The sequence below is a fragment of the Streptomyces sp. SP18CS02 genome, assembly GCF_036322365.1.
Taxonomy (GTDB): domain Bacteria; phylum Actinomycetota; class Actinomycetes; order Streptomycetales; family Streptomycetaceae; genus Streptomyces.
Genome location: NZ_JAQYXC010000288.1, coordinates 229,837 through 287,507 on the forward strand (window position 1 = coordinate 229,837; position 57,671 = coordinate 287,507).

46 protein-coding genes and 1 pseudogene (2 of these 47 only partly in view) are annotated in these 57,671 nt (G+C 72.8%); 28 read left to right on the top strand and 19 right to left on the bottom strand.

Translation table 11 applies throughout. The features are described 5' to 3' along the window. Positions 1-1,572, bottom strand: the 5' portion of a protein-coding gene (locus PUR26_RS19515) for an NAD-binding protein (RefSeq protein ID WP_329873857.1). 345 nt of this gene lie to the left of the window's left edge; only the first 1,572 of its 1,917 coding nucleotides appear in the window; the start codon lies at positions 1,570-1,572; its stop codon lies off the left edge, out of view. A 519-nt stretch (positions 1,573-2,091) separates the two neighbouring features. On the opposite strand from PUR26_RS19515, the gene PUR26_RS19520 reads away from it, so the two are divergent. Next, positions 2,092-4,152 (top strand): SpoIIE family protein phosphatase, encoded by a 2,061-nt coding sequence (locus tag PUR26_RS19520; protein WP_329873693.1) that lies wholly within the window; start codon positions 2,092-2,094, stop codon positions 4,150-4,152. Positions 4,153-4,183: 31 nt separating this feature from the next. Here PUR26_RS19520 and PUR26_RS19525 read toward each other — a convergent pair whose 3' ends face one another. Both PUR26_RS19525 and pgm read right to left on the bottom strand, forming a co-directional pair. Next, the gene (locus PUR26_RS19525; RefSeq protein WP_329873694.1) at positions 4,184-4,732 is read right to left on the bottom strand and encodes a CchlQ; all 549 of its coding nucleotides are present in this window, start codon (positions 4,730-4,732) and stop codon (positions 4,184-4,186) included. Positions 4,733-4,919: 187 nt separating this feature from the next. After that, positions 4,920-6,560 (bottom strand): phosphoglucomutase (alpha-D-glucose-1,6-bisphosphate-dependent), encoded by a 1,641-nt coding sequence (gene pgm / locus PUR26_RS19530; protein ID WP_329873695.1) that lies wholly within the window; start codon positions 6,558-6,560, stop codon positions 4,920-4,922. Positions 6,561-6,709: 149 nt separating this feature from the next. Between pgm and PUR26_RS19535 the strand changes: the two genes are divergently transcribed. Beyond that, a complete protein-coding gene (locus tag PUR26_RS19535; RefSeq protein ID WP_329873696.1) occupies positions 6,710-7,261 on the top strand; it encodes a DoxX family protein in 552 nt (183 codons plus the stop codon). A 115-nt stretch (positions 7,262-7,376) separates the two neighbouring features. Here the strand turns inward: PUR26_RS19535 and PUR26_RS19540 are convergent, their stop codons facing one another. Further along, positions 7,377-7,802: a DUF6003 family protein gene (locus PUR26_RS19540; protein WP_329873697.1), complete on the bottom strand. Its 426-nt coding sequence runs from the start codon at positions 7,800-7,802 to the stop codon at positions 7,377-7,379. 575 nt (positions 7,803-8,377) lie between these two features. On the opposite strand from PUR26_RS19540, the gene PUR26_RS19545 reads away from it, so the two are divergent. The 9 genes from PUR26_RS19545 to PUR26_RS19585 all read left to right on the top strand — a co-directional run bounded on the left by PUR26_RS19545 (position 8,378) and on the right by PUR26_RS19585 (position 19,811). Further along, positions 8,378-8,935 carry a PadR family transcriptional regulator gene (locus tag PUR26_RS19545; RefSeq protein WP_329873698.1) on the top strand — a complete coding sequence of 186 codons (558 nt, stop codon included), beginning with the start codon at positions 8,378-8,380 and terminating at the stop codon, positions 8,933-8,935. 149 nt (positions 8,936-9,084) lie between these two features. Then, on the top strand, positions 9,085-10,815 hold the full coding sequence (locus PUR26_RS19550; RefSeq protein ID WP_329873699.1) for an acyl-CoA dehydrogenase family protein: 1,731 nt from the start codon (positions 9,085-9,087) through the stop codon (positions 10,813-10,815). A gap of 187 nt (positions 10,816-11,002) precedes the next feature. Then, a complete protein-coding gene (locus tag PUR26_RS19555; protein WP_329873700.1) occupies positions 11,003-11,239 on the top strand; it encodes a hypothetical protein in 237 nt (78 codons plus the stop codon). A gap of 20 nt (positions 11,240-11,259) precedes the next feature. Then, positions 11,260-12,639: an FAD-binding oxidoreductase gene (locus PUR26_RS19560; protein WP_329873701.1), complete on the top strand. Its 1,380-nt coding sequence runs from the start codon at positions 11,260-11,262 to the stop codon at positions 12,637-12,639. A gap of 326 nt (positions 12,640-12,965) precedes the next feature. Beyond that, positions 12,966-14,684, top strand: coding sequence for a lysyl oxidase family protein (locus PUR26_RS19565; protein ID WP_329873702.1), 1,719 nt, complete (start codon positions 12,966-12,968; stop codon positions 14,682-14,684). Positions 14,685-14,875: 191 nt separating this feature from the next. Beyond that, positions 14,876-15,427: a GNAT family N-acetyltransferase gene (locus PUR26_RS19570; protein WP_329873703.1), complete on the top strand. Its 552-nt coding sequence runs from the start codon at positions 14,876-14,878 to the stop codon at positions 15,425-15,427. 364 nt (positions 15,428-15,791) lie between these two features. Then, positions 15,792-17,294: a Y4yA family PLP-dependent enzyme gene (locus PUR26_RS19575; RefSeq protein WP_329873704.1), complete on the top strand. Its 1,503-nt coding sequence runs from the start codon at positions 15,792-15,794 to the stop codon at positions 17,292-17,294. Continuing rightward, positions 17,291-18,610: a pyridoxal-phosphate dependent enzyme gene (locus tag PUR26_RS19580; protein WP_329873705.1), complete on the top strand. Its 1,320-nt coding sequence runs from the start codon at positions 17,291-17,293 to the stop codon at positions 18,608-18,610. Before PUR26_RS19575 ends, PUR26_RS19580 begins: the two co-directional genes overlap by 4 nt. Before the next feature lies 1 nt (position 18,611). Further along, entirely contained in the window at positions 18,612-19,811 is a 1,200-nt protein-coding gene (locus PUR26_RS19585) for an aminotransferase class V-fold PLP-dependent enzyme (protein WP_329873706.1), read from the top strand. Between the two features lie 81 nt (positions 19,812-19,892). Here the strand turns inward: PUR26_RS19585 and PUR26_RS19590 are convergent, their stop codons facing one another. Continuing rightward, positions 19,893-20,522, bottom strand: coding sequence for a hypothetical protein (locus PUR26_RS19590; protein WP_329873707.1), 630 nt, complete (start codon positions 20,520-20,522; stop codon positions 19,893-19,895). Between the two features lie 437 nt (positions 20,523-20,959). Between PUR26_RS19590 and PUR26_RS19595 the strand changes: the two genes are divergently transcribed. The 3 genes from PUR26_RS19595 to PUR26_RS19605 all read left to right on the top strand — a co-directional run bounded on the left by PUR26_RS19595 (position 20,960) and on the right by PUR26_RS19605 (position 26,564). Next, the gene (locus PUR26_RS19595) at positions 20,960-23,014 is read left to right on the top strand and encodes a phosphocholine-specific phospholipase C (protein ID WP_329873708.1); all 2,055 of its coding nucleotides are present in this window, start codon (positions 20,960-20,962) and stop codon (positions 23,012-23,014) included. A 272-nt stretch (positions 23,015-23,286) separates the two neighbouring features. Further along, positions 23,287-24,168 carry an HAD family hydrolase gene (locus PUR26_RS19600; protein WP_329873709.1) on the top strand — a complete coding sequence of 294 codons (882 nt, stop codon included), beginning with the start codon at positions 23,287-23,289 and terminating at the stop codon, positions 24,166-24,168. 2 nt (positions 24,169-24,170) lie between these two features. Beyond that, positions 24,171-26,564, top strand: coding sequence for a glycoside hydrolase family 65 protein (locus PUR26_RS19605; protein WP_329873710.1), 2,394 nt, complete (start codon positions 24,171-24,173; stop codon positions 26,562-26,564). A 99-nt stretch (positions 26,565-26,663) separates the two neighbouring features. Here the strand turns inward: PUR26_RS19605 and PUR26_RS19610 are convergent, their stop codons facing one another. Then, complete coding sequence (locus PUR26_RS19610) at positions 26,664-27,323, bottom strand: FMN-dependent NADH-azoreductase (protein ID WP_329873711.1); 660 nt, start codon at positions 27,321-27,323, stop codon at positions 26,664-26,666. Positions 27,324-27,449: 126 nt separating this feature from the next. Here PUR26_RS19610 and PUR26_RS19615 point away from each other — a divergent pair, with 126 nt between their 5' ends. Continuing rightward, positions 27,450-27,821, top strand: coding sequence for a winged helix-turn-helix transcriptional regulator (locus PUR26_RS19615; RefSeq protein ID WP_329873712.1), 372 nt, complete (start codon positions 27,450-27,452; stop codon positions 27,819-27,821). Positions 27,822-28,048: 227 nt separating this feature from the next. Next, positions 28,049-28,258, top strand: a complete 210-nt coding sequence (locus PUR26_RS19620) for a hypothetical protein (protein ID WP_329873713.1) — start codon at positions 28,049-28,051, stop codon at positions 28,256-28,258. Positions 28,259-28,501: 243 nt separating this feature from the next. Here the strand turns inward: PUR26_RS19620 and PUR26_RS19625 are convergent, their stop codons facing one another. Continuing rightward, positions 28,502-29,011: a GNAT family N-acetyltransferase gene (locus tag PUR26_RS19625; protein WP_329873714.1), complete on the bottom strand. Its 510-nt coding sequence runs from the start codon at positions 29,009-29,011 to the stop codon at positions 28,502-28,504. A 278-nt stretch (positions 29,012-29,289) separates the two neighbouring features. Here PUR26_RS19625 and PUR26_RS19630 point away from each other — a divergent pair, with 278 nt between their 5' ends. The 3 genes from PUR26_RS19630 (at position 29,290) to PUR26_RS19640 (ending at position 31,282) form a co-directional block, all read left to right on the top strand. After that, positions 29,290-29,502, top strand: coding sequence for a DUF4287 domain-containing protein (locus PUR26_RS19630; protein ID WP_329873715.1), 213 nt, complete (start codon positions 29,290-29,292; stop codon positions 29,500-29,502). Positions 29,503-29,720: 218 nt separating this feature from the next. Next, a complete protein-coding gene (locus PUR26_RS19635; RefSeq protein WP_329873716.1) occupies positions 29,721-30,557 on the top strand; it encodes a metallophosphoesterase family protein in 837 nt (278 codons plus the stop codon). Positions 30,558-30,580: 23 nt separating this feature from the next. Next, on the top strand, positions 30,581-31,282 hold the full coding sequence (locus PUR26_RS19640) for a 4'-phosphopantetheinyl transferase family protein (RefSeq protein WP_443077119.1): 702 nt from the start codon (positions 30,581-30,583) through the stop codon (positions 31,280-31,282). Between the two features lie 112 nt (positions 31,283-31,394). Here PUR26_RS19640 and PUR26_RS19645 read toward each other — a convergent pair whose 3' ends face one another. The 9 genes from PUR26_RS19645 to PUR26_RS19685 all read right to left on the bottom strand — a co-directional run bounded on the left by PUR26_RS19645 (position 31,395) and on the right by PUR26_RS19685 (position 40,551). After that, a complete protein-coding gene (locus PUR26_RS19645) occupies positions 31,395-32,381 on the bottom strand; it encodes an amidase (protein ID WP_329873718.1) in 987 nt (328 codons plus the stop codon). A gap of 129 nt (positions 32,382-32,510) precedes the next feature. Then, positions 32,511-32,777, bottom strand: a complete 267-nt coding sequence (locus PUR26_RS19650) for a hypothetical protein (RefSeq protein ID WP_329873719.1) — start codon at positions 32,775-32,777, stop codon at positions 32,511-32,513. Between the two features lie 69 nt (positions 32,778-32,846). Continuing rightward, entirely contained in the window at positions 32,847-33,593 is a 747-nt protein-coding gene (locus tag PUR26_RS19655; protein ID WP_329873858.1) for a thioesterase II family protein, read from the bottom strand. Positions 33,594-34,267: 674 nt separating this feature from the next. Next, positions 34,268-35,095 carry a pentapeptide repeat-containing protein gene (locus tag PUR26_RS19660; RefSeq protein WP_329873720.1) on the bottom strand — a complete coding sequence of 276 codons (828 nt, stop codon included), beginning with the start codon at positions 35,093-35,095 and terminating at the stop codon, positions 34,268-34,270. Positions 35,096-35,190: 95 nt separating this feature from the next. After that, complete coding sequence (locus PUR26_RS19665) at positions 35,191-35,619, bottom strand: hypothetical protein (RefSeq protein WP_329873721.1); 429 nt, start codon at positions 35,617-35,619, stop codon at positions 35,191-35,193. A gap of 96 nt (positions 35,620-35,715) precedes the next feature. Then, positions 35,716-37,698 (bottom strand): ABC transporter permease, encoded by a 1,983-nt coding sequence (locus tag PUR26_RS19670; protein ID WP_329873722.1) that lies wholly within the window; start codon positions 37,696-37,698, stop codon positions 35,716-35,718. A 107-nt stretch (positions 37,699-37,805) separates the two neighbouring features. Beyond that, the gene (gene modA, locus PUR26_RS19675; RefSeq protein WP_329873723.1) at positions 37,806-38,600 is read right to left on the bottom strand and encodes a molybdate ABC transporter substrate-binding protein; all 795 of its coding nucleotides are present in this window, start codon (positions 38,598-38,600) and stop codon (positions 37,806-37,808) included. 93 nt (positions 38,601-38,693) lie between these two features. Continuing rightward, positions 38,694-39,089 (bottom strand): TOBE domain-containing protein, encoded by a 396-nt coding sequence (locus PUR26_RS19680; RefSeq protein ID WP_329873724.1) that lies wholly within the window; start codon positions 39,087-39,089, stop codon positions 38,694-38,696. Positions 39,090-39,333: 244 nt separating this feature from the next. After that, positions 39,334-40,551, bottom strand: a complete 1,218-nt coding sequence (locus PUR26_RS19685) for a cation:proton antiporter (protein WP_329873725.1) — start codon at positions 40,549-40,551, stop codon at positions 39,334-39,336. A gap of 533 nt (positions 40,552-41,084) precedes the next feature. Between PUR26_RS19685 and rpmG the strand changes: the two genes are divergently transcribed. Together rpmG and PUR26_RS19695 are read left to right on the top strand one after the other, a co-directional pair. Beyond that, positions 41,085-41,249, top strand: a complete 165-nt coding sequence (gene rpmG, locus PUR26_RS19690) for a 50S ribosomal protein L33 (RefSeq protein ID WP_329873726.1) — start codon at positions 41,085-41,087, stop codon at positions 41,247-41,249. A gap of 163 nt (positions 41,250-41,412) precedes the next feature. Then, complete coding sequence (locus PUR26_RS19695; RefSeq protein WP_329873727.1) at positions 41,413-41,673, top strand: type B 50S ribosomal protein L31; 261 nt, start codon at positions 41,413-41,415, stop codon at positions 41,671-41,673. Positions 41,674-41,727: 54 nt separating this feature from the next. Here PUR26_RS19695 and PUR26_RS19700 read toward each other — a convergent pair whose 3' ends face one another. Then, positions 41,728-42,561 (bottom strand): helix-turn-helix transcriptional regulator, encoded by an 834-nt coding sequence (locus PUR26_RS19700; RefSeq protein WP_329873728.1) that lies wholly within the window; start codon positions 42,559-42,561, stop codon positions 41,728-41,730. 631 nt (positions 42,562-43,192) lie between these two features. On the opposite strand from PUR26_RS19700, the gene PUR26_RS19705 reads away from it, so the two are divergent. Beyond that, positions 43,193-44,734, top strand: a complete 1,542-nt coding sequence (locus tag PUR26_RS19705) for a carboxylesterase/lipase family protein (RefSeq protein WP_329873729.1) — start codon at positions 43,193-43,195, stop codon at positions 44,732-44,734. 184 nt (positions 44,735-44,918) lie between these two features. Here the strand turns inward: PUR26_RS19705 and PUR26_RS19710 are convergent. Further along, a pseudogene (locus tag PUR26_RS19710) lies at positions 44,919-45,520 on the bottom strand (DinB family protein). A gap of 245 nt (positions 45,521-45,765) precedes the next feature. On the opposite strand from PUR26_RS19710, the gene PUR26_RS19715 reads away from it, so the two are divergent. From PUR26_RS19715 to PUR26_RS19740, 6 genes are all read left to right on the top strand, one after another. After that, complete coding sequence (locus tag PUR26_RS19715; RefSeq protein ID WP_329873730.1) at positions 45,766-46,338, top strand: hypothetical protein; 573 nt, start codon at positions 45,766-45,768, stop codon at positions 46,336-46,338. 4 nt (positions 46,339-46,342) lie between these two features. Next, positions 46,343-46,954 carry a hypothetical protein gene (locus PUR26_RS19720; protein ID WP_329873731.1) on the top strand — a complete coding sequence of 204 codons (612 nt, stop codon included), beginning with the start codon at positions 46,343-46,345 and terminating at the stop codon, positions 46,952-46,954. Between the two features lie 312 nt (positions 46,955-47,266). Next, positions 47,267-47,692 carry a hypothetical protein gene (locus tag PUR26_RS19725; RefSeq protein ID WP_329873732.1) on the top strand — a complete coding sequence of 142 codons (426 nt, stop codon included), beginning with the start codon at positions 47,267-47,269 and terminating at the stop codon, positions 47,690-47,692. 411 nt (positions 47,693-48,103) lie between these two features. Further along, positions 48,104-50,326: an NADP-dependent isocitrate dehydrogenase gene (locus tag PUR26_RS19730; RefSeq protein ID WP_329873733.1), complete on the top strand. Its 2,223-nt coding sequence runs from the start codon at positions 48,104-48,106 to the stop codon at positions 50,324-50,326. A 344-nt stretch (positions 50,327-50,670) separates the two neighbouring features. After that, complete coding sequence (locus PUR26_RS19735; protein WP_329873734.1) at positions 50,671-53,316, top strand: SpoIIE family protein phosphatase; 2,646 nt, start codon at positions 50,671-50,673, stop codon at positions 53,314-53,316. 209 nt (positions 53,317-53,525) lie between these two features. Next, the gene (locus tag PUR26_RS19740) at positions 53,526-54,923 is read left to right on the top strand and encodes a S1 family peptidase (protein ID WP_329873735.1); all 1,398 of its coding nucleotides are present in this window, start codon (positions 53,526-53,528) and stop codon (positions 54,921-54,923) included. Between the two features lie 159 nt (positions 54,924-55,082). On the opposite strand, the gene PUR26_RS19745 is transcribed toward PUR26_RS19740, so the two are convergent. Further along, a protein-coding gene (locus tag PUR26_RS19745; protein ID WP_329873736.1) for a SpoIIE family protein phosphatase crosses the window boundary here: on the bottom strand, positions 55,083-57,671 show its 3' portion. The gene runs 123 nt beyond the window's last position; only the last 2,589 of its 2,712 coding nucleotides appear in the window; its start codon lies off the right edge, out of view; it ends in the stop codon at positions 55,083-55,085.

A 57,671-nucleotide genomic window follows, 5' to 3' on the forward strand; every position in this document is an offset into this window, starting at 1 on the left:
CAGGATCTGCCGGCCCATCATCGCCCCGGCGAACGCGGGCGCGGCCAGGTGGGAGACGCTCCGGCTGCGGGTGAGCGCCTCCGGGTGGGCGGCGCGCAGCGTCCGGTAGACGGCGGTGGCGAAGTCGTCGTCGTACAGCCGCAGCGCCACGCGCAGGTCCGCCCTGACCGTACGGGCGTACAGGGCGGCCTCCAGGTTCGTGGTGTCGGAGCTCGTCAGGGCCAGCAGGGCGTGTGCCCGGTGGATCTTGGCCGCTTCCAGCACTCCCTCCTGCGTGACGTCGCCGATCACGGTCGGCACCCGCAGCCGACGGGCCAGCGCGACCCCGCGTGCCTCCGGGTCCTCCTCCACGCACACGACGGGGATGCCGAGGTCCCGCAGCTGGGCCAGGACGCGGGTGCCGATCTTGCCGAGGCCCAGCAGCACGACGTGGTCCGACAACCCGCGCGGCGGGCGGCGCAGGGCGGAGGCGCTGCGGAACGCGCCCAGCGCCTCCAGCGCGCCGGCCACGAGGAGCGGCAGAAGAGCGAGGCCCACGAGGCCGGAGAGCAGTTGGAGCACCTGGCGTGTGGTGCTCTCGCCCACCGCAGGTTCGTTGATGGAGAAGAGGTCCAGCAGGGTGACGTAGGCGGCGTGCAGCGGATCGTCCCCGGTGGCCAGCCATGAGGTGACCGCCAGGGCGAGCACGGCCAGCGCGGTGCCGGCCACGGCCCAGCGCAGTCGCCGGGAGAAGAGCTCGGAGAGCGGCACGCCCCGGCCCGTGAGACGGCGCGCCGGCAGGACCGGCCCGGTGTGGGTCACGGCTTCGAGGACGATCGTGGCGCGTCCCGTGGTGGCGCCGACGGTCCGGGGATCGGGCAGCAGTTGGGGCCCGGCCGTGCCGCTGCTGTCCGAACCCTCCTCTCCGGCCGGGTCGTTGGTGGTGGCGGAGAGCAGGGCGAGGGTGCACAGACCGGGATCGGGGGTCTCGCCACGCCCGGGCGGGGTGCGCTCCACGGCCCGCAGGAGCAGTCCGTCGGCCCGGACTATCTTGCTCGTACCGGCCACGGCGGTGGCCGCCAGGGCGGGAGCGGCGGTGTCGGCGTCGGAGAGCACGGTGGTGGACGCGTCGAGGGCGCTGGGCTCCAGATCCGGCAGGGCGACGAGAGCGGCCTGGTCGAGCAGCTGCTCCAGGTGCTGGCCGAGTTTGCGGTTGTAGAGCCGGATCACGATCCGCAGGCCGGGGTTGAGCCGGCGGGCGACGAGCGCGGCGCGGATGTTCGTCTCGTCGTCGTCGTACACGAGGGCAAGGGCGGCCGCCCGGGGCACGCCGGCCGCCGCCAGCACCGCCTCGGTGGGCTCGGCGGCCTCCACGGACGCGGGACCGGCCGCCTGGGGAGCGGCCGGCGTGCCCGCCATGACGGCGGAGACCCGCCCGAGGAGAGCGGAGGCGCGGCCCTGCGCCGGAACGGAGAGCCGTGGACCGAGCGCGGGCCCCGCGCCGGGGCGGACCAGCGTGACCCGTTCCCGGTAGACGTCACGGAGCTCCGCGGCCAGCCGGTGGGCCAGCGCGTCGTCACCGCAGACGATCATGTGTCCGGCGGGGCCGTCGGAGGGGTACTGAGGGGCGAGTGAGGGCACGTGCGTAGCGTGCCCCGTCCGGTGCGCCGACGGTACGGAAACGATCAGTCAGTGATCGGCCGCACACGCGTGTCCTGCGCACGCCCTCCCGGAAACTCGCAGAGGAAGCGGTCGATCGCGGTGTTACCGGGCGAAAGGGGGACGCGAAGGCAGGTGTCCCAGGGTTTCCGGTGCCGCGGGGTGGCCGCCCCCGGCGCGGCCGGGCGGGACGCTTCCGGGGCGCGGGGCGGGCGTGGGCGCGCGGGGCCGGCTCCGGGGCGTGGGACGGGTGCGGGCCGCCCGGGGCCGGTTCCTGCTCGCCGAGCCGTCCCCGTACCTCCCTGGCCGTCCGTGACCGGCCAGCGGGAACGCGGGGCGCGGCGGCCCCGGCTGCCGGGGGTGCTGACGGGCAGGGTCCGGGAGCACCTCGCCGCAATGTCTCGGATAGGGTATTTCAGTAGGAAACGAGCCCCCCGGGGTTAGGTCGGTGCGTTGGACGCTCACCAGTCGACGAGCCAGGTTCCGGAACAGCCACTGGCGGCTGTCGGGTACGCCGGTGTGCTCCGCGACCTGCTGCCCATCGCGCTGTGGCGGGAGGACGCGGAAGGCCGGATCGCGGAGTGGTCGCTGGCCGCCCAGGACCTGCTCGGGCACCGGCGCGAGGACGTGATCGGCCGCCCCGCCACGGCCCTCCTGGTCCCCGAGTCCAACCGGCTGCTGGCCGCCCAGCTGACCCGCCGGGTCCAGGCGGGCGAGACGGTGGTCGGAACCCTCCCGGTGCGGCACCGGGACGGACACCAGGTGACGATGGAGATGTGGATCGTGCCCGCCACCGACGGGCGGGGACGGCCCGGGACCCTGCTCATCGCCGTGGAGACCTCCGAGGTCCTGCGGATGCGGGACTCGCTGGCGGCCCTGGAGAGCCTCTTCACCCAGTCGCCCATCGGCCTGGCCACGCTCGGCCCCGACCTGCGGTTCATGCGGGTCAACGACGCCCTCGCCCGGATGAACGGGGTCTCACCGGCGGAGCACCTGGGCAAGCGGCTGACCGAGGTGGTGCCCGGCGTCAACGCCACAGCGCTGGAGTCGATGATGGGGCAGGTCCTGGACCGCGGCACGGCCGTCGTCGACGCACGCCGCACCGGCCGGACCGCCGCCGACCCCGCCCGCGAACGGACCTGGTCCTGTTCCTACGCCCCGCTGCTCGACAGCGCCGGCCAGCGGCTGGGACTGATCGCCTCACTCATCGACATCACCGAGGGGCAGCAGGCGCTGGTCGACGCCGAACGGGCCCGGGGACGCTTCGCCCTGCTCGCCGAGGCCGGCACCCGCATCGGCACCACCCTGGACCTGCGGCAGACCGCGCAGGAGGTGGTGCAGGTCCTGGTGCCCCAGCTCGCCGACTCGGCCGATGTGCAACTGCTGGAGGAGGTCATCGCACCCGACGAGGCCGCCGGGTCCAACCGGGGAGTGGTCCGCCGGCTGGCGGCCGCCTTCCCCGACCCGGCCGCCCCCCGGGCGAAGCTCGCGGCCGGCATGACATTGCAGATTCCGCTCGGCTCGGTGTACGAGCGGTTCATCTCCGACGGGCGGCCGGTCAACCTGTACCAGTCCGACGTCCCGGCGCTGATCACCGACCCCGGGGCCGACAAGCTGCGCGCGTACCTGATGAACCGCATCGGCGCCGCGCGGCTGATCCCGCTCGTGGCCCGCGGCAAGGTGCTCGGCGCGGTCGTCGTGACGCGGGTGCGCGACCGTGAGCCGTTCGACGAGGAGGACTGCGTGCTCATCGACGAACTGGTCGCGCGCGCGGCCCTGAACATCGACAACGCCCGCATGTACACGAGCCAGCGCGAAGCGGCCCTCACCCTGCGGCGCTCTCTGACGAACAGCGCCCTGCCCGATGTCGGCGGCCTCGCCCTCACGGGCCGCTACCTCCCCGCCAGCCACCACGACGTCGGCGGCGACTGGTTCGACGCCATCAGCCTCCCCGACGGCCGGACCGGGCTCGTGATCGGGGACGTGATGGGCCACGGCGTCCACGCGGCGGCCGTCATGGGACAACTGCGCACGGCTGTACGGACCCTGGCCCGGCACGACATCGCCCCGGAGCGGATGCTCCGCTCCCTCGACGAGGTGGTGGCGGAGCTGGGGGAGGACGAGATGGCCACCTGCGTCTACGCGGTGCACGACCCGGAGTCCGGCGCGTGCGAGATCGCCAGAGCCGGCCACCCCCCGCCCGCCGTGGCCGCGCCGGACGGGACGGTCTCGTTCCTCGACGGGCTGCCCGGCACACCGCTGGGCACGGGAGGACGCGAATTCCGGACCGAGCAGGTGCCGCTGCCCCCGGGCAGTCTGCTCGTCCTGTACACCGACGGTCTCATCGAAGCCCGCGACCGGGACCTCGACGAGGGCATGGAACAGCTCGCCCAGGCCCTGGCGCACCGTCACCAGCCGCTGGAGGAGCTCTGCGACCACCTCCTCGGCCGGCTGCTGCCGGGGGCGGCGCAGGACGACGTGGCGGTGCTCCTCGCCCGTACCCTGCCGGCCTGACACCCCGTCGTACTCCGGGAGCGGCTCCCGCTCACACCACCGGCGAGGCTCCCCGCCGGCACGTCGGACACCGGTCCGTGCCGTCCCATCCGGCCCAGCCGAACGCCGCGGGGGAGAGGGGACGCCCTTCGAGTTCCTCACGGACCGCGACCCGGTACGCCCATACCGACCCTATGTACGGATGGTAGGCGTCATGGAAGGCCGGCGACGTCGGAGAGGCGCCCGCCGCGACGGTCCGCTGAAGGACGCGCAACTGCTCGAACATCGTCTGCCCGGCGCCGGCCACGGAGGTGGAGGCGTCGATGAACAGCCGCTCGCGCGCCTCGTGGATCCCGGATTCGTCGAGCGCCGCGCGCGTGGCCGCGTCCAGCTCGGTCCCGGTGCCCGCACGACCGGCGATGTGCCGCAACCGGGTGTGGCACACCCCGGCGGCGGTGATGAACTCCAGGTAGACGGCGCGCCTGCGGGTACCGACGCCGCGGTCGTCCTCGTGGCGGTGACGCAGGTGGTCGGCGAGAACGGTGCCGCATATGGCGATGGAACCGCCGCCCACCGCGGCGAGGAGTGTCCCCCAGTCCATGTCTGTCCCCCAGTGGTCTTCCGGCGCAGATGTCAGGAATCTACGCGCGCGCCGCCGCGAAGGACAGGAAGGGACGGCACCGCCCGCACGAGCGGCCCGGCCCCTCCCGGCCGGGGAAGAGGCGGAGGGGAAGGGCCCGTCACCCGGCGGCCCGGGCACACCCCCCGGGCCGCCGGGTGACGGCTCGTCAGCCCCGCAGCGCGGCCGACACCACGGAGCGTGCCTCCTCCTGGACGCGCGCCAGGTGGTCGGGCCCGAGGAAGGACTCGGCGTACACCTTGTAGACGTCCTCGGTGCCCGACGGGCGGGCGGCGAACCAGGCGTTGTCCGTGGTCACCTTGATGCCCCCGATGGGGGCCCCGTTGCCGGGGGCCTGGGTGAGCACAGCGGTGATGGGCTCCCCGGCGAGGGTGTCGGCGGTGACCTGTTCGGGTGAGAGGCGGCTCAGCACCGCCTTCTCCTCGCGGGTGGCGGGTGCGTCGATGCGCGCGTACGCCGGCTCCCCGAACCGCTCGGTGAGGGTGGCGTAGTGCTCGCTCGGAGTCCGCTCCGTCACCGCCAGGATCTCCGACGCGAGCAGTGCCAGCAGGATGCCGTCCTTGTCGGTCGTCCATACCGAGCCGTCGCGGCGAAGGAAGGACGCGCCCGCGGACTCCTCGCCGCCGAAGCCGAGGGTGCCGTCGAGCAGTCCGTCCACGAACCACTTGAAACCGACGGGTACTTCCACCAGTTCGCGACCGAGATCGGCGGCGACCCGGTCGATCATCCCGGACGACACCAGCGTCTTGCCGACCCCCGCGCCCGCGGGCCACCGGTCGCGGTGGCTGTAGAGGTAGGCGATGGCGGTGGCGAGGTAGTGGTTGGGGTTCATCAGCCCGCCGTCCGGGGTGACGATCCCGTGCCGGTCGGCGTCCGCGTCGTTGCCGGTGGCGATCCGGAAGCGGTCCCGGCCCTCGATCAGCGACGCCATCGCGTACGGGGAGGAGCAGTCCATCCGGATCTTCCCGTCCCAGTCCAGCGTCATGAACCGCCAGGTCGGGTCGGTGTGCGGGTTGACCACGGTCAGGTCGAGCCGGTGCTCATCGGCGATACGGCCCCAGTAGGCGACCGACGCCCCGCCCAGCGGATCGGCGCCGATCCGCACCCCGGCGGCGCGCACGGCGTCCAGGTCCAGCACGGACGGCAGATCGCGCACGTAGGCGCCGAGGAAGTCGTGGCGTCCGGTGGTCGGGGCGGCCAGCGCCCGGGTGTAGGGGAGGCGGCGTACGTCCTTCAGGCCGCCGGTGATGATCTCGTTGGCGCGCTCCTGGATCCAGCCGGTCGCGTCCGAGCCGGCCGGTCCGCCGCTCGGCGGGTTGTACTTGAAGCCGCCGTCCGCCGGAGGGTTGTGCGAGGGGGTGACCACCACGCCGTCCGCGAGCCCCGAGGTGCGGCCCCGGTTGTGCGTGAGGATCGCGAGGGAGACCGCCGGGGTGGGGGTGTACCCGTCGTCGGTGTCCACAAGTACGGTGACGCCGTTGGCCGCGAAGACCTCGACGGCCGTCACCCTGGCGGGCTCCGACAGCGCGTGGGTGTCCACGCCGAGGAACAGCGGCCCGTCGGTGCCCTGCTGGGCGCGGTACTCGCAGATCGCCTGGCTCGTCGCGGCGATGTGGTCCTCGTTGAAGGCCACGGCGAGGGAGGAGCCGCGGTGCCCCGACGTGCCGAACGCGACACGCTGCCCGGGTTCGGCCGGATCGGGGTGCAAGGCGTAGTACGCGGTCACCAGCCGCGACACGTCGATGAGGTCCTCAGGCCGCGCCGGCTGTCCCGCGCGCTCGTTCGGCATCCGTCCACTCCTCCACATCCGTCAGTACGTCCCGTGCACGAGACATGATCGCTCTTCGCCCGCGATTCGTCCCGCCGCCCCTCCGCCCGCCCCCGTCGGCGGACGTTCCGTCGGGGCATGCCCAGCGTGGGCCCGGGCACCCGCTTCGCATGGCGATTCTCCGAAAGTTGGCTCGACCGCTGCTGGCCTCCGTCTTCGTGACGGGGGGTTTCCAGGTCCTGCGTCATCCCCGGGCCGTGGCTCCGGCGGCCGCGCCGGTGGCCCTGCCGGTGGCGTCCAGGATCCCGCTCCTGCCCGAGGACCCCGAACAACTGGCCCGTATCAGCGGCGCTGTTCAGACCGGTGCGGGGGTCCTGCTGACCCTGGGCCGGCTGCCGCGCCTGTCGGCGTTCGCGCTCGCCGCCACCCTCGTGCCGACCACGCTCGCCGGGCACCGGTACTGGACGGTGGAGGATCCGCAGGAACGTGCCCGGCAGCGCGTCCACTTCTACAAGAACCTGTCCCTGCTGGGCGGCTTGCTGATCGCGGTCGCCGACACGCACGGCAAGCCGTCCCTGGCGCGGCGTTCCCGCCGCGCGGTGGCGGACGGCCGGCGTTCCGCCCGGTCGGCCCGCCGGGCGGTGGACGCCGCGGCCGCCCGTTCGGCGGGGCGGGCCAGGGCCGCCGCCCACACCGTCGCCACCCGGCTGCCGACGGGCTGACCCACCCGCCGCACCCGGCCGGCGGCGGACGGGACGGGAAGCGATTCCCCCGCGCCTCCCGCCGCCGACCCGGCCGTCCGTCCGTCTGCCGTACCGGTCGGTGGGCGTCCGGCGCTCACGCCTCCGAGGCGGCCGCCACCGTCGAGGGGTCGATACCGGTGAGCTCCACGATGCGATGGGCCGGGACGCCCGCGGCCAGAGCCTTGCGGAGCAGCGCGTCGCGGCCTTCCGTGCTGTCGCGGAAGGCCGCCAGTTCGGCCTCCACCCGGCCCACGGACTCCGGGGCCGCCGCCCGGCGCACCCGCTCGGTCTCCTCCTCGCTGAGGGGGACCGGCAGCCGCTCGGCGCCCTCGGGGATGAAGCCGGTCTCCTCGGGCGGCAGCACCCGTACGTCCGGCGAGGCCGCCGTGACGCCGTGGGCGTCCAGCCAGGCCCGTACGGCGGGGGTCTCAAGGCATTCGAGCTCGCCGACGGCGGCCAGCGCCGTGCCCAGGTGCACGGCCGAGGCGTCCGCGAGGAACAGATAGGCATCGTCCGTCATCGTCAAGTCCTTCTTCCGGAGACTGCTGGTGCGATCACCGCGTTCCTCTACCCCGCCGGGCGCGATGCACTACCGGCGCGGGCCCGTTCGGGCGGGGCCGTCCGCGCGGGTGAGGACGGGCGCGGCACCCCCGCGCCGTCGGACCGGGGCGGGGCGGGGCGACGCCGCGGGCGGCGGTACGCAGCTCGTGCCGCTGCCCCGGGGCGAGCCCGGGTTCGGGACGGCCACCGTCGCCGGTACGCGCGGACGCGCGCGGCCTCGACCACCGGGGCGATCCCGGCGGACGCGCCACGGCCACCGCCCACGACGGTTCCGCGGCGGCGTCCTTCCTTCCCGTACCGGGGCGGCGACCGGGCGCGCGGTGGCGCCCGGCCCGGGTCTCCCCGGCGCCCTGTGAGCCGTCCCCGCTGAGCGAGCCACCCGTCCGGGGCCGGATGCCGTTCCACTCGGCCGCCGGTACGGCCGCCGGCCGGTCGCGGCGGGATCCGCCGGGAGCGGGCGGCGCCCGGGTGAGCCGCGTCTCACCCGGGCGCCGCGGCTTGTCTATGCAACGAGTTGCATAGGAGGATCGGGGTATGGCGCTCGAACACGCGATCCTCGTCTCCCTGCTGGAGAAGCCGGGCTCCGGCTATGAGCTGGCCCGGCGGTTCGAGCGGTCCATCGGTTACTTCTGGACCGCCACCCACCAGCAGATCTACCGCGTCCTCAAGCGCATGGAGGGCGACGGCTGGATCGATGTCCGCGAGGTGCCGCAGCAGGCCCGGCCGGACAAGAAGGAGTACTCCGTCGCGGAATTCGGCCGGGGCGTCCTGTCGCAGTGGCTGCACGAACCGATCCAGCCCGAGAGCGTCCGGCACGACCTCGCCGTGAAGATCCGGGGCGCGGCCTTCGACGACCCGGCCGCGCTGATCCGCGAGGTCGAGCGCCACCACCAGGCGCACTCCGAGCGGCTCGCGCACTACCTGGCCGGTGAGCTGCGGGACTTCACCGGACCCGAGGTGGTGGGACCGCTCGACGCCGGAGAGGAGCTCCAGCACGTCGTCCTGCGCGGAGGCATCGCGTACGAGCGGATGATGCTCGCCTGGCTCGACGACGTGCTCGCCACCCTCCACCGGATCGCCGCCGGACGCTGAACCCCACCGGGGCGCCGGGACCCCACCGGCAGCTCCGGTGCCTCCCCGCCCCTCCCGTACCCGCGGGGCCTCCCGGTCCCGCCCGCGCACAGCGGGACCTCGCGTCCCGACCCTCATCCCTCATCTCCCGAGCCGGAAAGGCGACCCTCATGGCCGACCCGCTGCTGTTCAACCCGCGCACCTACGACCCGGCGCACTTCGACCCCGAAACCCGCAGGCTGCTGCGTGCCACCGTCGACTGGTTCGAGGACCGTGGCAAGCGCCGGCTGATCGAGGACTACCGCTCCCGCGCCTGGCTCGCGGACTTCCTCGCGTTCTCCGCCAAGGAAGGGTTGTTCGCGACCTTCCTCACCCCGGCCTCCGCCGCCGCTGCCACCGGCGGCGGCCAGGACAAGCGCTGGGACACCGCCCGGATCGCCGCCCTCAACGAGATCTTCGGCTTCTACGGACTCGACTACTGGTACGCCTGGCAGGTCACCATCCTCGGCCTCGGTCCGGTGTGGCAGAGCGACAACACCGCTGCCCGCGAGCGGGCGGCCGAACTCCTGGGCCAGGGCGAGGTGTTCGCCTTCGGTCTGTCCGAGAAGACCCACGGCGCCGACATCTACTCCACCGACATGCTGCTGGAGCCCGACGGCGAGGGCGGCTTCCGGGCCAGCGGCTCCAAGTACTACATCGGCAACGGCAACGCCGCCGGGCTCGTGTCCGTCTTCGGCCGCCGTACCGACGTGGAGGGCCCCGACGGCTACGTCTTCTTCGCCGCCGACAGCCGCCACCCGTCGTACCACCTGGTGAAGAACGTCGTCGACTCCTCGAAGTACGTCAGCGAGTTCCGCCTCGACGGCTACCCGGTCACCGCGGACGACGTCCTGCACACCGGCCGCGCCGCCTTCGACGCCGCCCTGAACACCGTCAACGTCGGCAAGTTCAACCTGTGCACCGCCTCCATCGGCATCTGCGAGCACGCGATGTACGAGGCGGTCACCCACGCGCACAACCGGATCCTCTACGGCCGCCCGGTCACCGCGTTCCCGCACGTGCGCCGCGAGCTGGCCGACGCCTACGTCCGCCTGGTGGGCATGAAGCTCTTCAGCGACCGCGCCGTCGACTACTTCCGCGCCGCCGGCCCCGACGACCGCCGTTACCTGCTGTTCAACCCGATGACGAAGATGAAGGTGACCACGGAGGGCGAGAAGGTCATCGACCTCATGTGGGACGTCATCGCGGCCAAGGGCTTCGAGAAGGACACCTACTTCGCGCAGGCGGCCGTCGAGATCCGGAGCCTGCCGAAGCTGGAGGGCACGGTCCACGTCAACCTGGCGCTGATCCTCAAGTTCATGCGCAACCATCTGCTGAACCCGGCCGAGTACGCGCCCGTGCCGGCCCGCACCGAGGCGGCCGACGACGCGTTCCTCTTCCGTCAGGGGCCTGCCCGCGGCCTCGGCTCCGTACGGTTCCACGACTGGCGCCCCGCCTTCGACGCGTACGCCGACGTGCCCAACGTGGCCCGGTTCCGCGAGCAGGCCGACGCCCTGTGCGATTTCGTCACCACCGCCGCCCCCGACGAGGAGCAGAGTCGCGACCTGGACCTCCTGCTCGCTGTCGGACAGCTGTTCGCACTGGTCGTGCACGCCCAGCTGATCCTGGAGCAGGCCCGCCTGACCGGCCTGGAACAGGACGTTCTCGACGAGCTGTTCTCCGTCCTCGTACGCGACTTCTCGGCGCACGCCGTCGAGCTGTACGGCAAGGACTCCGCCACCGCCGAGCAGCAGAGCTGGGCGCTCGGCGCGGTCCGGCGCCCGGTGGTCGACGAGGCCCGTTCGGCCCGTGTCTGGGAGCGGGTGGAGGCGCTGTCCGGCGCGTACGAGATGGCGCCGTAGGGGCCGCGGCCGCCCTGCCGCGGCACCTGCGCCATCCACCCGTGGCATGAGGCCGCCCCGGGCCGCGCGACGTCCGCGCGGACCGGGGCGGCCGGGGTGTGTCCGCCGGAAGGCCCGAAGGGCGGCGGCACATGGTGGATCTGGCGGAAATTGTCTGGTATATCCCTTTCGATCTACACTACGGCGTATGAGTGTCCGTGCAAGCCGCGACCCGGCGGACAGTGCCACCGTCGTGACCTCCCAGGAGGTCCGGGACGGCCGGGTGGACGACCACAGGCGCTGGCAGGGGAAGACCGACCGGGCGGTGCGGGCCTTCGACGAGGGGCGTTCCCTGTCCGCCGGTGTCCCGACGCAGGAGGTGCTCTCCGGCGGGACCCCGACCGAGGACGTCGTCACCGTCTTCGCCCTCGCCACGGCCGGTTAGCCGGGCCCCGGAGAGCCGCGATGCGTGAACGAGGGGCGGCCACGGCCATCGAGGGGGAGATCTTCCACCGGGGCGAGGCCGACTACGAAACGGTCCGGGCGGGCATGGTGCGCAACGGTCGCAAGCCCGGACGGTTCCCGGAGATGATCGTCCGGGCGGCCTCGGAACGCGACGTCCCCGCAGCCGTGCGGCTCGCCCGGGCGCGTGGGATGCGCGTCGCGGTACGGGCCGGGGGACACAGCTGGTGCGGCTCGTCCGTCCGCTCCGACGGCATGCTCATCGACCTCTCCCGGCTGCGCCGGTGCCGCGTCGACCCGGAGCGCGGGACGGCGACCGTGCAGCCCGCCGTCACCGGCGCCGCCCTCGCGGCCGAACTCGCCGGGCACGGCCTCGCGTTCCCCACGGGGCACTGCGGGTCGGTCGCCCTCGGCGGATATCTCCTCAGTGGCGGGCTCGGGTGGAACTCCGGTGCCGTGGGGCCGGCCTGCCACAGCGTGTACGAGGTCGAGGCGGTGACGGCGGACGGCGAGGTCGTGCGCTGCGACGAGGACGAGAACCCCGACCTGTTCTGGGCCGCGCGGGGAGCGGGGCCGGGATTCTTCGCCGTCGCCACCGCGTTCCGGCTCCGCCCGTACCGGCTGCCCCGGGCGATCACGTCGACGACGTACGCCTTCCCCCTCACGGACGTCGACGAGGTCGCGGAGTGGGCCACCGGCACCGCGAAGGCGCTGCCACCGACCGTGGAGCTGTCCCTGGTGCTCGCGACGGCAGATCCGCGGATGACGGAGGCGGCCCCGCGGCAGAAGGTGGTCGTCGTCGCCGCCACCGCGTTCGCGGACACGCGCGAGCAGGCCGCCCGGTCCCTGCGGCCGCTCCAGGACGGCCCTCTCGCCGCGCGGGCTCTCCTCCACGAGGTGAACGTGCCGACGTCCCCCCGGGAACTGTTCGAATTCTCCGGTGGCCGCTGGCCGCCGCAGCGCCGCTACGCGGTGGACACCCTGTGGTCCGACGCGGACCTCGGAACGCTGCTGTCACGGCTCGCCGGGGCGGTCGCGCGCGCCCCCTCCGGGCAGTCCCTCGTCCTGGCACCCCTGTCGCCGGTGTCGCGGGACGAGGACCTGCTGCGCGACATGGCGTTCTCGGTCCTCGGGTCGAGCTATGTGGTCCCCTACGCCATCTGGGACGACCCCGCCGAGGACGGTGCCCACACCCGGTGGCTGCGCGAGGCGATGGGCACCGTGGAGCCGCTCGGGACGGGGCACTACATCGCAGAGGCGGACCTCACCGCCGCCTCCTCACGCGCCGAACGGTCGTTCACGGCGGACGACTGGAGGCGGCTGCGGGCTCTCCGGGAGCGGTACGACCCGCAGGGCGTCTTCCACGCGTATCCGGCGCCCTGACCCCCCCGGCGCCCCAGCCCTGGGCCGTGGTTCGGGCCGGACCCGTCTCCCCCTGCGCAGGTCGTACGGCTGCGGCTGCCAGTACCACAACCGACCCGACGCCGGGCCGTGGTGCTGCCGGTACGGCTTGATCCGTCGACGACAGCGCTGCTTTCGGCCAACGATCCCGGACACCCGCGCTCCCGGACAACCTGTGGGGCCTCCCGCCCCCTCTCAGGGTGCGGGAGGCAGCCACGCGATCAGTGCCCGGTCGCGCCCCGACCGGCCGGTCCGCACCCCGCCAGGGCTGTTCCCCACCGACCACCAGGCACCTGGAACGAGGAACGATGACCAGACCCCACCAGACCCGTTTATGGCGTGCGTCGATCGCCGCCGCCGCCGCGATCACCGTGACCGTCGGCGCGGTCGCGGCCTCGCCCGAGACCAAGAAGGCCGAGCCCGGGCCGAAGCTGAGCCTGATCGCCGCCTCGACCTCGGTGACCCTCGACTCCTGGAAGGACAACCCGGGCGTCTATCTCGATCTCGGCACCTACCTCACCGCCGAGAACGGGCCCCTCGAACTCAAGGTCACCCGTAAGTCGTACAAGGACCCGGTCGTCGCCGAGCAGATCCTCAAGGAGGGGAACAGGACCCGGACCAAGACGCTCCCCGCGGGCCTGGTGAAGGACTTCTCCGGGCTGCCGGGCTTCGTCCAGGTCACCGTCAAGGACACGGCCGGCAGGACGGTGCTGGACAAGGCGGAGTCCTTCTGCCCCAACAACGCGTCCGGCCGCGTCCGCCCCGACGCCCCGGCCCGGTCCGCGTATCCGCAGAGCTGCCCGACCAACCCGTTCACACTCGGCTCGGTGTGGGGAGTCGAGAACGGCTGGGCGGCCAACACCTATGCCGGCTACTACTCCGCGCCCGTCGCCCTGGCCCCCGGGAACTACACCGCCAAGGTGTCCGTGACCAAGCGCTACCGCGATCTGTTCGGCATGGAGGACAAGCCGCAGACGATCAAGCTCACCGTGCGCGAGCGCGGTGAGGAGGGCGGCGTGGGCGTGACCTCCGCCGCCGGTCACGGAGCGCGCGCCGGGGGCCACGGAGCCCATGGCGCCGGGCACTCGGGCCATGGCGCGCAGCCCGCTCCCGCTCCCGCGGCGCCCACGAGCGGGGCCGGCCCCTCGTACAACATCGGCCACGGCCCCTACGCCCCCGCCCCGCCCGCCCTGCCCTGGGCGCTGAAGAAGGCGGGCGCGGGCCTCAGGTCGGCGGTGGTGGGGGACGGCGTCGGCCGTACGGACGGCTCCCGCCGGGCTCCCGCCGCGCAGCCCAACGCGAAGCGGCCGACCGGCAGGGCGACGGTGCCGGACGTCCCGATGCCCGACCTCCGGTCACTGCCCGCCTACGGCATCACCATCAGTGACGGGGGCGCCGACGTCCCGGGCAAGGACTACCTCGCCTTCAGCGCCAACGTGTGGAACGCCGGCCCTGCCCAGCTCGTGGTCGACGGCTTCCGCGCGCCCGGCAAGGAGCTGATGGACGCCTACCAGTACTTCTACGCCCCCGACGGCAAGCAGGTCGGCTACACCCCGACCGGCACCATGGAGTGGGACCCGCGCCCGGGGCACGAGCACTGGCACTTCACGGACTTCGCCAGCTACCGGCTGCTCAAGGCCGACCAGAAGGAGACGGTGCGCAGCGGCAAGGAGGCGTTCTGCCTGGCCAACACCGATGCCGTCGACTACACGGTGAAGAACGCCAACTGGCACCCGGGCAGCACCGACCTGTCGACCGCGTGCGGCCAGGAGAACTCCATCTCCGTCCGCGAGGTCCTCGATGTCGGATCCGGCGACACGTACACGCAGGACCTGCCCGGCCAGTCCTTCGACATCACGGGACTGGCGAACGGCACCTACTACATCCAGGTGCTGGCCAACCCCGAGAAGCGGCTCAAGGAGACCGACCTCACCAACAACAGCGCTCTGCGCAAGGTCGTCCTCGGCGGCAAGCCGGGCGCCCGTACGGTGACCGTGCCCCCGCACGACCTGGTCGACGCCAACTGAGGCTCGTCAGCGGCATCGTCGCGGAACGTTGCCCGGCCACGCTCGCGCGAGCGCGGCCGGGCAACGGCCCGCCCACGCCCACGCCCGCGGGTCCGCCCCGCCCGCGGTGCAGGGCCGGAGAGGACGCGGAGAGGCCGGGACCTGCCCGGTACGGCCCCCGTCGCGGGACGCCGTCTGGCAGTCTGCCGGCCATGGAGACGTCCGAGACATGCGAAATCCTGCAGATCGCCCGGCCGCACGAGGTCACCCCCGGACTCGGGCAGCAGCTCACCGAGTGCTGGACGACGGTGAGCAACGCCGGGGGCGCCGTCATCGCGGCCGAGTTCCCGCTGCCACCCCTGACCACCCGCGACGTCGCCCCGGTGGTCCGGCAGCTGGTCGAAGGCCTCGACCCACGGCGGGGCCGGTTGCTCGTGGCCACCACCGAGGGGGAGCTCGCGGGCTGGCTGGTCCTGCGCCGCGATCCGCATCCCCTGGTCGCCCACTGCGGCGTGGTCAACCACCTGCAGACCCACACCCGCTTCCGCGGTCGCGGCTTCGGCGCCGCGCTGATGCACCGGGTCCACCACATCGCCCGGGAGGAGATGGGACTCGAACGACTGAACCTCACCGCGCGGGACGGGCTGGGCCTGGAGGACTTCTACCGCAGGCTGGGGTGGGTCGAGACCGGGCGTCGGCCCGGTGTCCTGCGGGTGGCCCCCGGCGACGACCGCGACGAGATCCTGATGAGCCGCACCCTCTGAAGCGCGGACCCTCCGGCTCACGGACCTCGCGGCCCGGGGATCTCCGAAGACGCACGGCCCCCGCGTCCCCTAAGCCGGGGGTCTCACGGATCCCCGGGGGACCCCCACGGATCCCGGCGGACTCCCGCGGATCTCCGGCACCGCCTGCCTCACGTACCTCCCCGGACCGCCACTGACGAACCCATGGCGTCCGAAGGGTGGGACAGGCCGGGGGCCTCGGCCGCGCGACCGTTCCGATCCGGCCGTCTGTGACCGGGAAGCGGCCCCGCGCACGGCGGCCAGGTATAAAGCGCCCGTCGATGGAAAAGGTCCTATGGCCATTGCTGACGCCGGTCCGTGTCCCTCACCGGGAGGAACCGCTGGGATGAGCAACGCCCCTTTGTACCTGGAACCGCGCCTGGCTCCGCGCTCGGCATCCCTGTTGGAGGCGTCCTCGTTCCTCCATATGCTCGTGGACGCCCTCGGATCGCCGCTCAACGTCGTGCTGCCGGACCAGATCGCGGAGAACGCGGCGGACTTCCGCTCGGTCCTGCGCCGGCACCAGCTCGCCGGCCGGATCTTCTTCGCGCACAAGGCGAACCGCTCCAGCGCCCTGGTGCGACGGCTCGCCACGGCGGACGCGGCCCTCGACGCCGCGTCGCTGGCCGAGCTTCAGCACGCCCTGGCTTCCGGCTTCACCGGTGACCGGATCATGGCGACCGGCCCCAAGGACCCGGAGTTCCTGTGGCTCGCCGCGCGGTCAGGGGCGATCGTCAACGCCGACGGGCCGGGCGAGGTGGAGGAGGCGGCCCGGTTCGTCCGCGCGTACGACCTGCCCCGCCTGCGGATCCTGCTGCGGCTGTCCGAGTTCGAGACGTCCGGCGCGAAGGTGCTGTCCCGCCGGAGCCGCTTCGGCACCTCGGTGAAGGCCCTGGACGGTCTGCTCGACACCCTCGTCCGCCACCGGGACGTCCTGGAACCCATCGGCGTCGGCTACCACCTCGACACCACGAGCCTCGACGAGAAGGCGACGGCGCTGGAGGGCAGCCTGCGGGCCATGGAGGAGCTACGGCTCCGGGACTTCGAGCCGCGCGTCGTCGACGTGGGCGGCGGTTTCGGCGTCAACTACCTTGCCCACGCCGCCCAATGGGATCACTACACCACGGAGCTGACCGGCTCCGTGATGGGCAGGCGCCCCCCGATGACCTGGGGCGGACACGGGTATGGCCTGCGCGTGGAGAACGGCACCCTCCGGGGCTCCCTCGGACTCTACCCGGCGCACCGTCCCGTCGCCGGCACCGCCTTCCTCGACGAACTGCTCTCACGCCCCGCCCCCGGCCTCGGACGCCCCCTGGGCACCCTCCTGCTGGAGAGCCTCTACGAGCTGTACGCCGAGCCCGGGCGCGCGCTGACCGACCAGTGCGGACTCTCCCTCGCCACGGTCCTGGAGGTACGCACCACCGACACCGGAGAGCGGCTGGTGCGCCTGGCGATGAACGCGGCCGACGTCAGCCTGGAGGACCACGGCGTCCTGATGGACCCCGTGCTCGTGCGCCGCGACGGAGCGCCGGCGTCCGGCGGGGAACCGGGGGCCGGGGGGATACCGGTGCCCGGGGAGGAACCGGTGGGCGTGCACCTCATGGGCAACCTCTGCCTGGAGTCGGACCTGATCACCCGCAGGAAGGTGTTCCTTCCCGGGCTTCCCCGGCCCGGCGACCTCCTCGCCTTCGCCAACACCGCCGGATACTGCATGGACTTCAGCGCCACCCACGCGCAGCAGCAGCCCGTCGCACGCAAAGTCGCCGTCCACGAGGAATCCGGTACCTGGCGCTGGTGTCTCGACGAGCGGTACTGGCCGATCACACGTCCGGGGGGACACAGGACATGAAGTACGACAGCGTCACCGAGGCCATCGGCAACACCCCGCTGGTACGGATCGACCCGGACGTGCACGGCCTGCGCAACATCGACCTCTACGCCAAACTGGAGATGCTCAACCCCTTCGGCTCGCTGAAGGACCGGGCCGCCTGGAACATGGTCCGCGACGGCCTGTCCGGCGCCAAGGAGCGCGGCGAGACGGTGGTGGAGCTGTCCAGCGGGAACACCGCCAAGGCCCTGGCGCTCATCGCGGGCATGCACGGGCTGCCGTTCAAGAGTGTCACCAACCGGATGCGGATCCCGGAGGTCAAGGACCTCCTGCTGCTGCTGGGCGCCGAGATCGAGGAGCTGCCCGGTCAGACCGAGTGCCTCGACCCGACCGACACCGACGATCCGCTGACCCTCTTCCACCAGGAGCTGAACCGGCCAGGCAGCGCCCACCTGCACACGGACCAGTACTTCAACGCCCTGAACACCGAGGCCCACGCGACGGGCACCGGGCCGGAGATCATCGAGGACCTGGACGGCCGGGCCCCCGACTGGTTCATCGCCTGCGTCGGCACGGCCGGATCCTCCACCGGTGTGGCCAGGGCCCTGCGCGAGCACGATCCCTCGGTGGGCGTCGTCGGGCTGGTCGGACAGAAATCGGACTTCATCCCCGGCATCCGTACCGTCGACGAGGTGCAGGAAGTCGGCATCTTCGATCCGGGCACGTACGACACCCTCGAATCGGTGAGCGCCGACGAGGCCATCGAGGGCATGCTGACCCTGCTCCGCCGCTGCGGGATGCTCGCCGGACCCACCGGCGGAGCCGCGTACTACGGGGCGGTCCGTCACCTCCGGCGGCTCGACGCCGCACTGACCGAACGCAGGACGGCCGTCTTCATCGTCTGCGACCGGGTGGAGAGCTACCTCGGCTACCTCCGGCAGCGGCGTCCGGACCTGCTGGGCCGGCCGCCGGTGAAGAACTCGGTGGCCACGCTGACCGAGGAGGAGATCCGTGCGGCGGGCGTCATCGACGTCAGCGAGGCCCGGAAGTGGATCGCGACGGAGCGCCCGCTCGTCGTCGACCTGCGGGGCCCGTTCGCGTACGCGGCCCTGCACATCGACGGCTCGGTGAACATCGTCGACGAGATCTTCGACGACCTGCTCAGGGGCGGGCTGCCCTTCAGCAGGAGCCAGCCCGTGCTGCTGGCCTGTCCGGTCGGGGAGAAGTCGGTCCGGTACGCGGCCCTGCTGACCCGTATGGGCCACCCCGACGTACGCAGTCTGACCGGCGGCATCGTCGCCTGGCGGGACGCCGGCGCGCCGCTGGTGCGTGACTGAGATGACCGACATCACCGAGGAGCTGCGGGAACTGGGGCCGTGGCACACCGCGTTGCGCGCGCAGTTCCCGATCGTGGGGGCTCACCCGGAACTGGCCTACCTCGACAGCGCGGCCACCGGGCAGAAGCCGGAGGCGGTGCTGGACGCCGTGCGGACCTATCTCACCACCTCCAACGCCAACGCCGGCCGTGGTTCCTACCCGTGGGCCAACACCACGACGGCGATGGTGGAGCGCACCCGCGAGCGGATCAAGGAGTTCCTGGGCGATCCGGACCCGGCCCGCTCGTCCGTCCACTTCACCAGCGGCGCCTCGGAAGGGCTGCGCACCGTCGCGCGGGAATGGCTTCCCTCGCTGCTGGCCGACGGGGACGAGATCGTCGTCCCGTTCGCCGACCACCAGGCGAACCTGGAGCCGTGGCTGGAGGCGCGGGACCTGCTGGCCCGCCAAGGGGTGCGGATCGCCGTCCGGGAACTGCCGTACCAGGCGGGCTCCGGTGACTACGATCCGGACGCACTGGCCAGGACCGTCGGACCGCGGACCCGCTTCGTCGCCGCCACGCACGTGCACCACGTCTACGGCGTCGACATGAACGTGCACCGGATCCGGGAGGTGGTGGGACCGGACGTACCCATCTGCCTGGACGCCGCACAGAGCATCGGCCACCTGCCGGTCTCGGTCGGCGGCCTGGACGCCGACTTCGTGGTCTTCTCCGGCCACAAGGCGCTCGCCCTGCCCGGTTCCGGCGCGATCTGGGCCCGTGGACAGCGCGGCCCGCACTTCGCGCCCGGCGGCTGGCAGGGCACTCCTAACACGGCCGGTGTCGCGGGCCTGGCCGCGGCGCTCGACTGGCTCGACGCCGCCGGGACGGACCGGATCGAACGCTGGACCGTGGCGCTGACGTCCCGGCTGACGGACGGGCTGCGACGGATGCCCGCCTACGAGATCCTCGGCTGCCAGGCGAGCCTCGCGGCGGCTTCCGAGGTGCAGCGGCGGCGGAGCCTGGTGACCTTCAGACACCGCGGGATCAGCGCCCACGACCTCGGCTTCATCCTCTTCAGCCGCGGCTTCATGGTCCGCTCCGACGGCCACTGCCAGGCCGGTGAGGGGGAGAAGGAGGACTCCGTGCGCGTGAGTCTGCACGTCTACAACAGTCCCGAGGAGATCGAGGGGCTGCTCACCGTACTCGCCGGCCTGCAATGAACACGGGGCCCGCAGGGACACGGCCCCGGGAGGCGGCCGGGCCGACAGCCCCCCTCCCGCCCGGTCCGCCGGCTGCGGGCGTCATCGTCCGGACCGCTCCTCGTCGGCGCCCTCCCGCTGGGCGATCTTGGACAGCAGCTGTTTGTCGAGCAGCAGCAGGGCGGTCAGGGCGTGTCGCGACGCCGTGCGCAGCGAGTCGGCGCGCGGCGCTCCCGCCGGGGGAGGCCCGGTGCGGGGGGTGCCGACACCGCTGGGGAGGCGCTGGGCTCCCGGCTCGGCCGGGGGAGCGTGGTGGCCCGGTCCGTCCCCGTCGCCCAGGGCGTCGAGATCGCTGAGCGGCCGGTCGAATCCGCCGCACATATGGGCGGCCGTCCGCAGCGCCTGGACCAGGTCCGAGTCGAGATCCTGGTCACCGGTGGTCTCGATCAGCGCGGGTATCAGACGGCTGATGTGGAGCAGGCTGTGGAGCTGCCGCAGGAGTTGCGGCGCGTGCTCGTCGGGTGTCGTGGGCGATGCCCAGGCGGCTCGTGCCGCGTGGATGTCCTGGCGGAGCTCCCGAGCGATCCGCACTTCCGCGCGGCGCGGCGACCGGGGGTTGACGGCCCAGGAGATACCGGCGTCGGCGACCGCGTCATAGGCGGCCAGTCGTCGTTGCACGAACGGGTCGGGCGCGTGCGCCTCGATGCGCTTGGGCAACTCGAAGTCGTCCATGGGCGGGACCGTACCGGCACCGCACCCCATCGCGCACCGTCCCGTACGGAATGTATTTCGAGGAATGCCTCCGGCGGCCGTTTCCCCTGCCGGAAAGGGACGTTCCGGGACGCCGTGCTCGCACGGGGAGCTCCTTGGGTGACTCTCCGTGCAAAGCTCTGGGGTCGACTGGGGGGATGCGGCGTCCCGGTGAACCCGGCGGGCCGGGCCGCCGTGGACCCCGGACGCGGGCGCCGCGCGCAGGCCCGGCACCGGGTCCGGAGAACGGCGCGAGGCCGACGCGCACGCGCGGCGGGGGGCGGCGCCGCGGCGGCGCGTCGCGGGGCGTTCGCCCGCCGTACGGCGGGCAGTCATGGAGCGTCCGCCGGGCGATACCCCGCGCACGCTGTCCTTGGGGCGCCCCTCGCCACCCTTCACCCATAGAGGTCAACGCATCCATGACAGATCTCGACCGTCGCCGCTTCCTCCAACTCGCCGGCGGCACCGCCGCCCTCACCGTGCTGTCGGACAGCATCGCCAGGGCCGCGGCCATCCCCGCCCAAGGTGCCACCGGCACCCTCCAGGACGTCGAGCACATCGTCGTCCTGATGCAGGAGAATCGTTCCTTCGATCACTACTTCGGCGCGATGAAGGGCGTCCGCGGTTTCGGTGACCCCCGTCCCGTGACCCTGCCCAGCGGCAAGTCCGTCTGGAACCAGTCGGACGGCACCAAGGTGACCCTGCCGTTCCGGCCCCCGGGCGACGACCTCGGCATGGAGTTCCTCCAGGGCCTGAACCACGACTGGGCCGGCGGGCAGAAGGCGTTCAACAAGGGACGGTACGACCAGTGGGTCCCCGCCAAGACCCCCACCACCATGGCGTACCTCACGAGGGACGACATCCCCTTCCACTACGCGCTGGCCGACTCCTTCACCGTCTGCGACGCGTACCACTGCTCGTTCATCGGCTCCACGGACCCCAACCGCTACTACATGTGGACGGGCCACACCGGCAACGACGGCACCGGCGGCGGCCCCGTCCTCAACAACGCGGAGGCGGGCTACGGCTGGGCCACCTACCCCGAACGCCTGGAGGCGGCCGGAATCTCCTGGAAGGTCTACCAGGACATCGGCAACGGCCTCGACGCCGCGGGCTCCTGGGGCTGGATCGGCGACGCCTACCGCGGCAACTACGGTGACAACTCGCTGCTGTACTTCAACAAGTACCGTGACGCCCGGCCGGGCGACCCCCTCTACGACAAGGCCCGGACCGGCACCGACGCCGGGAAGGGCGACGGGTTCTTCGACGTCCTGCGCGCCGACGTCCGGGCCGGGCGGCTGCCCGCCGTCTCCTGGATAGCCGCCCCCGAGGCCTTCTCCGAGCACTCCAACTGGCCTTCCAACTACGGTGCCTGGTACATCGCACAGGTGCTGGACGCGCTGACGTCGAACCCCGACGTGTGGTCCCGTACCGCCCTCTTCATCACCTACGACGAGAACGACGGGTTCTTCGACCACGTGGTCCCGCCGTATGTGCCGTCCGGCAGCGCCCAGGGCCTGTCGACCGTGCCCACGGCGCTCGACCACTTCGGCGGCAGGACGGGCTACGTCGCCGGACCGTACGGCCTCGGCCCCCGGGTTCCCATGCTCGTCGTCTCCCCCTGGAGCACCGGCGGCTACACCTGCTCCGAGACCTTCGACCACACCTCGATCATCCGCTTCATGGAGCGCCGGTTCGGGGTGCGGGAGCCCAACATCTCGCCCTGGCGGCGCGCCGTCTGCGGGGATCTGACCTCGGCCTTCGACTTCGCGCGCACCCAGACCACCCCCGCCGCGCTGCCGCCGACCGACGGCTATTACCCGCCCGACCGCGAGCGTCACCCCGACTTCCGCCCCACGCCCCCCGCCGTCGGCACGATGCCCCGGCAGGAGCCGGGCAGCAAGCCCACCCGGCCGCTCCGGTACGCCCCGTACGTCGACGGGGCGGCCGACACCGGCAACGGCACGTACCGGCTCACCTTCAGCGGCGGCCCGGCCACCGGCGCCCAGTTCTACGTGACCTCGGCGAACCGGACCGACGCGCCGTGGACGTACACGACCGAGGCGGGCAAGTCGATCGCGGACACCTGGAACACGCAGTACTCGAAGGGGGTCACGGATCTGACCGTGCACGGCCCGAACGGCTTCCTGCGCCGCTTCCGCAACCCCGGCAGGACCGCCGGCCCCGAGGCCGTCGCCCGCCACAACGCGAGCACCGGCAACCTCGACCTCACCTTCACCCACGCCGGTAGCGGTGACGCCCGCCTCACCGTGACCAACGGCTACGGCGGCACCCCCCGGACGGTCACCGTCCGTGCCGGGGCGACCGTCACGCACTCCGTCGACCTGCGCGCCTGCCGCAACTGGTACGACGTCACCGTCACCTCCACGGCCCCGGACTTCCTGCGCCGCTTCGCGGGCCATGTGGAGACGGGCGCGCCGGGGCTGTCGGACCCGGGCATCCTCACGGCCTGACGAGCCCTCCCGTGCCCCCGCCCGGCCCCGCACCCACCGGCGGTGGCCGGCCCGGGTACGGGAGCGCCGGGGGCGCGACCCGCGCGTCCGGGCGCGGATTTTTGCCCGGCCCGGCGTGATCACCTGTCGTGTCCTTCGCTCTTCCACCCGGAAAATTGGCACTATAGGGAGAATTGTTCGTTTCGTAGTGTTCAGGGTGACAGGGCACGGAGGTCGCGCATGCTGCCACGTCCGGCCGTCGCGAGCCACGCCGGGTACGGAGGCGACGGCTCATGAGCACCGGCTGCCCGGACGCCGGAGACCGGACGGAGCAGGGGCCCCTGTCCGGGGTGGCGGCGGTGGTGTTCGACACCGATGGAGTGATCGTCGACTCGGCGCGTGAGCACGCCGCGGCGTGGAGGACCGCCTTCGACGCCTGCCTGCGGGCACATCCCCCCGCCGCCCCCGGTGCGCGTCGGCCGTTCGACATCGGGGACGACTACCTGCGCCACGTCGACGGCCGTCGACGCCTCGACGGAGCCGCGTCCTTCCTGGCATCGCGCGGCGTGGACCTGCCGGCGGGCAGCCCCGAGGACCCTCCGGGCACGGACACCGTGGCGGCCGTGGCCGCGTACAAGGACCGGCTCTACACCGAGTGGCTCGCGGCGCACGGCGTCGAGGCGTTCCCCGGGACGATGCGCCTGCTGCGCCTGCTGTGCGACCAGGGGGTCCCCCTCGCGGCGGTGTCCGCGTCCCGCCACGCCCGGGAACTGCTCACCCGGTGCGGCGCGCTGCCCTGCTTCGAGGCCGTGGTGGACGGCGTCGAGGCTTCGCGGCTGGGCCTTCCGGGCAAGCCCGACCCGGCGCTCTTCCTGGAGGCGGCGAGGCGGCTGGGACGGCCCCCGGGCGGTGCGGCGGTGGTGGAGGACTCGTTGGCCGGAGTCGAGGCAGGCCGGCGCGGCGGCTTCCGCACGGTGGTGGGCGTGGACCGCGCCGCCACCCCCGCGACCCGCGCCGAGCTGCTGGGGAGGGGGGCCGACGTCGTCGTCGACGACCTTGCCGAACTGGTCACCGGACCCCTCGGCGGCAGCGAGGACGCGACGGCCACGACCGGCACCGCCCCCGCGGCCACCGGCACCGAAGACACCGAAGACGCCGAAGACACCGAGGACTGACGATGCCCGAGTGGACCTGGGAGTACGAAGGGTACGAGCCCGGCCGGCAGCGGCTGCGAGAGGCGCTGTGCACCCTCGGAAACGGCTACTTCGCGACCCGGGGAGCGGCGCCCGAGTGCTCGGCGGACGCCGTGCACTACCCCGGTACGTACATCGCGGGCTGCTACAACCGCCTCACCTCGACCGTCGGCGGCCGGCAGGTCGAGAACGAGGACATGGTCAACCTGCCCAACTGGCTGCCGCTGCGCTTCCGCATCCACAGCCCCGAGGGGGACATGGCGTGGTTCACCCCCGACGGCGACGCGCTGCTCGAACACCGTCAGAAGCTGGACCTGCGCACCGGAACGCTGGAACGGTCGATGCGCTACCAGGCCGAGGACGGCAGGGTCCTCGCGGTGCGCCAGGTGCGTCTCGTGCACATGGGGCACGCGCACCTCGCCGCCATGCGCACCGAATTCACGGCGGAGGGCGGCTGGGAGGGCGACATCGAGGTGGAGGCGGCACTCGACGGCGGCATCACCAACAGCGGAGTCGCCCGCTACCGGGAGCTCAACGGCGATCACCTGGTCCATGTCAACGCCGGGGACGCCGAGCCCGGCACCGTGTGGCTGCGCTGCCGCACCAGTACGTCGGACATCCGGATCGGCCTGGCCGCCCGCACCACCGCCGACAAGCCGGTGGCGGGCTTCCGGACGGCCCACGAGCCCCTGCGCGCCGTCCAGCTCCTGCGTGTACCGCTGTCGCCCGCCGGTACCCGCACGGTCGACAAAGTGGTGGCCCTGTACACCTCCCGGGACTTCGCGATCAGCGACCCGCTCCACGCGGCGATCGACGCGACCGGCCGGGCTGCCGGCTTCGCGGCGCTCCTGGAGTCGCACGCCTCCGCCTGGCGGCAGCTCTGGCGGAGGGCGGAGCTCGACGTACCGGGGGAGTCGGGCCGGATCCTGCGGCTGCACCTCTTCCACGTGCTGCAGACCCTCTCGCCGCACACCGCGGACCTCGACGTGGGGGTCCCGGCCCGGGGACTGCACGGCGAGGCGTACCGGGGCCACATCTTCTGGGACGAGCTCTTCGTCCTGCCCTATCTGAACCTGCACTTCCCCGAGGTCTCGCGCGCCCTGCTGCTGTACCGGTACCGGCGGCTCGAGCGGGCCCGCAACGCCGCCCGCGACGCCGGGCGGACGGGGGCGCTCTACCCGTGGCAGAGCGGCAGCGACGGCCGGGAGGAGACGCAGCAACTGCACCTGAACCCGCGCTCCGGGCACTGGCTCCCGGACTACTCCCGGCTCCAGTACCACGTCGGGTCGGCCATCGCGTACAACGTCTGGCAGTACTGCGAGGCCAGCGGCGACACCGAGTTCCTGCACACCAAGGGCGCCGAGATGCTGACGCAGATCGCCCGCTTCTGGGCGGCCGTGGCGACGTACGACCCGGACCGCCGGCGCTACCGGATCAAGGGGGTGCTGGGACCCGACGAATACCACGACTCCTACCCGAGCGCCCTCGCCCCCGGCCTCGACGACAACGCGTACACCAACGTCACCGCCGCCTGGACCCTCGCCAGGGCCCTCAGCGTCCTGCGCGAGATGCCCGAGCCGCGCAGGATCGAGCTGCGGGAGCGGACCGGACTGGAAGACACCGAACTGGATCTGTGGGACGACGTCTCGCGCAATCTGCGCGTACCGTTCCACTCCGGTGTCGTCAGCCAGTTCGACGGGTACGGCGACCTCGAGGAGCTCGACTGGGACGGCTACCGCGCCCGCTACGGTGACATCCGCCGCCTCGACCGCATCCTGGAGGCGGAGGGCGACGCGATCAACCGCTACCAGGCGTCCAAGCAGGCCGATGTGCTCATGCTGGGCTACCTCTTCGCCCCCGCCGAACTGAAGGGCATCTTCCGAAGGCTCGGTTACGAGCTCGACGACGCGACCTGGAGCCGGACCGTCGACTACTACCTCCGCCGTACCAGCCACGGATCCACCCTCAGCGGCCTGGTCCACGGCTGGGTGCTGGCCCGGGTACGCCGTGACGAGGCGTGGACCTACGTGGAGGAGGCCCTGACCAGCGACATCGCGGACCTGCACGGCGGCACCACCGAGGAGGGGGTGCACCTGGGAGCCATGGCCGGCACGGTCGACCTCGTGCAGCGCGGACTCACCGGCCTGGAGACCCGAAGCGGGGCGCTGTGGCTGGACCCGGTGCCCTCGCCGCACTTCACGGAGTACGGCTTCTCCATCCACTACCACGGCCACTGGGGGGTGCAACTGCGCGTCAGGCCGGGGAAACTGCAGATCAGCGTGCCCGCGTCGAACGGCTCGCCCATCGATGTCCGGCTTCCGGACCGGGCGGTGTCCGTCCAGCCGGGCGAGTCGGCGCTCCTGGGGCTGCCGCACTGACGCGTGGGCGCCGCCGCAGGAGCGCCCCTCAGGGGCGTCGGACCGGGCGGGCCGCCGGGGCCGCCCGGTGATCCCTTCCGGATCGCGAGCGCGCCCCGCTCACGCCGCGGTGGCGCGCAGGCGCTGTGCGACCTCCTTCGCCCTGGTGGCGGCGTCCGCCAGGGCCTGGGCGCGGGAAGCCTCGGCGAGCGGGACGAGCTCCGCCATCGACGGGTTGCTCGCGGCGAGCGTCAGCTCGGGCACGATGAAGTCGACCTCCGCGCCGAGCATCTCGGTCAGCAGGGCGCCGAGGTAGTTGCGCACGTACTCGAAGGGCTCACGCGGAGTGCCGGGCGCGTAGGAGCCGCCGCGGCTGGCGACGACGGTGACGGGCTTGCCCTTGAGCGTGGAATCCGGGCCGGCGGTCCGGCCCATCAGGATGACCTGGTCAAGCCAGGCCTTCAGGGTGGACGGGATGGAGAAGTTGTACATCGGGGCGCCGATCAGCACGGCGTCCGCCTGCTCCAGTTCCTCGATCAGCCTCACGCGCCCGGCGAAGGCCGCCGCCTGCTCGGGGCTGTGCGTGGCCGGATCGGCGAAGCCGGCGGAGGCGGCCAGGCCGTCGAGGTGGGGGACCGGGTTCCGGGAGAGGTCGCGGTAGATCACCGTGCCCTCCGGGTGCTGTTCCTCCCACGCCTTGCGGAACGTCTCCGTCACTTCGCGCGAAGCGGAGGCGGACAGGGGGAAGAGGGACGAGTCCAGGTGCAGCAGCGTCGCCATGCGGATCTCCGAAGGAACGAGGTCCGGAGCTCGGCCCCGAACCGGATGCTGTTTCGTATGCAACTATCAATAACACAGGTACTTACTTTTTTTCACCCCCCTACGGGAAAGTAGTAACCTGGGGGCATGACGGACGACGGGGGCCACGGCGAGGCGGCGTGTCAGCAGGTCGACGAGGGCATCACGCGCGTCTTCCAACTGCTCGGCAAGCGCTGGACCGGAATGATCGTGGCCGTGCTGCTGCAGCGCCCTGCGTACTTCGCCGAACTGCGCCGGGCCATTCCCGGCATCAGTGAGCGCATGCTCTCGGACCGGCTCGTGGAGCTGGGCGCGGCGCTGCTCGTCGTGCGCGAGGTCGACGAAGGCCCTCCGCTGCGCGTCTCGTACCGCCTGACGGAGGCGGGCGCCGCGCTCGAACCGGCCCTGCGGGAGCTGGGGCGGTGGGCGGAGAAGCATCTGCCGGAGGACGCGGCGGCCGCCGCCCGGTGCCCCCGGTAGAAGCCGTGCCCCGGCCGGGCGGTGACGCGGCCGCCGTGACGGCCGGGCTCCCGTCCGCGCCCCGCCCGGGCGCCGTTCGGGCGACGGCGGCGACGGCGACCCGGTGGACCCGCGGCCGGCCGGCCCGTGGATCCAGCGGATTACGCGCGCGGGTCGGCCCGTACACTCGTGACCCACTGCGGCTTCGTGTGCTCAGAGCCGCCTGCCGCCCAGGGAAGGACTCGCTCGTGAACGCGCGACCGGATGCGCCGATCTACGCCCAGCTCATAAGGGAGCGCGGTGACGTGCCGTCGGAGGTGCGCGAGGTGGCGGAGGAGACTCTGCGCAACCTGGAGCGGGCCATGAACTGGGGCCACGGGTTCGGCATGCGGGGCCCCGGTCCCGACGCCTTCGGACGCGGCCTGCCCGTACGTCACGGCGCCCCCGGCGCCCCGTAGTCACCCGCCGTCGCTGTCGGCGCCGACAGCCGGAGGCCAGGAGGCTCTTCGGCTCGGCCGCCCGCGGGCGGATCGAGGCCGCGGCCGAGCTCCGTCCCGGACCGGGCGCTCCCGGCTCCTCGGCTCGTCGTGCGGCCCACCCCGGGGTTTCCCGCGGCCCGTCCCGGGCGGCGGACGCCGGAGCGGGCGATGCGGGCCTCGACCCGACCCGACCCGACCCGATCCGACCCGGACCGTGCGTCCTTACGCGCGCCCTTCGCGCCCTGGCGCCCCGCAGGCGGGCCGGGCCGCGCGCAGGTCCAGCTCGCCGACCGTCTGGCTTCCGCTCGTCTCGCCCGTCGGCCGGAAACCGAGCCCCAGATAGAAACCCCCGGGGCCGTCCTCCCCCGGATGCCAGGTGGTGGTCAGGCGGGTGCCGCCGCGCCGGCGGATCTCGGCGGCCACGGACTCGACCGCGAAGCGGCCGCAGCCCCTGCCCTGCTCGCCCGCCGCGATATTGAGGCGCCACAGGCCGGACCGTAGGTCGGTTCCGTCGCCCCGCCAGTCGATGTCGAAGAAGGCCATGAGGAACCCGACGGGCCGGTCGCCGTCGAGGACGAGGCGGGGCCAGGCCGTGCCGGGATGGACGTACGCCTCGGCCAGCGACTTCACGACCGGCGCGACCAGGTGCTCCTGATCCGGCCGGACCCGCAGGCCGGTCGCGGCGTCGAGGTTCTCCGGAGTGATCTTCTCCAGACGGAGTGTGCTCTGCATCCCGGAACCCTAGGCCGCGAGACATGAGCCGGGTCGTTCGGGCCCTTCTCCCGGGGCCGGACGCGTCACGACCCCGACCGGGACGCGCCCACCGTCGAGTTCGGCTCCCGCGGCGACAGCTCCCTCTCCCGGCAGCTCCTGACCTCCGGTCAACGCCCGCTCCGGCGCCGGCGGGTACGGCGAGGCGCGGCGGTCGCGCACCAGCGACCGGGCGGGGCGCCCCCTGGGGCAGGGCGGATCACACGCTCGTTGTCAGTGGCCGGTGTCAGGCTGTCGCCATGACGAACAATGTGAAGGGCCCCGCCAGTTACTTCCCCTCGATCGAGACGAAGTACGGCCGCCCCATAACGGAGTGGAAGGACCTCATCCGCTCCTCGCCCCTGACCAGGCACATGGAACTCGTCTCCTGGCTCAAGACCGAGCACGCGATGGGGCACGGCCATGCCAACGCGCTCGTCGCCCACACGCTCGCGGAGGACAGCGGCGCCTGACCGCCTTTGACGCTCGGGCCCCGAGCCCCCCGGGACCGTGGCACGTAGAGTGGAGCGATCGTGTGCCGCCGCCCCACGTCACGGGGGCGGGGGCGGCGTGCGGGGGCAGGGACCGGCGCACCGGCGGCGTGCGCGGGTCACACGGACGGGAAGTGAACGGGGAGCGGTGTGGACGAGGACGGGCGGCGCGGCCGTCACGGTGCGGCGTGGGCGCTGAGATGAGTCTGTTCGCCATCAGCGACCTCCATGTCCGCTATGCCGAGAACCGCGACATCGTCGACGGCCTGCGACCGGAGTCCGCCGACGACTGGCTGGTGGTCGCGGGCGACGTCGCGGAGACCTTCGACGACATCGTGTGGGCGCTCGGCACACTGAACGAGCGCTTCGCCAAGGTGATCTGGACGCCCGGCAACCACGAGCTGTGGACCCCGCCGAACGACCCGGTCCAGCTCCGTGGCGAGGAACGCTATCTGCACCTGGTCGAGACCCTGCGCGGCCTCGGGGTGGTGACGCCGGAGGACCCCTACCCGGTGTGGCGGGGCACCGACGGGCCGGTCGTGATCGCGCCGCTGTTCGTGCTGTACGACTACACGTTCCGGCCCGAAGGGACGTACACCAAGGACGGGGCGCTCGAGGTCGCCCACGAGGCGGGTGTGGTCGCCACCGACGAGTACCTGCTGCACCCCGACCCGTACCCCAGCCGTGAGGCGTGGTGCCGGGCGCGCCTGGCCTACACCCGCTCGCGACTGGACCGGATCGACCCCGCGCTGCCCACCGTGCTGGTCAACCACTTCCCGCTGGTGCGCGAGCCCACCCGCATCCTGCACTACCCGGAGTTCGCGCTGTGGTGCGGCACCGAGGAAACGGCGGACTGGCACGTGCGGTACCGCGCGGCCACCGTCGTCTACGGACATCTGCACATCCCCCGCACGATCGAATGCGACGGCGTGCCCCACCGCGAGGTGTCGCTCGGTTATCCGCGCGAGTGGCGCAGCCGTCCGGTCGCGCCCGCCGGGCTCTGCCGCATACTCCCCGGACCGAGGAGGCACGGGTGACCGCCACCACCGGCCGGAGCGGTCTGCTCACCCGGCTGCTCCCCGACGACGTGATGGTCAGTGAACTGTTCACCGACCCGCCGGATCTCGCGCTGTTCCCGCAGGAGGCCGAGGTCGTGGCCGGCGCCGTGGAGGCGCGACGGCGGGAGTTCGCGACCGTACGGCGGTGCGCGCGCACCGCGCTGGCCAGGCTCGGCGTGGCCCCCGGCCCGATCCTGCCCGCCCGGGAGGGCCCGCCGTGGGCACACCGCGCGCCGAAGTGGCCCGACGGCGTGGTCGGAAGCATGACGCACTGCGAGGGGTACCGCGCGGCGGCGGTGGCCCGGCGTGCGGCGATCGCCTCGGTGGGCGTGGACGCCGAGCCGAACGCCCCGGTGCCCGACGGCGTGGCGGAACTGGTGGTGCTGCCCGAGGAGCGGGGCATCCTCGACCGGCTCACCGTGGCCGAACCCGCCATCGCATGGGACAGGCTGCTGTTCAGCGCGAAGGAGAGCGTCTTCAAGGCCTGGTATCCGCTGACCGGCCGCTGGCTGGACTTCAGCGAGTGCGTGATCGAGCCCGATCCTGTCCGGGGAACCTTCACCGGGACCCTCAAGGTCCCCGGACCGGTCCTCTCCGGCGAGCGGATCGACCGCTTCGAGGGACGGTGGCACAGCCTGGCCGGTGAGGACACCGGTCTTCTGGCCACCGCCGTCGTCGTCCGCGGGCGCGGTCCGCTCTCCTGACGCCCCGTTCCGGCTCCGTCCCCGACGGGGCCGGAGCCGGAGCCGGAGGGCGGGACACCGCCGAAGCACGTTCCCGCCGGTCTGCCGCCGATCCGCCGGGCCGCCTCCGGTGTCAGCCGACGTACGCCGGCGGCTGGCGGTCCTTCCACGGCACGGCCTGCTCCAACTGCGCGGCCACCTGGAGCAGAAGATCCTCCCGGCCGTGCGCCGCGACGAGCTGGACCCCGATGGGCAGCCCCTCCACGCTCTGGCCGAGAGGCAGACTGACGGCCGGGTTGCCCGACGCGTTGAACGTGGCCGTGAACGGCCCGTGCGTGAAGATGCGGCTGAGCCAGGAGCGCACCGAACGGTGCGGACCGTCGTAGTCCAGGGTGCCGTGAGGAGCGGGCAGCCGGGCCAGTGTCGGGGTGACCAGCAGGTCGTAGTCCTGGAAGAACCGGCCCACGGGCCGGGTCACCCGGTTCTGCGCCTCCATCGCCTTCATGACGTCCAGCACGGTGAACGCCTCGGTCTCGGAGAGCACCCGACGCGACACCGCCTCCAGCGACGAGGCGTCGGGCCGGCGCGGCGCGCCCCTCAGTACCGCGCCACCGGTGGTGACGGCCGTGAGCATGGCGGCCTCGACGACCGCCTCGCCGTCGACGTCCAGCCGCGTCTCGGCCACCGTGTGCCCGATCCACTCCAGCACCTTGCCGGCGGTGACCGTGGTCTCGGCGACCTGCGCGTCCACCGACCCGCCCGTCCAGGCCGAAGTGGTCGGCGCCACCCGCAGCCGGCCCGGATCGGTGCGGATCGCCTCGGCGCACGGGCGGACGGGCGGCGGCGCCTGGTACTTGTCGCCGACCGCCGGCGCGCAGACCGCGTCCAGCAGATGGGCCGTGTCCCGCACCGTACGGGTCACCGCGAACTCAACGAGCTGCCCGAAGGCGACCTCACCGCCCAACGGCCCGCACGGGGTGCGCCCGGGACTCGGCTTGAGGCCGACGAGACCGCAGGAGGACGCCGGGACACGGATGGAGCCCCCCGCGTCGTTCGCGTGCGCCAGCGGTACCGCGCCCGCGGCGACGAGCGCCGCCGCGCCTCCGCTCGACCCGCCCACGCCGCGTGCGAGGTCTCAGGGGTTGCGCGTGGGCCCGTAACGCACCGACTCGGTCGCGAAGCTCAGCCCGGACTCCGGCGCGGTGCTCTGCCCGAGCGGCGACAGGCCCGCGGGTGCGGAACCGGGCCATCAGATCGTGGTCGACCACCGCGTAGGCACGTTGATACTGCGGCTGCCGAGGGTGAACGGCACTCCCTGGGCGAAGGGACCGCTGTCCTTGATGACGCAGGGGACCCCGCCCAGCGGCCCGTCGGGCTCATGGGCCAGGGACGGGTCGAACAACGGCCGCGTCAGCGCGTTGAGATCGGCGTCGGCCCGCTCCAGCGCGAGCCGCGCCACCCGCTCCACCTCGGCCGCGCTCACCTCCCGGTCCCGGATCAGCTCCCGCAGACCCACCGCGTCGAAGGAGGCGTACTCGTGGAGTTCCAGTGGTCCCAGCCCCTTGCCCTCGTCGCCGACGCCTGGTCAGCGCGGGGTGGTCGCGGCCTCGATGTGCCCGGTGATCTCCCGCATGACGCTCTCCGCGTGGGCGGTGACGAAGAAGTGCCCGCCGGTGAAGACGCGGATGCGGAACGGGGCGACCGTGTGCTGCGCCCACGCCTCGGCCTCGGCGACGTCCACCAGCGGGTCGTCGTCGGCCGTCAGGGCGGTGACCGGGCAGTTCAGCGGGGGTCCGGCCGTGTAGCGGTAGGTTTCGACGGCGCGGTAGTCGCTGCGCATGGCCGGCAGGACCATCCGCAGGATCGCCTCGTCGGCGAGCACCTCCGCGTCGGTGCCGCTCAGCCGCTGCAACTCCCGGACGAGCCCGTCGTCGTCACGCAGATGGACCCGCTCGTCGCGATGGCTCGACGGAGCCCTGCGCCCGGAAGCGAACAGCCCCAGCGGCACGATTCCCCGTGCTTCGAGCCGCCGAGCGACCTCGAAGGCGATCGTCGCGCCCATGCTGTGGCCGAACAGGGTCAGCGGCCGGTCCGCCCAGCCCACGAGCTCCTCGGTGATCCGGTCGGCCAGGGTCGGGATGTCGTCCACACACGGCTCGTTCAGGCGGTCCTGCCGGCCCGGGTACTGCACCGCCAGCACGTCGACGCCGGGGGACACCGCCCGGGAGACGGGGAAGTAGAACGTGGCCGACCCGCCGGCGTGCGGGAAGCAGACCAGGCGGGTGCCTGCCTCCGGCGCCGGGTGGAACCGACGGATCCAGCCGCTGCTCATGGGCAGTCCAGCCACAATTTGTACCTTTCGTCGTACAAGTCCTTGCCCGTGCGACGGCTACCCCAGGGCCTGCCGGGGCGGTGCGCCGTCGAGGGGGCGGCCCACCCGGTGGATCAATCCCAGCCATCGGTTATGCTTGGCTTGTTTTTATGTCAGAGTACATTCAGGTTTGCGCGTCTCCCGCAAGCTGACCCCCACTCATGACCGGTTCCACCAGAGCCCGGTCGCGTCACAGCGGTGACGGGGGTACGTGGGGCAGGCGGGGTGAGCCGCCCGGCAGTTGACCTCGGGCCCGCTCGCAGGGGCCAATCGGTACGGCCTTCAGGGGCGGGAAAGACGGTCGTCCGGCCACTGCCAAGTGCCGGGCGCGGGTCGGACTCACTCCTGCTCCAGAATCGCAAGGGCGCCGTTCGTCGCCCGTCTCTCCGATATGCCTCGGCTCCTCGAACTGGAAAACCTCTGCTGGTCCCCGGATCTCCGCATATCCGAACAGGTCTGGTTTGTCGCACGATCTGTATCGGCTGACGTCGAGACAGACTAGTGCGCCACCGGGGCCGTCCCTACCCGGGGCAGGACCGGCGACCACGGCCGAGTGCGAGGCGGGGGCGGCGGACGGGGAGTCGACACCGGGGGCAACGCGGGCCGGGACCCGGGGAAGCCGCGCCGGAAAGTCTCTAGCCGGCCCAGTGACCCGGCCGCTGGAGCGTGGCCGGAATCCTGGTGGCCCGGTCGCCCCGGGCGGCGTTGAGCTGCGGCTGGGTGAGGAACAGAGCACCCGTCAGATCCGCCCCGCACAGGTTCGCGTCCCGCAGGTCCGCACCGATGAGGTCCGCTTCCCGCAGGTCCGCGCCGGACAGGTCGGCGGCGATCAGATACGCACCGCGCATGCTGGCGCCGCGCAGCTTCGCGTTCCGCAGGCGCTTGCCCATGAGGTCGGCGCCCCGGTGGTCCTTCTTGCGGCCGGGCACCGCGGCGCGGGCCAGCTCGCTGGCGCGCAGCAGCAGCGCGTTCACTTCCCCGCGCAGCGCCATCACGTCGACGGCGAGCAGCGACTCGGCCGTGTCCCGGGTCATCGCGTCGATCCGGTCGTAGGCGCGGCGCAGATCGCGGCGGACGGGCCGGGCGGCCGCGAGGTCCATGGCCTCGGCGATGTACCGCAGCAGCTCGTGCAGGTGCCGCATGACCGGGAAGACCTCGTACATGGTGCGGGCCGAACCGGGCTCCTCGCGCCAGCTGCGGCCCTCGAAGGTCACCTGGGAGACCTTCTGCCCGGCCCCGAAGCAGTCGAAGACCGTGCAGCCGTTGTAGCCGCTGTCGCGCAGCCGCTCGTGGATGCCGCAGTGGAAGTCCTGCTGGAGGTTGCCGCACGGGGTGCCGGCGGCCTTGTTCGCGGCGAAGTCCGCCGAGCGGGTGAAGGGGAGCGCTACGCAGCACAGTCCGAAGCAGTTCCCGCAGTCGGCCTGCAGATCGGGGTTGGCGGCGTTCGGGGTGTGCTGGGACAAGACGGTTGATCTCCTGGTGAGGCGGGGCGGTGGACCACCCCCATTGCCCCCCTGCGTTGTCCCGCCCTGCGCGCGGGGGAAGGCCGCCTCCTAGCCTATCCGGTCCGGTCCGGTGCGCGGCCACCACTTGCCCCGGCTCGCCCGAGGACACGCAGGACGCCGCGCGAACCCGCCCCACGGCCCGCGATCCGGCCCGGCCGGGCGCGGCCCGCAGCCCTGGGGCGGACGCCGCGTACGGCTCGTACGGCGTCCACGGCGGGGCCGACCGCGGCGGGCCGGGCTCCGGCCCCCGACGGCCTCCTGCGCCCCGACAGCACGGTCCTGCCGCACCCGCGCCACAGGGACGGCGGGACGCTCGCTCGCTGCCCGCCGGTGATCAGCGCGTTCACCGGTGCCATGGGGTCGGTCGCCAGGGTCCTGGCCAGCAGTACGCCGACCGCCAGCGGCAACAGGGCCGAGGCCAGAGCGGTCCCGGTGGTGGTGACCCGCCGCATGTGCCGGCGGTGCGGTGCCTCATCGGTCATGACCCCATCCGACCGGCGCCGGGCCGCCCGGGACATCGGGCGTCGTACTCACCCGGACGGCGTACGTACTCAGGGGGCCGACCGCGTCCCGACGTCTCACAGGGGCACGACGGTCACCTCGGTCGCCTTGACGCTGGTCCATACCCGGGTCCCGTCGGCGAGACCCAGCTCGGCGGCCGCCTGCGGGGTGATCTCCGCGACGAGGTCCGGTGCCTCCCGCGAGGCGATGAGAACGCGCAGCCGGCTGCCGGTTGCGGTGATCTCCCGTACGGTCCCGGGCCAGACGTTGCGAGGGCTGCCGGAGGGCTTGTCACGGTGCAGGGACACGGCCTCCGGGGCGATGACGGCCAGTGCCTCGGCGCCCTGCGGGAGGGGCTCGGCGACGATCAGCCGGCCGCCGCCGTGGAGGGCGAGGCCGTCCGTGGTGGTGCTGCCCGGCCAGGCGTTGCGGCCGAGCATCCGGGCGACCCAGGGCGAGCGGGGATGCCGGGTCACCTCGGCGGGCGGTGCGTCCTGAAGGGCGCGGCCTTCGTCGAGGACGAGCACCCGGTCGGCCAGGGACACGGCCTCGAGCGGGTCGTGGGTCACGATCAGGCACACCCCGCCGAAGCCGGCGAGGTGGGTGCGCAGGGTGTGGCGTACCTGGGCCCTGGTGGTCTGGTCCAGTGCGGCGAGCGGTTCGTCGAGCAGCAGCAGGCGGGGGCCCACGGCCAGGGCTCTGGCGAGCGCCACGCGCTGCGCCTGGCCACCGGAGAGCTGTGCCGGTCCGCGGCGGGCCAGCTGCCCCACGCCGAGCCGGTCGAGCCACTGCTGGGCCCTGCGGCGGGCCTCGGCGCGGGGCACCCCCTGGGCGCGCAACCCGTACGCGGTGTTCGCGAGGGCGCTCATGTGCGGGAAGAGGGCACCGTCCTGCGGCACCCAGGCGACGTGGCGGCGGTGCGCGGGCAGCGCGGTCACATCGGTGTCGCCCAGGCGCAGAACGGCGTGGGCGCGCGGCGTCAGACCGAGGAGCGCGCGCAGCAGGGTCGTCTTGCCCGCGCCGTTGGGACCCACGACGGCGATGGTGGTGCCCGGGTCGGCGTCCAGGGTGAGCCGGTCGAACCCGGACACCTCGGCGTGCAGCGGCCAGCGCTCCCGGGGCACGGACGCGACGGGCGTGGCGCCCACGAGGGACGCGGCCGGGCCGCCGTCGGCGCCGGCGGGAAGGCGGGGGGCCTCCGGCGCCCCGGTGCCCGCCTCGCCGGAGGAGGGCCTGGGGGCGTGCGAAAGGCCGGCCGGTGTTCCGCTCCAGCGGCCGCGCAGGGCGATCAGCACCGCCATGGCGATGGCGAGCAGCAGCAGAGAGACCGAGGTCGCCGCCTCGGGCCTGTCCTGGAGGAGCAGGTACACCTGGAGGGGCAGCGTCTGCGTGCTGCCGGGGAGGTTGCCCGCGAAGGTGATCGTGGCGCCGAACTCTCCCAGGGCGCGCGCCCAGGTGAGGGCCGCGCCGGCGACGAGGCCCGGAGCGACCATCGGCAGGGTCACCGTGCGGAACACCCGGAGCGGTGACGCTCCCAGGGAGGCCGCGGTCTCCTCGTACCGCGGACGGAGTCCGGCCAGCGCCCCTTCGAGGCTGATGACCAGAAAGGGCATCGCGACGAACGTCGCGGCGAGGACCGCGCCGGAGGTGTGGAACGGCAGGGTGAGGTCGAAGGTGTTCTCCAGCCACGGCCCCAGCAGTCCCCGACGGCCGAAGGCGAGCAGGAGCGCGACTCCTCCGACCGTGGGCGGCAGCACCATCGGCAGCAGGACCAGGGAGCGTACGACCGCCTTGCCCGGAAAGGACACGCGGGCCAGCAGCCAGGCCAGCGGGACGCCGAGCAGCAGGGACAGCCCGAGCGCCCAGAACGACACGACGAGCGACAGCCGCAGCGCCTCGGTCGTTCCGGGAGCGGTCAGATGGGCGTGCAGACCGCCCCAGGAGGTACGGGCGAGGACGCCGATCAGCGGCAGCATCAGGAAGGCGATGGCGAGCAGCGCGGGAATCGCCAGGGCGAAGGGGGGGCGGGCCCTCGGAGCGCGACCGCGAAGACGGTTCATCGGGGGTTCCTGGATTCTTGTCGGGTGGGGCGTACGGGCCGGCCGCGGGCGCGACCCGCGACCCTCGCGGGTCCTGCCGGGCTCGCGGCCGGGTCGCAGGGCCTTCGCTACGGCTGCTGGAAGCCGGCTTCCCGGAGGATCCTCTGTCCCTCGGGGGCGGACAGCCATCGCACGAACGCGGCGGCGGCCTCCGGGTTCCTGGAGGACTTCAGGGTCGCGGCGGGGTATTCGGCGAGGGCGTTCTGCGCGTCGGGGATCTCGACGGCGTCCACCTTGCCGGCGGCCGAGGCCGCGTCCGTCCTGTAGACGAGCCCGGCATCGGCCTCGCCCAGTTCGACCTTGCTGAGCACGGCACGGACGTTCGGCTCCTGGGAGACCGGCTTAACGACGACCCCGCGGGCGTCCAGGACCTTCTTGCTGTACCGGCCCACGGGGACCTCGGGAGCGGCCAGCACCACCTTCAGGCCGGGGTCGGCCAGGTCTTTCAGGTCGTCGATCCTCTTGGGGTTGCCCTCGCCGGTCGCGATGACCAGCCGGTTCCTGGCGATGACCGTCGGCGCGCCCGTGTCGGCCTCCAGCCCGGTCATGGTCGTGGTGTCGGCGGTGACCAGCGCGTCGGCGGGGGCGCCCTGCCTGACCTGTGCGGCGAGTTCCTGGGAGCCGGCGAAGGAGAAGGTGATCTCCGTGCCGGGGTGCGACTTCTCGTACGCGGCGCCGGCCTCCCGGAAGACGTCGGTGAGGGAAGCGGCGGCCAGCACGGTCAGCTCGGCGCCGGGCGCTCCGGTGGCCTTGGCGCCGCTGTCCTTCGTCGAGCCGTCGCCGCCGCACGCGGCGAGCGGGACGAGCAGGACGGCTGTCAGCGCCGCTGCGGCCGCGCGGTGTCCGGTGAGGGCTCGGGGCATGGGCGTGGATCTCCTTGGTGACGCGGTCGGCGGAGCCGTCCGGGCGGATGGTGGTGAGCGCCGTGGACGGGCGACGCCGCGGGGTGCGCTGGATCAGGAGCGGTCGATGTGCACGCTCGTCGACTTCACGCGGGCGGTGGCCCGCATACCGACCTCAAGGCCCAGTTCCTCGACGGCCTCCCTGGTCAGGAGCGAGACGATCCGGTGGGGCCCGGCCTGGATCTCCACCTGGGCCGCCACGTCGCCGAGCTTCACGTTCGTGACGATGCCCGGGAAGGCGTTGCGGGCCGAGGTGTAGGAGGGGTCGTCCTCCCCGGTACCGCCCTGGGCGACCTCGATCGAGAACGCCGCCAGGTCACGGCCGTCGATGAGCCGGCGTCCGGTCTCGTCGCGATGGGTGGCGACGCGGCCGGCGTCGGCCCAGCGGCGCGCGGTGTCGGGACTGACGCCGAGCAGACGTGCCGCCTGTCCGATGGTGTAGGACTGCATGTGCGACACGCTAGAGCGTTTCACCTGGCATCTGCAATTGTCAGGACGTTTCTCCATGGCAGATGCGAGTGGGTTGGGAGGATGGGCCAATGGACGTGCCGGGCACGCCCTCCGCGCGGGCCCGGGAGCGGCGGACCGCCGGGGACACCGGGGGCGGAGAGTGGTTCCGCCCGGCCCCGCGCATCGGCCCGGAGAGGCGGAGGCTGGTCCGCCCCGCCGTCGTTCCGGGCCCCGTCAGCCGTTCTCAGTCCGCGGGCACAGGAGGCCGTAGGCGCCTTTCGCGGCCGTAGAGGCGGCCGATGGGCTCGGCGCTCAGACCGTGCAGCACGATGCTGAGCATGACGGTCATCACCATGACCCGGGCGATGAAGTCGCCCGTGTCGTCGGGGAGCCGGACGACCGCGAGCAGCCCGAACACGATGGAGGTCACGCCCCTCGGGCCCAGCCAGCCCAGGAAGAGCCTGTCCCTCGGCCTCATCCCCGTCCCCGCGAGCACCAGGAGAACGGGCACGATGCGGACCAGCGTGAGGGTGAGCAGGGCGTAGAGGACGACCGGGACCTCCAGTCCGTCCCAGAACGCGTCGTTGACGATCTGCCCGAAGAGGAACCACAGCGCGATCGTCATGAGGGCGGCCAGGTCGTCCGTCATCTCCACGGCGCTCCCGGGCAGCTGCCGCGCCGCGGGGGCGAAGCAGATGCCCGCGACGAAGGCGGCCACGAACCCGTTGCCGCCCAGCGCGCCGGAGAGCGTGTACGCCGCCACGGGCACGGTGAGCACGCCCAGCCTCAGAGCCGACGGACTGGTCCATCCGTGCGCCCACGACAGGCGCAGCAGCCGTCCGCCCGCCCAGCCGGTGACCAGACCCGTGGCGACGGCCCACGAGGCCGCTCCCACGGCTTCGAGCAGGGCGCCCCCGTAATCGGCCCGGGCGTCGTCCGCTTCGGCGCTGGCGGCGATGCAGAGCAGGAACACCGGCGAGACGACACCGTCGTTGAGGCCCCCTTCGACAGTGAGCACTTCGCGCAGGCGCGCCGGGATCCTGCGGTCGCGGATGACGGACGCCGTGGGGGCCAGGTCCAGCGGGACGACGACGGTCGCGAGGACCGCAAGGATCCATCCCGGTTCATCGGGGAAGAACACCAGGGCGGCCAGGAACGCGGCGCACAGGGTGAGTGGCAGCGCGCCGCCGACCAGACGTACGACGATGCCCTTGTGCCTGCCGAGTGCCCCTGCGGGAACCTCCGTGGCATCGACGAAGAGGACCAGGGCCAGGATGACCTCCACCATGTGCTCGAAGGTGGCGGTGTCGAGGTCGAAGCTCAACGGGGGGTCCGAGCCGGCGGTGAGGGCGATACCGGCGGCCATCATCGCGATCGGGGCCGTGATGCTCCAGCGGGCCAGCCGGTGCGCGAGAAGCGTCCAGACGAAAAGAATTCCCGCGATGACCGTCACGGCAAGCATGGGCACCTGCTTTCCGGCTGTGCGGTTACCGGCCATTCCTCGCAGAGCTTAGGATCACGGCCGGCCGTGTCCGGGAATAACGCGCCGGTGGTGGCGGACGGGTGCCGGCGGGACCGTCCGGCCCTCGCGCGGCCGCCCCGGCGGTCACGGGCGCCCAGGCCTTCGCGGGCGGCCGTCGGCGTCACCGTGCCGCGGTGGGAATGTCCGCGGACCGGCTCCTGTTGGAGGGAGCGCGGGCCGGTACGGGACAGTGTCCCCGGGCCTCACCCCCTGCCTGCGGGGAAGATCGTTCGGCTGAAGCCCCGCAGAGCCTTTCGCCGCGCAGGCGACCGCCGTACCGGCCCGCACCCTTTTCACGGGATTCCCCCCGGCATTCCGGAGCGCTGTTTTCCGCGTGCCTCTCGTCCCCCTCCGCAGGCGGGGAACGGATCGCGGAACGCGGAATGCGCGGGGGACCGGTTCTGTTGCACCGACGCCACCGGAAAAGGACGACCGAAAGGCCGTCAGGCGCGGTGGCCGCGAAAGGAGAAAGCATGGCCCGCAATGACACCCGTCCGGTCGTCACCTTGCGTTCCACCGCCGGAACGGGGCACGCGTACGTGACCCGGAAGAGCCGTCGCAACAACCCCGACCGGCTTGTGCTGCGCAAGTTCGACCCGGTTCTGGGCGCGCACGTCCCGTTCCGCGAGGCACGCTGACCGACGTCGCCCCAGGGCCCTTCGAACCGTCTCCGGGCCTTCCCGGGCACCTGGTTCCGTCGCGGCGCCCTCCGACGCGTGGTCTCGTCGCGGCGCCGCCTCCGAACAGCCACGTCCTGCGGGACATTCACCGACCGGACTCCGAGGAAGGGAGCCGCTTCTCATGAAGCCCCGTATCCACCCCGTTTCCCGTGCGGTCGTCTTCCGTGACCGTGCCGCCGATGTCGCGTTCCTGATGCGCTCGACCGCGGACTCCGACCGGACCGTCCGGTGGGAGGACGGCAACACCTACCCGCTGATCGACGTCGAGACCTCCTCGGCCGGACACCCGTTCCACACCGGCACCGCCCGCGTGCCCGACACCGCCGGACGCGTGCGGCGCTTCGAGCGCCGCTACGGCATCCGCCCGGACGGAAACGTCTGACGGGGCGCGCTTCCGACCGCCGGGAGCGCGCCCCGGCCCGTGACCGCCGCAGAGCTACGGCCGCGTGGACGCCAGGAGGCCCAGTTCCTGGGCGCGCAGGACGGTCTTCAGCCGGTCCGCCGTCCCGAGTTTGCGGTACAGGTTCTGCAGATGCTTGTGGATCGTCCTGACCGACACCTGCAGACGGCGCGCCATGGCGTGGGCGGGCAGCCCCTCGGCCAGAAGGTGCAGGACCGCGGCTTCCCGGGGGGTGAGATCGCCGGCCGGGGCCGCGGCACGGGGGCCCGGCTTCCCGGGCCCGTCGCCCTCCGGGCGGGGCCCGGCCGGGACGGGCACGTGGTCGCCGGGACGTCGGGCCAGCAATCCGTACTGGGCCGCCGCTCCCGAGAGCAGCGGCTGGACGCGTGCCGCGTACTCCCTGTCCCGCTCGGTGAAATCCGGCCCTGCCCGGTGGATGATGAAGCCGCGGACGTGGCTGTCGAGGGCGGGCAGCGGAAGGGCGAGCATGTGGTCGGTGCCGAAGGACCGGCGCATCGCGCTCGCGGTCTCGCTGTGGCGCCAGCCCCGCCCGCCCGCGAGCTGGGCGGCCGTCCACGGCCTGCGGTCGGTGCCGGAGCCGTAGTGGTCGGCGAAGGGGTATCCGTCGCGGATGTGCCGGGCGGTCCACTCCTCCGGAGTGCCCGCTTCGTCCTCGTCCCGCCGCCAGGTGCCGACCGGCCCGCCGGACCGCGTCCACTCCGCGTCCTTCGTGACGACGACCGCGCCGTCCAGGGCGCACAGCAGCTCCTGTGCGACGGACCTCCAGATGTGGTCCGGCTCCCGCGCTTCCAGCAGGTCCACCGCCAGATCCAGCATTCTCGCGTAGTCGTTCTTCCGCAGGCCGGACATCTCTCCCTCTCCGTTCCGCCCCCGCGCTTCCCCGCTCCGGACGTCACCGCGGTGACCTGCGGTCACGCGCTGCGGCCCCGGAGCATCATGGCCCGTGCCCATGGACACGCACAACGCCTGCCCCGCGGTCCATACGCACTTCTCCCCATGGTGGCCGGATCCCTTGAACCGTCAATGTGCATCCCGTGAGCGGAACTTCCGCTTCCTGACATCCGGAGGGACGCCGGCGGTGACCGCGTGGTCGGACCGCGGCCCCTGCGCCATGGTCCGGAGAGGCTGAGGCGCTCCGGACCGTCCCGGGCCCTCGCGGGGGTAAGGCCCGGGGGTCGCCCCCGCGGAACCCGTCGCAAGGTTCCGCGGGGGCCTTTCGCGCGGCGGCTCCCTTCTCGCGGGCCGCGCCGGGTGCCGGGCCGCCCCTTGCACGGTTGATGCCATGGCGTCCATGGCGGCGCGGCTTCCTGGCGAATAGTCGACATGCCCCATGCGAGATCGATTACACAGGGTTACGCATGACTCCGTAGGGTAGTCAAACGGTGCTCCGGGTGCGACGGGTGGCCGGGGTGCTTCGCGGACGTGAGGCCGGCCGCCGCGGGGGCTGCTCGTCACAGCTGCCGGCCACGCCAGGAGTCACGTGACCATCACCGGGACTGTTCTCGCCGAAACCGCCTACGGAACGGTCGCAGGCGTCAGCCACGAGGGCATCGCGGCCTTCCGCGGCATCCCCTACGCCGCCCCGCCCCTCGGGGAGAACCGGTTCGGGGCCCCGGTGCCGCCGGAGCCGTGGGACGGCGTGCGCGATGCCTTCGAGTTCGGGCCGACCGCTCCCAAGCCCGTCATCGAGGGCCGGCTGGGTGAGCTGATGCCCGATCCGGTTGTCGCGGGGGACGAGTGGCTCAATCTCAACGTCTGGACGCCCGACCCGGGTGCCGCCGGGCTGCCCGTGATGGTGTGGATCCACGGAGGTGCCTTCATCACGGGCTCGTCCGCCGTCGCCGCCTACGACGGCGCGACGTTCGCCCGTGACGGAGTGATTTGTGTCACCGTCAACTACCGGCTCGGGGTCGAGGGGTTCGCCTGCCTCCCGGACGCCCCCGTCCCGGCCAACCGCGGGCTCCGCGACCAGATCTTCGCTCTCGAATGGGTTCGCGACAACATCGCGCGGTTCGGCGGCGACCCCGACGACGTGACGGTGTTCGGCCAGTCCGCGGGCGGAATGAGCGTGCTCACGCTGCTCTCCCTGGACCTCGGCCTCTTCCGCCGGGCGATCGTGCAGAGCGGCACCGCGCACGTCGCGCAGTCCATGGGGGACGCCGCCCTCGTCACCCGCGCCGTCGCCGCTCGGCTGGACGTCGAACCGACGGCGCGGGCCCTGGCGGGCGTCGGTGTCGAGGAGATCGTCAAGGCGCAGTCGGAGGTCTGCTCCGACGTCAGGACCCACGCGGACGCCGCCCGGTACGGGCGGAGCACCATCGCGGCCTGCGGCATCTCGTTCATGCCGGTGATCGACGGCGACCTCGTCACCCAGCGGCCGATCGACGCGATCGCCGCCGGCGCGGGCCGGGACATCCCGTTGCTCATCGGCACCAACACCGAGGAGTTCCGGCTCTTCGTGGTCCCGACGTCCCTGCTCGACCGGCCCGGCGCGATGCCCTTCCGCACCTGGACCGAGGTGTACGGCGCGGCGCCGGAGTTCTGGGACACGTATGCGCGGAACACCACCGCGAGCTACCCCCGCAGGACCCCTTCCGGCATCGCCTGCGCCGTTCTGAGCGACCGCATGTTCCGCATCCCCACCTGCCGCGTCGCCGAAGCCCGCGCCGGCGCGCCGGCCCCCACATACGTCTACGAATTCGGCCGGCGCCCATCCGTCGCGCCCCACACCCTCCGGTCCGAGCTGGGTGCCTGCCACGGCGCGGAGATCCCGTTCGTCTGGGACACCCTCGACTCACCCGACAGCCGGAGGCTCATCGGCCCCCACCCGCCCCGGGAACTGGCCACCGTCCTGCACACGACATGGCGGGAGTTCGCCCGCACGGGCACGGCCGGGTGGGAGCGGTACGGCCCCGGTACTCGCGCCGTCATGACCTACGGCCACGACAACGGACCCGAGAACCTCGTCGTCCACGATCCCCGGCAGGAGGAGCGCGCACTGTGGGAGGGGGTTCTCGACTGACGCCGAGCGGACACGGCGCGGTGGGAGGCCGGTAGTCCGACGCCCTCGCCGGGAGGCCCCGCCCGGCGAGGGCGGGGGGCGGGTGAGGCGCCGGGCCGGGATCGTCCGGGGAGGCCCAGCCCTGGGGGCGGGCGGAGCGACGTCCCGCGGCCAGGGGCGGGTCGCTTTCGGCCGCAGCGGCGCCTCAGCGCTGCCGGGCGCGGTAGTCCCGGACCACGCGATCTCCGCGCCGTGGTGCGGCAGCTCCTGGTCGACCCACCACGCGACGTCGACGAGGGGATCGTCCGGGTCGCCGCCGTGCGGGTAGGCGGAGTGCCCCCGGTGTCGAGGGCGGTGTCGTCGGCGTCGAGCAGGGCTGTCCGCCAGGCCGTGGCGCCCGATGCGAAGGCCGCGATCGCGCCGTCGGCGTCCCCGCTGACGCGGTAGTCGTCCCGGGCCGGCCGGTGTTGCCCGCCGTGTGATCCGCGCGCAGGGTCAGCAGCTCGCTGAGGCGGCTCAGGCGCCATGCGATGGTGGTGAACGGGGGCGGGGAGGGGAGCGGCGTCGCGGCCCCGGTCGCCCACCCCGGTCAGGAGGGTCGCCCTCGGCCCCGGCCCGCCGGACCCGACGGACCGGCCAGCGGTCCGGCACCGGCTCCCACGGGTACTCCTCGTCGGTCAGGGGGCCGACCTCGACGTCCGTACCGTTGCCGCTGTCCATGCCGGGGCCCGCCATGCGGTCGACGAGACGGATGCGTGCGAAGTCGAACCGCTCCAGCAACGGGACGAGGCGCGGCGGTATCGCCATGGGAGAGACTCCCGGTGGCTGTCGTGGCTGTCGTGGCTGTCGTGGCTGTCGTGGCTGTCGTGGCCCGAGTGGGCGATCGGTACGTGCGTTCCGCGCCCTGTCACGTCCCGCACAGCCCTCGCTCTGCATGTCCGGAGGGCGGCATATCCTTATAGAAACCAAAAGAGATGGTTTGTCCGATGGGGCTCGGGGCAAGCGCTTCTACGGGGGACGACGAGGGGCTCTGCGGCTCTGTGGAGGGCTTGATGTCTACCACCACTCTCATCGCCATCATCGTCGCCGTCGTGGTCGTCGCCGCCGTCGCCGCGGTTCTCTGGACGATGGCCCGACGACGGCACCTGCAGGAGAACTTCGGTCCCGAGTACGACCGCACGGTAGAGGCCGAAGGCGGCCGGCGGGCCGCGGAGAGGGAGTTGCGCGCCCGCGAGGAGCGCCACGACAAGCTCGACATCAAGGAGCTGTCCCCCGAGGTCCGCCAGCAGTACGCGGCCAACTGGAGCAGCGTCCAGGAGCGCTTCGTGGACCGGCCGGACGGAGCGGTCGCCGAGGCGGACCAACTCGTGGCCAGGCTCATGCGGGAACGCGGCTACCCGACCGAGGGCTACCGGCAGCAGCTTCAGGACCTCTCCGTGGAACACGGCCGCACGCTGGAGCACTACCGCGCGGCCCATGCCGTCAACGTGCGCAGCAGCTCCGGCGAAGCGACCACCGAAGAGCTGCGGGGAGCGATGGTCCACTACCGCGCGCTCTTCGACGAACTGCTCAGTAGCGACGGCGGGCGCCCACAGGCCGGTGGGCCGCCGGCCGGGACGAGGTGATGACATGCGACGCGAAGACAAGTGGGAAGCGCAGCAGGAAGAGGTGACCGGTCCGGCCGGTGAACGAGGCCTCACCACGGAGGACCTCGCCCATCCCACGGACGGCGCCGGGGCGAGTGGTGACACGCAGGAGAGGGGCGACGCCGTGCTCCGCCCCGACGGGGACGCCGGAGAGCCGGACATGACGGACCGGGGAGCGGAGGCGGTGTATCCGGGAGAGGCCACCGCCGGCTGGGGCAACGGCGGGGACAGCGACATTCCGGACGCCGCCGGCCGGGACCGGGCGGCCGAGGCGGACGAGACCGACGCGCGACCGGACGCCTCACGGCCCGGGGGCGAGGACGAGGACCACCCGTTGCTCAGCCAGGAGGAGGCGGACGGTTTCCGGAGCACCTGGGGGGAGATACAGGGCCAGTTCGTCGACGACCCGCGGGACGCGGTCCGGTCCGCCGACGCCCTGGTGGCCGAGGTGATGCAGACACTCGCCACGAACTTCTCGTCCCACAAGCAGGGACTCGAAGGGCAGTGGGACCGGGGCGAGGAGGTGCCCACCGAGGATCTGCGCCTCGCCCTCCAGCGCTACCGTTCATTCTTCAACCGTCTGCTCAGCACCTGAGGCGGACCCTCGTCGGGCCTGATGCCCGACACCCGTGGCCCTCGGGGACACCGTCCTGGACTGCCGCCCGGCGCGCACTGGCCGCCGGGCGGCAGTCGAGGGTTCCCGGCAGTCGGTTTCCTGCCTGCCCGCCGCGGCCTGACACGTGGTTCGCCGGGCACGCGGTCCGCTGGCGGCGGCAGGCCGTTGAGTGTTCGCCGGTGCGTCTGCGTACTCCTGCGTGAACGAGGGCGCCACGTTCCTGAACCGCAAGGGCCGTCGTCCGGCCGCGCGCCGGAGGGGCCCGCAAGCCCACCGGAGTGAGGATCCGCCATGTCCAACGCTCTTCCGAAGTACCACCGGCGTCGCATTCTGCTGGTCGGCTGCGTGACCGCGGCACTGCTCGTCGGACTCGTCGCCGGCTCGGCCATGGCCGAGGGCGCGGTGGCCGACGGTGCCGACGGGCCCCCGCGCACGGTCCGCTGCCCGGAGAGCGCGCCGGCGCTTCCCGCGGCACCCGCGCCGGCACGCGCGGCCGACCGGGACCCGGCGCTGCCGGACGCCCGGACCGGCCGTCCCGAGCGGGGGCCGGCCGCATCGGTGGGGAAGAGCGGGCCCGCCTCTCCTCGGAAGGCGGCTCCCGGGCCGCCGGAGGACGAGCACCGGGTGACGATCAACCGTATGGCCACCGTTCCGTGGCGCACGGCGAAGGAGCCGCACCTGTCCGGCGACCTCTCCCGGTGCGCCCTCGCGCCCTGATCCCCCGCGCTCCCGCGCCGGCCGCGGGCGCTCCGTGGACCCTTGGCCGTGCGCCCCTCCGCGTCGACCGTGGGCCGTGGGCCGCGCCTCCCGGGCCGCGTGTCCTGAGGCGGCCCTCCGCGCTCCGGCGCACACCACACGGCAGCGCCCGCACCACACGCACCGCGCCGCACCGCAGCGCACGCACCGCATTGCCCGCAACGCGTCGCCCGGCCGGTCCCCTCACCCGGCCCGGCCGGCCGGCGCCTCCGGGCCGGCGGGCACACCCGGGCCACGGGGACGACCCGGGAGGGGCGCCGAGCCGCTTGGCGCGATTCAGCCGTCGATCAGGCGCAGGCCACTGTCGATAGGAGGTCGATCAGGAGATATCTTGATGTCGAGCAATGTTGCAGACGTGGAGCGGAGCACCCGGTGACTGACTCGACCATCATCTATACACACACTGACGAGGCCCCGGCCCTGGCAACGCATTCGTTCTTGCCGGTGGTCCAGGCGTACGCCTCGACGGCCGGGGTCAGCGTGGAGACCCGCGACATCTCCCTGGCCGGGCGGATCATCGCCAGCTTCCCCGAGCGTCTCGAGGAGGGCCAGCGCATCGACGACGCTCTCGCAGAGCTCGGCGAGCTGGCCAAGACGCCCGGTGCGAACATCATCAAGCTGCCGAACATCTCGGCCTCGATCCCGCAGCTGAAGGCGGCCATCGCCGAGCTGCAGGAGCAGGGCTACGCGCTGCCGGACTACCCGGACGACCCCAAGAGCGACGAGGACAAGGACGTCCGCGCCCGCTACGACAAGGTCAAGGGCAGCGCCGTCAACCCTGTTCTCCGTGAGGGCAACTCCGACCGTCGTGCCCCGGCCTCGGTCAAGAACTACGCCAAGGCCCACCCGCACCGCATGGGCGCGTGGACGTCCGAGTCGAAGACGAACGTCGCGACCATGGGCGCCGACGACTTCCGTTCGACCGAGAAGTCCGCGGTCATCTCCGAGGCCGGCTCGCTGCGCATCGAGCTCGCGACCCAGGACGGCACCACGACCGTCCTGCGCGAGTCCGTACCGGTCCTCGCCGGCGAGGTCGTCGACGCCTCCGTCATGCGCGTCGCGGCGCTGCGCTCGTTCCTGGGCGACCAGATCGCCCGCGCCAAGGACGAGGGTGTGCTGTTCTCCGTGCACCTCAAGGCCACGATGATGAAGGTCTCCGACCCGATCGTCTTCGGCCACGTCGTGCGCGCCTTCTTCCCGCAGACCTTCGCGAAGTACGGCGAGGCCCTCGTCGCGGCAGGCCTGTCCCCGAACGACGGCCTCGGCGCCATCCTCAAGGGCCTGGACTCGGTGCCGCACCTCGGCGCCGAGATCAAGGCGTCCTTCGAGGCCGAGCTCGCCGAGGGCCCTGCCCTCGCGATGGTCGACTCCGACAAGGGCATCACCAACCTGCACGTCCCGAGCGACGTCATCGTCGACGCCTCCATGCCGGCCATGATCCGCACCTCCGGCCACATGTGGGGCCCGGACGGCCAGGAGGCCGACACCCTCGCCGTCCTGCCGGACAGCAGCTACGCGGGTGTCTACCAGGTCGTCATCGACGACTGCCGTGCCAACGGCGCGTTCGACCCGTCGACCATGGGCTCGGTGCCCAACGTCGGCCTGATGGCGCAGAAGGCCGAGGAGTACGGCAGCCACGACAAGACCTTCGAGATCGCCGCCGCGGGCACCGTGCGCGTCGTCGACGCCGAGGGCAACGTCGTCCTGGAGCAGGAGGTCGCCGAGGGCGACATCTTCCGCATGTGCCAGACCAAGGACCTGCCGATCCAGGACTGGGTCAAGCTCGCCGTCACCCGCGCCCGGGCGACCGGCGACCCGGCCGTGTTCTGGCTCGACGAGACCCGCGCGCACGACGCGCAGCTCATCGCCAAGGTCAGGACCTACCTCGCCGACCACGACACCGACGGTCTGCAGATCGAGATCATGTCCCCGGTCGAGGCGACCGCGTTCTCCCTGGAGCGCATCCGCCGCGGTGAGAACACCATCTCGGTCACCGGCAACGTGCTCCGCGACTACCTCACCGACCTGTTCCCCATCCTGGAGCTCGGCACGAGCGCCAAGATGCTCTCGGTCGTCCCGCTCATGAACGGCGGCGGGCTGTTCGAGACCGGTGCGGGCGGCTCCGCCCCGAAGCACGTCCAGCAGCTCGTCAAGGAGAACTACCTGCGCTGGGACAGCCTGGGCGAGTTCCTCGCGCTGGCCGTCAGCTTCGAGCACCTCGCGACGACCACGGACAACGCGCGCGCCCAGGTCCTGGCCGACACCCTGGACCGGGCGACCGGCACGTTCCTCAACGAGGACAAGTCGCCGAGCCGCCGCCTGGGTGGCATCGACAACCGTGGCAGCCACTTCTACCTGGCGCTCTACTGGGCGCAGGAGCTGGCGCAGCAGACCGACGACGCGCAGCTCGCGGAGGCGTTCGGGGCCCTGGCCAAGACGCTGGGCGAGCAGGAGCAGACCATCGTCGACGAGCTGATCGCGGTGCAGGGCTCCCCGGCGGACATCGGCGGCTACTACCAGCCCGACGTCACCAAGGCCTCGGCGATCATGCGCCCGTCGAAGACGCTCAACCAGGCCCTGGCCACCCTCGGCTGAGGCGCCGCCCTCCGACGCCGCGGCGTCGGAGGGCGGACACGGGCCCTGGTGCCCGTCGGTCCGTACGGACTCCCCGGTCGGGGAGTCCGGCGGTCAGTGGTCCGCTCGCGGACCACAGGCGGCCGCTTCGACCACCCCGCCCGGCGTCCGCCGGCCGGGGTGGTCGTGTTTTCACGGCTTCCCGCGCGTGCGCCCCGGCCCGCCCGAGCGGTGTCCGGCCCCGCCGCTCCTGCGGGTGTACTCCCCGCTCTGCCGCCGAATGGCCCAGGAACGGCCCGACCAGCACGCTCTTGAGGTCTCCCTGAGCCAGAATGGTGGAGGACAGACCGCTGAGTGAGGTGTCTATGCGGAGCGCCGGCAGCGAGGATCCTCTGGACGCGGAAGATGTCGCCGCGCTCGTGCTCGACGGTGAGGGACGGGTCGTGCGCTGCACGGCGGGAGCCGGGGAGCTCCTCGCACGCCCCTGTGACGTTCTCTGTGGTACGCCGGTGCGGGACCTGCTCGCGGAGCCCGCCGGGTGGACCGAGCTGGTGTCGCGGCACGGCGGTGACGTGTGGGAGGGCGAGGCCGTCCTGCGCAGAGGTGACGGTTCCGAGCTCGGCGTCGCGTTCCGTGTCGTACCGCTGAGGCCGGGATCCGGCGAAGGCCCCGGCTCACAGTGCCTGGTCGCCGGGGCGCCCCGCGACGTCGTGGCCAGGCGGCGCCACGACTACGCCTTCACCAGGGAGCTGTTCCTCCAGAACCGGGTCGGCCTGGCCGTCTTCGACGAGAACCTGAAGGTCGTGCGGACCAATACCCAGCTGCTGCCCTACACGGGCATGCCCGAGGACCCGAGCGGTCACAGGCTGGAGGACTTCCTCCAGGTGGAGGACGCGCGAGAGATCGAGGAGCAGCTGCGCGGAGTGCTGGAGTCCGGCGCCCCCATGGTCGACCGGGAGGTGCTGGTCCGCACCCTGATCGACCCGAGGGAGGGCCGCACGCTGTCCATGTCCGCGTTCCGCCTCCAGGGAGCGGACGGCCGCGTCATGGGCGTCACCTCGCTCTTCACCGACGTGACCGAGCAGGAGCGGGCCCGCGACCGGCTGCGCCTGCTGCACCGGGCCACGGCCGTCCTGGGCGGTTCGCTGGCGGTGGCGGAGGCCGCTCAGGACCTGGCCGACGTGCTCGTGCCGGACCTCGCGGACATGGCCGCGCTCGACATCGCCGACTTCGTGTTCACCGGTGCCCCGCCCGGGGAGGGGGAGGGCGGCAGACCGGATGGGCGCGAGGACGGCCGGCCGGGCGCGGAGGCCCTGCCCGGTGGCGGTGGCGTTGGCGGTGGCAGTGACGGGGGCGAGGAGGCCCGGCCGGGTGCCGATGAGGGCAGCCGGCCCGGAGGGCGCCGGAGCCGGTGGGCCCCGATGCGCAGGATCGCCACCGCCTCGGCGCTCGGTGGCACCCCGGCGGCGACCGGGCGCGTCGTCGACGTCGATGTGAACGAGGAGCCGGGCAGCGCACTGTGGACGGGACCCGGAACCATCCCGGCCGTCTCCGCCCCGGCCGACGCGGCGGGGGGCGCGGCGGTCGACGAGCACCTCCGGTCGGGCATGAGCGTGCTGCTGCACGCACACGGAGCGGTCCTGGGGCGCGTCACCGTCTGGCGGACGGGCTCGCGCCCCCCGTACGAGCGCAACGATCTGTCCCTGCTGGAGGAGATCGCGTCCCGTGCGGCCCTCGTGGTCGAGAACGCCCGGCGCTACGCCCGCGAGCGGCGGGTCGCCGTGAGTCTCCAGCGCAGCCTGCTGCCCCCGGCGGTGAGCGACCACTCCGCCGTGCGGACCGCCAGTGTGTACCGCCCCACCGACGCGGCGACCGGGGTGAGCGGCGACTGGTTCGACGTCATCCCCCTGTCGTCCGCGCGCGTGGCCCTGGTGGTCGGGGACGTCGTCGGGCACGGCCTGAAGGCCACGGCCACGATGGGGCGGCTGCGCACCGCCGTACGCACTCTCGCCGACCTCGATCTGGAACCCGACGAGCTGATCGCCCATCTGGACGACCTGGTCTGCCAGTTGGTCCTGGAGGACAGACAGGAGGACATCGGGACGCGGGACGGGGGAGCGGACGGGACGGAGCCCCTCATGGAGGAGGAGGATCCGGACCTGGGCTGGGGCGCCGGCGCCGCCGTGGAGAGCACCTACGACTCGTTCAGCGCGACCTGTCTGTACCTGACGTACGACCCGGTCACACGCCGTTGCGTCATGGCGAGCGCGGGGCATCCGCCGCCGCTCGTGCTGTGCCCCGACGGAACGGCCTCCTATCCCGACATCAGTCCCGGACCACCGCTCGGCGTCGGCGGCCTGCCCTTCGAGCGACTCGACCTGCGCGTCGACGAGGGCAGTGTGCTGGGGCTGTTCACCGATGGTCTGGTCGAACAGGGCCAGGCGGACGTCGACGCGGGGATGGCGGCGCTGCGGGCGCGGCTGCTGGCGGCGGCTCCGCTCGAACGGCCGCTGCCCCAGGTGGGCCGGGAGGTGGTGGAGGCGCTGGCCCCCCGGCGGCTGGTCGACGACGTCACGCTGCTGCTGGCCCGCACCCGCGCCGTACCGCCCGAGGACACCGCCACCTGGGTCCTGGAAGCCAAGCCGGAGGTCGTCGCGGAGGCACGGCGCCTGCTGGTCGAGCAGCTGAGCGCGTGGGGGCTGGACGAACTCGTCTTCACCACCGAGCTGGTGGCCAGCGAGCTGGTCACCAACGCCATCCGCTACGCGGGGGAGGGGCCGATCGAGCTGCGGCTCGTCCGGGCGGGTTCACTGATCTGCGAGGTCTCCGACCGCAGTGGCACCCAGCCCAGGATGCGGCGGGCCCGTACGACGGAGGAGGGCGGCCGAGGCCTCTTCCTGGTCGCCCAGCTGACCAGCCGGTGGGGCAGCCGCTACACCCCTCACGGAAAGACCATCTGGACGGAGCAGATCCTGCCGTCCGACTCGACGCACCTTCCCGACAAGCGCTGACGGACGGCGTCGCAACCAGTGCGTTCGAGCGCGCCCGGCAGCGCGCAAGCCGCACGGGAGGCGGCGGGCCGAGCGCCCCGGGACCAGCCGGTCGCCGCCGATCCCGATCCCGGTGAACACAACTCCCGCACCATCCGTATCCAAGGGCGGACGCGTCCCCCGGTTGCCGTCGGCTTCCGGAGTCCGAACCACCCCCAGGAGACGTGGAGTTGAGTCACAGGCGCATTTCCAAGCGAAGGGCCGTTCTCGCAGGTGCCGGGGCGGTGGGCATCGCGGCAGCGGCCATACTGCTGCCGAATGCCAACGCTTCCCAGTCGGGGTCGGACCCCGCTCCGGTCAAAGCCAAGAAGCTGAACGCCGCGTCGGCCGCGCAGCTCGCCCGGCAGCTCGGCGAGAAGCTGGGCGACTCGTACGGCGGGGCCTACTACGACGCGGAGAAGCAGCAGCTCGTCATCAACGTGGTCGGCGACGACAACGCGGTGAACGTCCAGGTGGTCGAGGCGGGGGCGGTCGCCCGCAGCGTCCGCAACAACACGGCCACGCTGAAGGCCGCCGCCCGCAAGCTGACCAGCGAAGCCACCATTCCCGGTACGGCGTGGGCCGTCGACCCCCGCACGAACCAGGTCCTCGTCACAGCGGACCGGACCGTGACCGGGGAGCGGTGGGACAAGCTGGAGTCGACCGTCGGATCACTGGGCGACGGGGTGGCCCGGATCCAGAAGTCGAAGGGGGAGTTCAAGCCCTTCGTCGACGGCGGGGACGCCATCTTCGGTGGCGGCTCGCGCTGCTCGCTCGGGTTCAACGTGACGACCCAGGACGGCCAGAGCGGCTTCCTCACCGCGGGGCACTGCGGTGTCGCGGTCGACCAGTGGTCGGAGGAACAGAACGGCCAGCCCATCGCCACCGTCCAGCAGGCGGTCTTCCCCGGAGAGGGCGACTTCGCCCTCGTCACGTACGACGACCCGGCCACGCAGGCTCCGAGCGTCGTCGACGTGGGCGGCGGCCGGACCGTGCAGATCGACCAGGCGGCCGAGGCGGCGGTCGGTCAGCAGGTGTTCCGGATGGGCAGCACCACCGGTCTGAACGACGGCCAGGTCACCGGTCTCGACGCCACGGTCAACTATCCGGAAGGCACGGTGACCGGCCTCATCCAGACCAACGTCTGTGCCGAGCCCGGCGACAGCGGCGGCTCCCTGTTCACCCGTGACGGTGACGCCATCGGCCTCACCTCCGGGGGCAGCGGCAACTGCGACGTGGGCGGCGAGACGTTCTTCCAGCCGGTGACGACGGCCCTGGCCGCCGTCGGCGCGGAGATCGGCGCGGGCAACGGCGCGGGCGACGGGGCCGGAAACGGTGACGGCGCTGACGCCGGCGCCGGCGGGGATGCCGGCGCGGACGGCGACGGTGCTGATGCCGGTGCCGGCGGCGCCGGCGCTGACGGAGGTGGCGGCGCGGGCGGCGACGGTGTCAGTGCCGGCGGGGATGGCGGCGACGGTGCCGGAAACGATGCCGGGAACGGCGCGGGTGACGGTGCCGATGCCGGGGGTGCCGGGGACGGCGCCGACGGTGGCGCGGAGACCGGGGCGAGGGGGCGCCAGGGCAGCTGACACGGCCTCACCCGGCATCCTCACCCAGCACTCCCCGGCCCCGGCCAGGGGCACCCACTCCCCGGGTGCCCCTGGCCGGGGCGTCCGCGCTCGGCGTGTCCGTGGCGGGGTGCCCGTATCCGGCAGTGGGTGGCTCCGGGCCTCTGGACGGCGGGAACGTCATTCACCCGGCGGACGGCCGGACCGGTCCCGGGGCAGCGGCTGTTCGGTCCAGACGACCTTGCCCGTACCGGTGTACCGGGTTCCCCAGCGTTCGGCGAACTGGGCCACCAGGAACAGCCCCCGGCCGCCCTCGTCGGTGTTCGACGCCTTGCGCGGATGCGGAGCGGTACTGCTGCCGTCGAAGACCTCGCAGGTCAGGTCCCGGTCGCGGATCAGCCGTACCCGGATCGGCGGGTCGGCGTAGCGGATGGCGTTGGTCACCAGCTCGCTGAGGATCAGTTCGGTGGTGAAGGCCTCGTCCTCCAGTCCCCAGGAACGCAGGGTCCTCGTCACCTCGGCGCGCACCCGTGCGACGGCCGACGGATCGGACGGTACCTCCCAGGTGGCGACACGGCTCCGGTCGAGCATCCGCGTACGGGCGACGACCAGGGCGATGTCGTCGCGGGGACGCTCGGGCAGCAGGGCGTCCAGGAGGGCCCGGCAGGTCTCCTCCGGGCCTCCGGAGGCCCGCGTCAGCGTGCGGCGCAGCAGCTCCATCCCCTCGTCGACACCGCGCTCCCGGTCCTCGACGAGCCCGTCGGTGTAGAGGACCAGGGTGCTGCCCTCGGCCAGGCGGATCTCGGTCGCCTCGAAGGGCAGGCCACCGAGACCCAGGGGCGGCCCGCCCGGCAGTCCCAGGAACTCCACCCGGCCGTCCGGATGGACGATCGCGGGTTCCACGTGTCCGGCGCGGGCCATGGTGCACAGACCCGTGATGGGGTCGTACACCGCGTACAGGCAGGTCGCGCCGGTCACCGCCGTGATCGCGGTGCCGTCGGCCCCGCCGTCCCCGGCCTCCCGGCCCTCCTCCTCCTGATCGATGCGCGTGACCAGGTCGTCCATGTGCCACAGCAGCTCGTCCGGCGGTAGATCGAGATTGGTGAAGTTGTGCACCGCGGTGCGCAGCCTGCCCATGGTCGCCGCGGCGTGCAGGCCGTGGCCGACCACGTCGCCCACGACGAGCGCCACCCGCGTGCCGGGCAGAGGGATGACATCGAACCAGTCCCCGCCGACACCACCCAGCCCGGCCTGCGCCGGCAGGTAGTGGTGGGCCACGTCGAGGGCTGTCTGCTCCGGCAGCGCGCGCGGCAGCAGACTGCGCTGCAGGGCGACCGCCAGGGCGTGCTCGCGGGTGTAGCGCCGCGCGTTGTCGATGCTCACCGCGGCGCGGGCCACCAGCTCCTCCGCGAGCGACACATCCTCCGCGTCGAAGGGATCGGGCTCGTTCGCACGCCAGAAGGTCGCCACGCCCATGATGACGCCACGGGCGCGCAGCGGCGCCGCGATCATCGCGTGGATCCCGTGGGCGACCAGCAGGCGCGCCCGGTCCGGGTCGTGCGTCTGCCAGCCGGAGAACGTCGTCATGTCCGCTTCGAGGACGGCCTTCCCCGTCTCGAAGGCGACCGCCTGGGGCGTGGCCGCGACGAAGTGGACCAGGTCCCCGGACGCGTAGAGGGGGGAGTCCTCCCGGATGCCCGCGTACGCGATCCGGCGCATCTCCGTCTCCGGACCGGTGGGCTCCTCGCCCCGCAGCACCGGATCGGGCAGGTCCACGGTGACGTAGTCGGCGAACCGGGGCACCGCGAACCGCGCCAGTTCCTGGCTCGTGCGGGTCACGTCGAGGGTGGTGCCGATCTCCACGCCCGCGTCGTACAGCAGCTTGAGGCGGCCTTGTGCGACATCCGCCCTGCCGGTGAGCGCCCGCAGTTCGGTGGTGTCCCGCAGCGTGGCCACCGTTCCGGGGGGCCCGCCGTCGTCGCTGGTCGACCGTTGGTTGACGGCCAGCAGCCGTCCCTTGACCAGGTGCACCTCATCGGTGGCCGTACGTCCCGAACGCAGCAGCCGGGACATCGCCGACGGGACGCCCAGCTCGCGGACCGGGCGCCCGTCCGCGTTCGGGGCGAGGTCCAGCAACCGCCGGGCCTCGTCGTTGGCGAGCAGCAGCCGGCGATCGCCGTCGAGGATGAGCACGCCCTCCCGGACGGCATGCAGCACGGCGTTGTGGTGCTCGTACATCCGCGCCATCTCGGTGGGCCCCAGCCCGTGGGTCTGGTGGAGGAGACGCCTGCTGACCAGGGCGGTCCCCGCGGTCGCCAGCGCCAGCGCCAGTGCCCCGGCGCCGAAGAGGACGGGCAGCTGGTTCTCGACCAGCGAGTCGACCCGGTCCAGGGTGATGCCCGCCGAGACGAGGCCGACGATCCGGCCCCCGGCGTCGGTGGCGGGGGCCACGGAGCGGATGGAGGGACCCAGGGTGCCCGTCACGGTCTCGGTGACCGTCCCGCCCTCCGCCGCGGGCGCGATCGTGCCGATGTAGGGCTTGCCGATCTGGTCGGGGTCGGGGTGGGTGAGCCTGATGCCCTCCGTGGTCATGACCACGAGGAAGTCCATTCCCGACGCCTCGCGGGTCTCCTCGGCGCTGGGCTGCAGTGCCGCCGTCGGGTCCGGTCCCGTCAGGGCCTCCGCCACACCCGGCCCGTTCGCGTAGGTCTCGGCCACGGCGATCGAGCGGTTGCGGGCCTCCCGCTCGCCGGCGGTACGGGACTGCAG

Coding starts and splice junctions, on each gene's coding strand:
- PUR26_RS19585 (WP_329873706.1), top strand. CDS start 18,612: ATGACCGACATCACCGAGGAGCTGCGGGAACTGGGGCCGTGGCACACC.
- PUR26_RS19540 (WP_329873697.1), bottom strand. CDS start 7,802: ATGACGGACGATGCCTATCTGTTCCTCGCGGACGCCTCGGCCGTGCAC.
- PUR26_RS19615 (WP_329873712.1), top strand. CDS start 27,450: ATGACGGACGACGGGGGCCACGGCGAGGCGGCGTGTCAGCAGGTCGAC.
- PUR26_RS19545 (WP_329873698.1), top strand. CDS start 8,378: ATGGCGCTCGAACACGCGATCCTCGTCTCCCTGCTGGAGAAGCCGGGC.
- PUR26_RS19535 (WP_329873696.1), top strand. CDS start 6,710: ATGGCGATTCTCCGAAAGTTGGCTCGACCGCTGCTGGCCTCCGTCTTC.
- PUR26_RS19715 (WP_329873730.1), top strand. CDS start 45,766: ATGTCTACCACCACTCTCATCGCCATCATCGTCGCCGTCGTGGTCGTC.
- PUR26_RS19555 (WP_329873700.1), top strand. CDS start 11,003: ATGAGTGTCCGTGCAAGCCGCGACCCGGCGGACAGTGCCACCGTCGTG.
- PUR26_RS19525 (WP_329873694.1), bottom strand. CDS start 4,732: ATGGACTGGGGGACACTCCTCGCCGCGGTGGGCGGCGGTTCCATCGCC.
- PUR26_RS19610 (WP_329873711.1), bottom strand. CDS start 27,323: ATGGCGACGCTGCTGCACCTGGACTCGTCCCTCTTCCCCCTGTCCGCC.
- PUR26_RS19625 (WP_329873714.1), bottom strand. CDS start 29,011: ATGCAGAGCACACTCCGTCTGGAGAAGATCACTCCGGAGAACCTCGAC.
- PUR26_RS19735 (WP_329873734.1), top strand. CDS start 50,671: ATGCGGAGCGCCGGCAGCGAGGATCCTCTGGACGCGGAAGATGTCGCC.
- PUR26_RS19680 (WP_329873724.1), bottom strand. CDS start 39,089: ATGCAGTCCTACACCATCGGACAGGCGGCACGTCTGCTCGGCGTCAGT.
- PUR26_RS19695 (WP_329873727.1), top strand. CDS start 41,413: ATGAAGCCCCGTATCCACCCCGTTTCCCGTGCGGTCGTCTTCCGTGAC.
- PUR26_RS19655 (WP_329873858.1), bottom strand. CDS start 33,593: ATGAGCAGCGGCTGGATCCGTCGGTTCCACCCGGCGCCGGAGGCAGGC.
- pgm (WP_329873695.1), bottom strand. CDS start 6,560: ATGCCGAACGAGCGCGCGGGACAGCCGGCGCGGCCTGAGGACCTCATC.
- PUR26_RS19605 (WP_329873710.1), top strand. CDS start 24,171: ATGCCCGAGTGGACCTGGGAGTACGAAGGGTACGAGCCCGGCCGGCAG.
- PUR26_RS19670 (WP_329873722.1), bottom strand. CDS start 37,698: ATGAACCGTCTTCGCGGTCGCGCTCCGAGGGCCCGCCCCCCCTTCGCC.
- PUR26_RS19560 (WP_329873701.1), top strand. CDS start 11,260: ATGCGTGAACGAGGGGCGGCCACGGCCATCGAGGGGGAGATCTTCCAC.
- PUR26_RS19590 (WP_329873707.1), bottom strand. CDS start 20,522: ATGGACGACTTCGAGTTGCCCAAGCGCATCGAGGCGCACGCGCCCGAC.
- PUR26_RS19550 (WP_329873699.1), top strand. CDS start 9,085: ATGGCCGACCCGCTGCTGTTCAACCCGCGCACCTACGACCCGGCGCAC.
- PUR26_RS19630 (WP_329873715.1), top strand. CDS start 29,290: ATGACGAACAATGTGAAGGGCCCCGCCAGTTACTTCCCCTCGATCGAG.
- PUR26_RS19595 (WP_329873708.1), top strand. CDS start 20,960: ATGACAGATCTCGACCGTCGCCGCTTCCTCCAACTCGCCGGCGGCACC.
- PUR26_RS19700 (WP_329873728.1), bottom strand. CDS start 42,561: ATGTCCGGCCTGCGGAAGAACGACTACGCGAGAATGCTGGATCTGGCG.
- PUR26_RS19665 (WP_329873721.1), bottom strand. CDS start 35,619: ATGACCGATGAGGCACCGCACCGCCGGCACATGCGGCGGGTCACCACC.
- PUR26_RS19580 (WP_329873705.1), top strand. CDS start 17,291: ATGAAGTACGACAGCGTCACCGAGGCCATCGGCAACACCCCGCTGGTA.
- PUR26_RS19565 (WP_329873702.1), top strand. CDS start 12,966: ATGACCAGACCCCACCAGACCCGTTTATGGCGTGCGTCGATCGCCGCC.
- PUR26_RS19635 (WP_329873716.1), top strand. CDS start 29,721: ATGAGTCTGTTCGCCATCAGCGACCTCCATGTCCGCTATGCCGAGAAC.
- PUR26_RS19685 (WP_329873725.1), bottom strand. CDS start 40,551: ATGCTTGCCGTGACGGTCATCGCGGGAATTCTTTTCGTCTGGACGCTT.
- PUR26_RS19570 (WP_329873703.1), top strand. CDS start 14,876: ATGGAGACGTCCGAGACATGCGAAATCCTGCAGATCGCCCGGCCGCAC.
- PUR26_RS19725 (WP_329873732.1), top strand. CDS start 47,267: ATGTCCAACGCTCTTCCGAAGTACCACCGGCGTCGCATTCTGCTGGTC.
- PUR26_RS19720 (WP_329873731.1), top strand. CDS start 46,343: ATGCGACGCGAAGACAAGTGGGAAGCGCAGCAGGAAGAGGTGACCGGT.
- PUR26_RS19575 (WP_329873704.1), top strand. CDS start 15,792: ATGAGCAACGCCCCTTTGTACCTGGAACCGCGCCTGGCTCCGCGCTCG.
- rpmG (WP_329873726.1), top strand. CDS start 41,085: ATGGCCCGCAATGACACCCGTCCGGTCGTCACCTTGCGTTCCACCGCC.
- modA (WP_329873723.1), bottom strand. CDS start 38,600: ATGCCCCGAGCCCTCACCGGACACCGCGCGGCCGCAGCGGCGCTGACA.
- PUR26_RS19600 (WP_329873709.1), top strand. CDS start 23,287: ATGAGCACCGGCTGCCCGGACGCCGGAGACCGGACGGAGCAGGGGCCC.